Origin of the sequence: Providencia sp. PROV189, from assembly GCF_028480065.1 — a bacterium.
Taxonomy (GTDB): Bacteria; Pseudomonadota; Gammaproteobacteria; order Enterobacterales; family Enterobacteriaceae; genus Providencia; species Providencia stuartii.
Genome location: NZ_JAMPOG010000023.1, coordinates 57,672 through 115,342, shown reverse-complemented (window position 1 = coordinate 115,342; position 57,671 = coordinate 57,672). Strand labels below are relative to the sequence as shown.

Here is a 57,671-nt window from a genome sequence, read left to right as displayed (position 1 = left end):
CCGACACCAAACAAAGAGGCTAAAAGTGAAGATAATGCAAAATCTCCTTGTGCAATCAGGTAGTTAAATGTAATAACCTGATTATTGCTTGAGCCTAGCGTGATTGAAATAATAAAAATAACCACAGCTAGTAATAATATCAGAAAATATTTCACATTCTTTCCCGTTATCCGTTCTTATGAAAACAAATTATCTACCTGATAAGGTAGCATTTCTGGCGCACTCAGACAAAGTAATTTATCTTATACGCCCACTTTGTTAATGTATATTGAACCTTATTTAACCTACTTGTTTTTACTTTCACTCAGATTGGGTGTTTTATCCCTTAAGAGCGTACACGCAATCATCGCCAAAATTGCACTAATGATAATAGAAGCGATTGCATCTGAAGGCCAATGCATCCCTAATAATAACCGACTAAATACGATAGCTTCCGCCCATACCGCCAGCACGATGGCAAGTGCATATTGACGACGCTGCCAAAATAATCCAATCAATAAAAGTGCCCAGCCAGCCGCAAATAGCACATGCCCAGAAGGAAATGAGTAGCCAGTTTCCGCTTGCCAATGTTTGCGTAACCATGAAGGAACCTGATCACTTTGTTTAACGGTTTGTTTGATAACGTCTGCTCGCTGCTTTCTTTTTAAGTCATAAAATTCTGTCGCTGAAAGCCCATATTCTTTTTCTAGCCAAACCACATATGGGCGTGGCTCTTGGAAACTATTCTTAACAACGCTTTTGATCCCTTGTCCTACCAAAATACAGCATACAACAATAACAACCCATTGAAGGACACTTTTCAACTTTGGTTTACAGATATAAAGGGCCAAGGCTAATAATACGATAGAGGTTATCAGACTATAAGGGAGACCAGCCGTTTCTGTTAGCCAAAATAACCATTTAACCGATTCTACATTCTGAGACGGCAGCCAACTCCACCCTACCATCAGTAACGCTGTAGGAGGTATGATTAATAAAACAGCAAAGACTAATATCGGGTAAATTGATTTATTCATTTTATGCTATCCATGTCAGTTGACTGTTCGAATCAATAAAATTAGATTCACAAATGATTAACTCTGTTATAGTAATGCATAGTGGACTGTGTGCAAATAAATGTCTGCGCTATATGCTAGATGTCATATAGTATCGATAAGCAATATTTTTATCGATTAACGTTATTAATTAAGCAAGAGTTATCTCAACTAATGAATGAAAATATGCAGCTAAAACGCGTTGCCGAAGCCAAATTACCAACTCCTTTCGGCGAATTTTTAATGGTAGGGTTTGAGGAAATCGCAACAGGTCGTGACCATGTCGCACTGATTTTTGGCGATATTTCAGGTCCAGAGCCTGTTCTCAGTCGGATCCACTCGGAATGCTTAACCGGAGATGCATTATTCAGTTTACGCTGTGATTGTGGCTTCCAATTAGAAGCGGCACTGTCTCAGATCAGCAAAGAAGGTCGAGGTGTACTGCTCTATCATCGCCAAGAGGGTCGTAATATCGGCCTACTTAATAAAATTCGTGCTTATGCCTTGCAAGATCAAGGTCTAGACACCGTAGAAGCCAATCTCAAACTAGGCTTCAAAGCGGATGAACGCGACTTTACGCTCTGCTCTGATATGTATAAGTTATTAGGTATTAATGAGGTTCGCTTATTAACTAATAATCCAAAGAAAATAAATATCATGCGTGAAGCAGGTATTAATGTCGTTGAACGTGTGCCATTAATTGTTGGTCGCAATCCAAGTAATGCTCATTATCTCGATATTAAAGCTGAGAAAATGGGCCACATGTTATTTAAACATCAATAATCCTTCTCATAATGGAAGAGTAATGACACTGCTCTTCCTTGACTAATATTAAAATGATAACAATCGGTTGTAGCACTTTTGCCGATTGATATATTCACTTTCATTTCATAAGGTTTATACTGTTTATCAACAATGATCTCGATGAATAAATTTAATACGTTAAGTTTATTTTTCTGATAACAAGGAGCTACGGTGAATAACCTGCATTCTATCCAACGCATGAGAAGATTACGTAAGACAGAAAAAATGCGTGATCTCTTCCAAGAAACGCATCTTTCTCTTAATGACCTGTGCCTTCCAATCTTTGTTGAGGAAGGGCTTGATGATTATAAGCAAATTGACAGCATGCCAGGTGTTGTACGTATTCCAGAAAAACGTTTAGCTTATGAAATAGAGCGTATTGCCAAAGCAGGTATTAAATCTGTTATGACTTTTGGCGTCTCTCATCATTTGGATGAAACAGGGAGTGATGCTTGGCAAGAAAATGGTCTTGTCGCACGCATGTCTCGTATCTGTAAAGAGACAGTACCTGAAATGATTGTGATGTCAGATACCTGTTTTTGTGAATACACTTCACACGGCCATTGTGGGGTAATGCATGGCGATATCGTTGATAACGATGCCACTATCCATAATTTAGGTTTACAAGCTGTTGCAGCCGCCCGTGCAGGTGCTGATTTTATCGCCCCTTCTGCTGCAATGGATGGGCAAGTTGCCGCTATCCGCCAAGCTCTAGATGCAGCTGGTTTTAAAGATACCGCCATTATGTCTTATTCGACTAAATTTGCGTCTGCACTCTATGGCCCATTTAGAGACGCGGCAGGCTCTTGTTTAAAAGGGGATCGCAAAACCTATCAAATGAATCCAATGAACCGCCGTGAGGCAATTCATGAATCCTTAATTGACGTACAAGAAGGCGCGGATGCATTGATGGTTAAACCAGCAGGTGCCTACCTTGATATTATTCGTGACCTACGTGAACGTACTGAATTGCCTATCGGTGCTTATCAAGTCAGTGGTGAATATGCACAAATTAAATTTGCTGCAATGGCTGGGGCTATCGATGAAACTCGCGTCACTCTGGAAACATTAGGCTCTATCAAACGGGCTGGCGCTGATATGATTTTCACCTATTTTGCCCTGCAATTAGCTGAAGATAAAATTTTGTCACGATAATGAGCGCGTGAGAAATAACAACATGCCCGCTGTCGAGTCGATTAGCGGGCATGTTATTTTAATAAACAGCAATGTTTGAGGGTACTTAAACAAAATCGCCTGTTATGCTTTTTGTGCTGCCAGTTGCTCTGTAAAGCGCTGAGCATAATTTAACGCAATGCGAGGTTCATAGAGACCCGTAATAAGTAATTTCTGTTCGCCATTCAATGTATTAGCCACAACGCCCCATGATCCAATATCCTCTCTTGTTTGATAGATTTCATCTGGAACTGGCGATTTTTCTGGCATTGTCACTATCTCATTAGCGAAAGATAATGGTACGATTTCAAATGAGGCATAATCGGCATTTCGTCCTAATGGGAATTCCCTATCAACCAATAAACGAAGATCGCAGACTTCAGTTTCTGGGGTTTGCATGACAATGGAATAGAGATTCGGAATATGTTCAAGAATATCTCGGACTTCATCTAAATAATGATGATTTGGCGAGGTGGTAATTAAAATGTCAGCCGCCCAAAGCGCCCCTTTGTAAAAATCCGTTGCGTTAATATCTGCCATATATTAATACCTCACGTTGGTGATTTTATTGGTTTTGTGACGTCTGATTTAATGTCAGCAACCCCACATTTATCTTGGCTAGTTTAATATGAGCCATAATCTCTACTCGTTTTTGCCTCACGATAAAAAGTAAAACATACCTCTTTCCAATAACGAAATTTTTAAAATGATATCTCTGCATCACTCAATATAGATAGGCAATCATCATAGCCTAGACTCAATCCTCATATATTGCGAAATAACAATAAAAAACGCCCATCGTGCAAACAAACACAGATGGGCGTTGTTAACTTAGAGATTAAAGATTAATGGAGCATTTGGCGGATCACATAATGCAGGATGCCACCATGACGGTAATATTCCATTTCTGTTGAGGTATCAATACGGCAACGTGTTGCAATTTCTTTGACCTGTCCATCACCATAGGTAATTTTCACAATAATATGTTGACCCGGCTCAATGGATTGCAAGTGTTCTATATCGATACGTTCATCCCCTTTAAGGCCCAATGTCTTACGCGTTGTACCTTGTGGGAACTCTAATGGGATAACCCCCATACCAATTAAGTTAGAGCGGTGAATACGTTCGTACGATTCCGCAATAACGACACGGACACCAAGTAAATTAGTACCTTTAGCCGCCCAGTCACGGCTTGAACCAGAACCGTATTCTTTACCTGCAATGATAGCGAGAGGCAGCTTTTCCTTTTGATACAGCATCGCCGCATCATAGATCGCCATCTGTTTACCTGTAGGGATATGTTTCGTATATCCACCTTCAACCCCCGGCACCATTTCGTTGCGAATACGGATATTGGCGAACGTACCACGCATCATCACTTCATGGTTACCACGACGAGAGCCATATGAGTTAAAATCGGCGGCAGCTACGCCATGCTCTTGCAAATAACGCCCCGCTGGACTATCCGCTTTGATATTACCCGCAGGTGAAATATGGTCAGTCGTTACCGAATCACCCAATATTGCCAAGATATGTGCGCCATGAATATCTTGAACCACTTCCGGCTCTGCTTTCATCCCTTCAAAGAACGGTGGATGGCGAATATAAGTTGAATCTGGCTGCCAATCATACGTGGAAGAGCTTGCCACTTGTAATGCTTGCCATGCCTCATCACCATCGAAAACCGCACTGTACTCTTTGCGGAACATTTCTGTTTTAACTTTTTCAACGGCTTGAGCAATTTCAGCACTGGATGGCCAAATATCTTTTAGATAGACATCATGACCTTGTGCGTCTTTGCCTAATGAGTCAGTTTTAACATTAATATTCATGTTACCCGCTAACGCATAAGCAACCACCAGCGGAGGTGACGCTAACCAGTTCGTTTTGACTAAAGGATGGATACGGCCTTCAAAGTTACGGTTACCCGACAATACCGCACCAACGGTTAAATCCGCCTCTTTGATCGCTTGCTCAATCGGATCAGGTAATGGCCCAGAGTTACCTATACAGGTTGTACAGCCATACCCCACTAAGTTAAAGCCGAGTTTATCAAGATAAGGTGTTAGTCCTGCCAGAGCTAAATAATCCGTTACCACCTTAGAGCCTGGTGCCAACGAGGATTTCACCCAAGGTTGACGAGTTAGACCTTTTTCTACCGCTTTTTTAGCGAGTAAACCTGCCGCCATCAACACACTTGGGTTTGATGTGTTCGTACAAGAAGTAATCGCTGCAATCACAACAGCACCATCGGTCATTTCAAAGGTTTGTCCTTGATAATTGACTGTCGGATGTGCACCTTTCTCTTTTTTGTTAAGCTCCAGCTCAATAGCGGCTTGGAATGCTTGCGGAACTTGACCCAGTTCAACACGATCTTGTGGACGTTTAGGGCCGGCTAAACTAGATTCCACCGTCGACATATCCAATTCTAATGTGCTCGTAAAGATAGGTTCATCACCCGCATGACGCCATAAACCTTGCTCTTTACAATAGACTTCCATCAGCGCAATTTCATCATCGCTGCGCCCAGTTAACTTCATATAATCTAATGTGACGTTATCGACAGGGAAGAATCCGCAAGTAGCACCATACTCAGGAGACATATTGGCGATAGTCGCCCTATCAGCCAGCGGAAGATCAGCTAAACCATCACCATAAAATTCAACAAATTTACCGACAACACCATGCTTACGTAGCATTTGTGTGACTGTCAGTACCAAGTCTGTCGCTGTAATACCTTCACGCAATTTACCCGTCAGTTTAAAACCGACAACGTCTGGGATCAGCATGGATACCGGTTGACCTAGCATTGCAGCTTCGGCTTCAATCCCACCAACCCCCCAGCCTAATACGCCAAGACCGTTGATCATCGTGGTATGCGAGTCGGTGCCCACAAGGGTATCTGGATAAGCATATAACTTCCCATCCACCTCTTCATACCAAACCGCTTTACCTAAATACTCTAAGTTGACTTGGTGGCAAATACCGGTTCCTGGTGGCACAACCCTAAAGCGATTAAAGGCTTTTTGCCCCCAACGTAAAAAGAGGTAGCGTTCATGGTTACGCTTCATCTCAATTTCAACGTTGTCATCAAATGCTTTATCCGTGGCAAATTCATCAACCATTACCGAGTGGTCAATGACCAGATCAACTGGCGAGAGAGGATTGACTTGCTCAACATTACCACCTAATGATTTAACCGCTTCACGCATTGCAGCTAAATCCACGACCGCAGGTACACCCGTAAAGTCTTGCATTAGTACCCGAGCTGGTCGGTAAGCAATTTCTCTATCTGCATGCCCTGTTTTCTGCCAATCAATAATGGCTTGCAGATCGGCTTCTACTACCGATTTGCCATCAATATTTCGCAATAAGTTTTCAAGTAATACTTTAAGGGATTTGGGTAGCTTTGTGGCATCACCGAGTTGCTGAGTCGCAATCGGTAGACTGAAGTAATTATAGAGCTTGCTTCCGACACTGAGTGTTGCTGCACTCTGTGTTTTAAGACTCAACGACATAACTCCTCCTTGGTTTTTTATGATGATTATCGGTCATCTTATTTACCTAACAAATTACAGTGAATTTGTTAATTAGTTGTAATTATAGTTGCTGAAAATATTTACTTTATGGATTTTGTGTCAAATCCATAAATTTGCTGTGCTTATCATCAAAAAAACAGTAAATGGCGGGGAAATTTAGCCAAGTGACTCATAAAAAGAGTAGTAGAATGCTAGGATTTTGAACTTGTCAATTGAACGCTGACATTGGAATAGCTAAATAGAGAACAAAAAAGTGAGTCACTAAGCTTCTAGTTGAATTCACATCAGTCACTAAAAGCTTAGCTCTCGTTTGAAAGGCAACCTAAAGTTAGATGATAGGCAATTTAATGTCTTTAAACATTTCCTCAATATCTTCATTGTTGCGCAGTGCAATCGCCCTATCTACAACATCACGGGTTAAATGAGGGGCAAATCGCCAAATAAAGTCATACATATAGCTACGTAAAAAACTGGTACGTTTGAAGCCAATTTTCGTTGTGCTATAACTGAATTTATCGCGCATATCGATGACAACCAGATCACTATCCAACTCTGGGTTAACCGCCATACTGGCAATAATCCCAATGCCCAACCCAAGCCTTACATAGGTCTTGATAACATCCGCATCTGTCGCCGTAAAAATAATTTTAGGTTCTAAATTGGCTTTTTGGAATGCCACATCTAATTCAGAACGCCCCGTAAAACCATGGGTATATGTTACGATTTGGTATTGTGCAACATCTTCAATCGTCACATTTTTCTTTTCGGCTAACGGATGCCCTTTTTGCACCACAACACAGCGGTTCCAGTGATAACAAGGTAGCATGATCAAGTCACTGTATAGGTGTAACGCTTCAGTAGCGATCGCAAAATCACTATTCCCTTTGCAAACTTCCTCTGCGATTTGCGTTGGGGAACCTTGTTGCATATGCAGTGAGACATGCGGATAGCGCTCGATAAAACCTTTGATTACCGGCGGAAGCGCATAACGTGCCTGAGTATGTGTTGTTGCAATATGCAAAGTGCCTTTATCTGGATAAGTATGCTCCCCTGCAACGGAACGGATCGCCTCAATTTTTGAAAGCACTTCCCGTGAAATACGGATAACTTCTTCCCCTGCTGGCGTAACATGAGTGAGATGTTTTCCGCTGCGAGCAAAAATTTGGATCCCCAATTCGTCTTCCAACATACGCACTTGTTTGCTAATACCCGGCTGTGAGGTAAATAACCCTTCAGCGGTTGCAGAGACATTCAAGTCATGATTAACCACCTCAACAATATAACGTAATTGCTGCAATTTCATTTTTAGGTCCACCTATACAGAGCCGTAAGGAATTCGCTATAGCTAAAAATTATTATTTATAACTAAAAGCTATATGTATATGATTTGATATAACCAATATATCATCATTATGCTGAGTGTGAATAGCTAGATGATAAAATTTCACCTAAAATAGTTTAAATTTGAAATTATCTTCATTGTTAACTAGTAAGAAAATGCAAAGTTACATTTAAATTTTCCCAATCTATGCTTGAATAGCTGATAGGCAGTTTTGCAAGATAAATGAATCGGCTTTAATCTTAAGTAATGGAAACAATAATTCTCAACGAAGAGAGGGTATTACATGCAGAAAAAAATTTTGGCGCTCCTTATCAGTATGTCAACCATCGCTATAGCGCCTAGCCTTTATGCCAAAGAAGTTTCTTATGGCGACCAAAAGATTGTTTTATCTGATAATATCGCTTCAGGGGATGATTTTTATCGCTACGTCAATCAGGACTGGATAAGCAAAGCGAAGATCCCAACAGGCATGCCGCGCATTAACTCATTTGTTGAGTTATACCTCACGACAGAGAAACAACTACAAAGCATTATCGATCAGTTGCAAAGCTCACCAGAGAAGGAACTCAATCATAATCAACGCAATATTCGTAATTTATATGTAAGTTATCTTAATGAAGACGCGATAGAAAAAATAGGAATAAGCCCTCTCAAAGATGACCTTGATGCAATTACTAATGCAAAAAATCATAATGATATTAGTAAATTAATGGCACTTCCGGCCTATACGCCATTTATTTCTTATTGGGTAGACTTGGATGCTAAGCAGCCGGATACTTATGTTTTATACCTTGGGCAAGGCGGTTTAGGATTACCGAACCGTAATTATTACCTCGACGATACCCCGCAGATGGAGGAGATCCGCAAAAATTATATCGCCTATATTGCCACTATCTTAAAACTGGCGGGCGAAAATGATGTTGAGAAAAAAGCCCAACAAATTTTCGCACTGGAAAAATCAATGGCACAGGCTCATTGGAGCCCAGAAGCGCGCCGTGACACAATCAAAAATTATCACCCAATGACACTGAACGATATGAAAAAGTTCACTCAAGGCTTTGCATGGGATAACTTTATTCAACAGTGGCAACTTTCAGACAAACAATTGAATAAGGTGATAGTTGAAACGGATACCGCAGTAGAGCAATTAGCCAAAATTTATGCCAATACCCCTGTATCGACACTTCAAGACTACCTACGTTTTCACTATTTAAGTGATCAAGCCCCCTATTTGAATCGCGATTTTTCTGACGCCCGCTTTGATTTTTATTCGCGTAAACTTAACGGCGTAGAAAAACAGCGGACACGCAAAGAGCGTGCTCTGGAAACCGTCAATCGCTTACAGGGCGAGCCTATGGGGCAAATCTATGTTGAGAAATATTTCAACCCTGAATCAAAAGCGAAAATTACCGATCTTGTCAGCTATGTCAGAGGAACGTTTAATTCTCGCTTAAAAGATAATGATTGGATGGATGATGCAACACGCCAAGAAGCGCTTAAAAAACTTGAGCAATTTACCGTTAAAGTGGGTTACCCTGACAAATGGAATGATTTCAGTAGTATCAATCTAAAACCCGATACGCTACTGGATAACTACAAACAGGTCTTAAACTGGGTCTATAACGACAATATGAGTAAGATAGGACAACCTGTCCGTAAATGGGAATGGGGGATGACGCCTCAAACCATTAATGCATACTTTAACCCAGTGCAAAATGAGATAGTGTTCCCAGCCGCAATACTACAGGCACCTTTCTTTGATCCTAATGTTGACCCTGCCTATAACTATGGCGCAATTGGCGCTGTAATTGGCCATGAAATGGGCCATGGGTTTGATGACCAAGGCAGCTTGTATGATGGTACTGGTCAGTTGCGTAACTGGTGGAGTGATGACTCTAAACAGCACTTTAAACAAAAAACCGATAAACTGGTTGAACAATATAATAGCTTCTCCGTTGATGGACAAAAGGTTAATGGTCAACTCACATTGGGTGAAAACATCGGTGATTTAGGCGGGCTGAACATTGCTCTGAGCGCTTATAAGCAATTCGTTAAAGAGAATTATCCAAATGGTGAAGCGCCAATTATTGATGGGACAACCGGTCTGCAACGATTCTTTATTTCTTGGGCAAGAACTTGGCAAGAGTTATCCAACAAAGAGTCCGAGCGTAATAAAATTTTGACCGACCCACATAGCCCTAACCAGTTCCGTGCCAATGGTGTTGTTCGTAATATGGATGAATGGTATCAAACTTTCGGTGTCGATAAAGACAGCAAATTATACCTTGAACCTGAACAACGCATTCGTATTTGGTAAATGCGCTTTCCCCCTTGATATCTGCGGCTTTCATTTGAAAGCCGCAACCTTCAATTCTCATATCGGTTATATCTACAGGTAACGTTCAATCGTATTAACCATCCCCTGTTAAAAACAAATAAATTTTCTTTAATCACCTATTTTATTAGTTTTCAAATAGTTAAAAGCTCTGAGTATTTCAGAGCTTTTAGATTAAGTCTCAAAGTAGTACGGTTTTATCAACTACTGTTTAAATATACAGCATCAACTATTTGATCACACCACAAGCCATGCGTGCACCACCACCACCTAACACTTCAGGATGGTCGGAGTAATTATCCCCACCCGCGTGTACCATCAGTGCACGGTTTTCAATCTCTTTTAGTGTTTTTAAGCGCGGTGCTAATACGGCATAATTGGCATTACCTTTGGCATCAACCACTAAGCCCGGAAGATCCCCTAAGTGGCCTGTATTGTCATAAGGCCCTTTATGGACACCTGTTTTTGCCGGATCCATATGTCCACCTGCTTTTAATGCTGGTACTGATTTGCCATCTTTTTCAGCAGGCTCACAGCTTGGGTTTTCATGGATATGGAAACCATGGATACCCGCTTCTAAACCTGCTAATTTTGGGGTAAACAATAATCCATAATCGGTTTCAGAAATAACAACTTCACCAATCGCCTTGCCTTCACCTTGTGGTGTAGCTTCTTTCAGTACTACTGTTGTTTCTGCTGCATTTGCTGCAAAAGCCGTTAATAAGCCGGCCAGTAAACACATTTTGAATTTCATTCTACCTCCAGTTGTGAGCTTTCTAACCTAATCGCTGCTTGTGATGTTTATTGCTTAAAAGCAAATACACATCAATAAATTATTATTTATTGATAATTGCTATTTATCAGCATAGCAAACCGTCATCATATTGCTTTGCGGTTAGCCACATAAATCAACACTTAAGCCAAATAAGTGCATTTTTAAGACGGCTCCTGAAAGGAGATCAAATCATCATAAAAATAAGATGGAGGGAGAGTCTGTCTGTGGTTAATGATAAAAACCTCGTAGGCTCACAGAAAATGATGAACAACAGAAATGAAAAAGGCGATAGAAATTAACCTATCGCCTTTTAATCGCTAACGTCAGTGAATGATTATTTCTCTTTCACTTCCCATTTGCCGTCTACAAAAAATGCACTCCAACCTGTGGCTTTGCCATTTTTCTCTGAAGAAACATATTGCTGTTTCGTCTTACGGCTAAAACGCACAACGGTTGGATTACCATCAGGATCTTTTGCAGGCGCGTCAGCTAAATAAACCAGCTTTTCAGGTAGTCTATCTCTAAAGCGTTGCAACTCCTCAACCAATGGCGCTCGCGTTTCTCGTGATTTCGGGAAGGTGTTTGCCGCTAGGAATACGCCAGCCGCACCATCGCGCAACACAAAATACGCATCTGATTTTTCGCAAGGTAATTCAGGTAATGGTACCGGATCCTCTTTTGGTGGAGCAATCTCACCATTTTTTAAGATCTTACGGGTGTTTTTACACTCTTCATTTGTGCACCCCATATAAGGCCCAAAGCGCCCTGTTTTTAGGTGCATTTCTGAACCGCATTTATCACACTCAATTACTGGGCCGTCATAACCCTTAATGCGGAACTCACCCTCTTCAATCTCATAACCTTCACAAGCTGGGTTGTTACCACACACATGCAGTTTGCGTTGATTATCAATCAGGTAGCTATCCATTGCTGTACCGCATTTTGGACAGCGACGCTTAGCACGCAGCGCGTTGGTTTCCGCATCATCCCCCTCAAGAATATTCAATACTTCATGTTCAGGGATCAAATTGATGGTTTTTTTGCAACGCTCTTTTGGTGGTAACGCATAGCCTTCACAACCGAGGAACACCCCTGTTGAAGCTGTACGGATCCCCATATGACGTTCACAATCAGGACAAGTAATTGAAGTGATCACCATAGGGTTCGTGCGCATTCCACCTTCTTCAGGATCTCTCTCTGCAATATCTAGCTGTTTGCTAAAATCAGAGAAAAATTCATCAAGCACCGCTTTCCACTCTGCTTCGTGATTAGCAATATGGTCAAGCTGATCTTCCATGCGTGCAGTAAAATCATAGTTCATTAGGTCATTGAAGTTTTCTTCCAACCTATCTGTCACGATTTCACCCATTTTCTCCGCATAAAAACGACGGTTCTCAACCTTAACGTAACCTCTATCTTGGATCGTAGAGATAATTGCCGCATAGGTTGATGGACGACCAATACCGCGCTTCTCAAGCTCCTTAACTAAGGAGGCTTCGCTAAAACGTGCTGGTGGTTTCGTAAAGTGCTGACTTGGCAACAATTCAACCAGCGACAATTCAGAGCCTACTTGGATTGGTGGCAATGTTTTGTCTTCATCATTTTTGCGCAGTGCAGGCATCACTCGCGTCCAACCATCGAAACGCAATGTACGGCCTTTCGCTTTTAGCTCAAAATCCCCTGCTTTCACCGTTAATGTTGTTGAATCATATTTTGCAGGCGTCATTTGACATGCCACAAATTGATTCCAAATTAACTGATAGAGCTTTTTCGCATCTGATTCCATATCTTTCAGTGCATCGGGTAGAACATCAACACTGGAAGGACGGATAGCTTCGTGCGCTTCTTGCGAATTATCTTTGCTAGTGTAAATATTGGCGTCTTTAGGCAGATATTTTTCGCCAAAATTATCGCTAATATAGCCACGTACCATATTTAATGCATCTTGGCTCAAGTTAGTTGAGTCAGTACGCATATAGGTAATATAACCCGCTTCATAAAGGCGCTGAGCCATCATCATGGTCTTCTTCACACCAAACCCAAGACGGGTGCTAGCGGCTTGTTGCAGCGTTGATGTGATAAAAGGCGCACTCGGCTTGCTGGATGTGGGTCGGTCTTCACGGTCAATCACTTGGAAGCGTGCTTTTTCTAGCAAACTCACCGCAGCGTCAGTTTGCGCCTTAGTGACTGGCTTGAACGCTTTGCCTAATTGATGCGTAACCTGCATACGTAATGCAGCCGTACTTTTATCCGCCAAATCCGCATGAAGTTCCCAATATTCTTCCGGCACAAACGCTTTAATTTCACGTTCACGTTCGACAATCAAACGTACCGCAACGGATTGTACGCGACCTGCAGATAACCCTCTCGCCACTTTTTTCCATAACAGCGGCGATACCATATAACCTACTACGCGATCCATGAAACGGCGAGCTTGTTGAGCATTAACTCTATCGATATTGAGTTCGCCAGGGCTATCAAACGCCTGAGTGATCGCATTTTTAGTAATTTCGTTAAACACAACACGGCTAAAGCGAGAGTCTTCATCACCAATCACTTCGCGTAAGTGCCATGCAATAGCTTCCCCTTCGCGGTCAAGGTCCGTCGCAAGATAGACATGGTCTGCATCTGCCGCTAAAGCTTGTAATTCAGAAACCACCTTTTCCTTACCCGGTAAGATCTGATAGTTTGCTTTCCAACCATGGTAAGGATCGACCCCCATACGCTTCACAAGCGCGGCTTGAGGATCTTTTTTAACCTTTTTAGTTTTGTCGGTAGATGAGCCTGTACTCTTTTGTGAGCCGGACCCGCTTTTCGGCAGATCGCGAATGTGGCCAACGCTGCTTTTTACAACGTAGCCACTGCCAAGATACTTATTGATCGTTTTGGCTTTTGCCGGGGACTCCACGATAACAAGAGCTTTACCCATATTTACCTTTACCTAAATTTCTACAATGGCGCATTTCTACATGAAAATGCACAAAATGAAAATCTCTTTTTTATATTGCGGCACAATTGCAATATATCAATATAATTTCTTCAAATAGTTTGCGTTTACGCAAAAACTACCAAGCTAATCACGCTATGCTAAAAAGAACATAAAGTGTTCTAGCTGACTGATTTTAGCCATATAATGGCTAATTATTGCCAACGAAAAGCACACACTCTACCTGATAAAACGCCAGACGCAACCAATTATTTTTTTAAGGGGGCTAACTTATGGACAACAATATCCAATCTATAACACAAAATGAACTTCTCGAAAAAGCTAATGAGATCATAAGGAAACACGAAGACTTCATTCATGGCATGTTCGTTGATACGGTAGAGCAGCATCGTGATACCTTAGTGTTCAAAGGTGAATGCTTTTTAGATGCCAATGGTATTCCAACAGCGAAAAGCACGGCGGCATTCAACATGTATAAACATTTGTCTCATATTCTTTCTGAGCAATACCGTCTTAAGTAAAGAGACGTAGCCAAAAAATTACCGGCTAAGCGCCGGTAATTAATGATAGTTACGAAATCTATTTTTTGCGAGAAAACCGAATCTTAATTTAATTACATAAAAGGTTTTTGCCCGCGCTGCCACCAACGCAATAACAATTTATCAACATTTTCAGACATGCTACCCGTAAAACGTTCTAACATCTTTTTACCTTGTGTATAGCGAATACTGATGATTTCTTTAGTCTCTATTGCTGAAATAATAATATCGTCACTCACGCCAATTTGGTCAATTAAGCCTTTATCAAGTGCTTGAGTACCATACCAATATTCTCCAGTAGCCACCGCGTCAATATCTAATGATGGACGATTATGATGCACAAACTGTTTAAATAACTCGTGAGTTTCATTCAGATCTTCGATGAATTTCTTACGTCCTTGTTCGGTATTTTCACCAAGCATAGTTAATGTGCGTTTGTATTCACCCGCCGTATGCAATTCAACATCTACATCATGTTTTTTTAATAAACGGTGAATATTTGGTACTTGCGCAACTACCCCAATAGAACCAATGATGGCAAATGGAGCCGCAACAATCTTCGACGCAATACACGCCATCATATAACCGCCACTTGCGGCCACTTTATCAACCGCGATAGTCAACGGAATATTTTTTTCTTTTAAACGGGAAAGCTGTGATGCCGCTAAGCCGTATCCATGTACCATGCCCCCAGGGCTTTCAAGACGCAGCAAAACTTCATCGTCTTGTTCCGCCACGGCTAGAATAGCGCTGATTTCTTCTCTTAAAGAGCCGACTTCACGAGCATCCATACTGCCTTTAAAATCTAAGACATATAAACACGGTTTTTTGACCGTTGATTGGCCTGCTTTTGCCCCTGCTTTTTCACTTTTCGCCTTTGCTTTCTGTTGCTTTTTAAAGGCTTTTACCCAAGCTTTATGCTCAGAATCATTCATTTTTACTTGCTGCATTTGGCGCTGGCGTTCGCGATAACGTTCCCCTAAGTCGGTAATTTTCAATTCACCTCGCCCACCTTGGCGACGCATTCCGACACCAAAAACAAAAACAGCCAAAGCAATAATTGCAACGACTATTGTGACGACTTTTGCCAAAAACAGTCCATACAGAGAGAAATACTCCACAAAATCATCCTTCTCATATTTATCTTGATAAAAATAGTCTCATGATTGCTATTAAACAACCAGTAAAATAACGTCGTTTCTATCGTAATCTTACTTAAATTTCTACGCTACGTTAGCCAATAGCATCAATCAATGAGATGATATCGTAACTGTTAACAAATAGGATAGGAAAAATACCATGCTCCACTATCAACCTAAACATGACCTTTTAAGTGGCAAAACCCTTTTGGTTACTGGGGCCGGTGATGGAATTGGCCGTGAAGCCGCATTAACCTATGCTCGCTTCGGCGCCTCTTTGATTTTAGTCGGTAGGACACAGCATAAACTTGACGCCGTTAGCCAAGAAATCGAAACATTAACCGGTAAGGCCGCAGATATCTATGTCGTTGACTTGTTGACAGCACCTCATGAACAATATGTTGAGTTAGCCAACGATATTGCTAAAAAACACCCTTATCTAGATGGCGTATTGCATAATGCAGGTCTTTTAGGGGTTGTTGCCCCAATTATCGAACAACCTGTCGATTTATGGCATGACGTTATGCAAGTTAATGTCAATGCGTCGTTTATGTTAACTCAAGTGCTGTTGCCTTTATTACTGAAAGCACCAACAGCATCGCTCGTTTTCACCAGTTCCAGCGTCGGTAAAAAAGGCCGTGCAGACTGGGGAGCCTACTCCGTTTCTAAATTTGCCACTGAAGGCTTAATGCAGATCCTTGCCGAAGAGTATAAAAACAGTGGCTTGCGTGTTAACTGTATCAATCCAGGGCGTACTCGCACCAGTATGCGTGCCAGTGCAGCACCAGATGAAGATCCAATGACTATCAAAGCACCAGCCGACATTATGCCAATTTACTTATATCTTATGAGTAATGATAGCTTGCGTAAAACAGGCATTAGTTTTGACGCTCAACCCGCTCAAAATGTTAAAACAACGGAGTAATTTTTATGTCTCAAAGCCGGCATGAAGAGCGTCAACAACGTTTGAAAGAAAAGGTTGATGCTCGAATTGAATCTGCGCAAATCGAACGAGGTATCTTGCTAGTTTTTACAGGAAACGGCAAAGGTAAAACAACAGCAGCGTTCGGTACAGTATGCCGTGCTGTCGGTCATGGACAAAAAGCCGCTGTCGTGCAATTTATTAAAGGCAGTTGGGATAATGGTGAGCGAGAATTATTAGAGCCTCACGGCGTTCCTTTTTATGTCATGTCTACCGGTTTTACCTGGGAGACTCAGGACAAAGAAGCTGATACTCTCGCTTGCCTTGATACATGGCAATATGCGCGGCGGTTACTGGCTGATCCATCCATCGATTTAGTGGTACTTGATGAGATCACCTATATGATTAGCTATGACTATCTGCCATTGGTAGAGGTTATAGACGCATTAACTGATCGCCCTGAGCACCAATCAGTGATTATTACTGGGCGAGGCTGTCACCGCGAACTGCTTACTTTAGCTGACACCGTTACTGAAATGCGCCCTGTGAAACATGCTTTTGATGCTGGAATAAAAGCACAAAAAGGGATTGACTGGTAATCGTATTCATCTGCCGATACATAGCAACTGTGTATCGGCAATTTAATTACATCATCAGAATGCCGGCACCGAAGATCGCTCGGGTTTGCTGCATAAACTCTGCATATTTGCATTTTTCAAGTAATGCCGTGCCATCATTTCTCATTTGGCTATAAATCACTGCCATGTGTGAAATTTTATTGTGGTATTCGTTATAATAGAACTGTTTTCGTTGTGGGTCTAAAGAGCGACGAAAACTATTAACCAACCCAACCACTTCTTGTGCATACATTTGCAGAACTTCATCGGTAAAATTAGGTGTCGTGAGTGGGTAATCGAAATGCACTGTGACCGATTGCTTTTCACCATGAGGCACTTTTTTCACCATTAATTGTGATATAAAGGCATCGCCACGGTGGATTAGGTCAGTCAGCTCCTTATGTGTTAAACACTTCGTTTTTACTTGGCTAACGGCAGCCGAGCTTGATAGCGCTTCTGGTGCTTGTTCACCAACTGGAATATCACAGTTAAACACATTATTATCAATGATATAATCGTTACTGCTATTTATTCTACCACTGAGTTGATAGTGACCCACCACCAGCGATTGTTTGTTCGGATGGTGAAGTGATGGGATCCCTTCTGTCCCATACACATAATTGTACGCGTAATAAAATTGCTGAGTTGGGTTGAGAATGCCACCTTTATTGCCTGGGTAAACAATAAACTGAACAGGTTCACCCGTCGTCGTTATCATAACGTGGACACCAGGCTTCAATAAGAGGCTTCCCACACTTTGATTAGGAACAACAATCGGATGGTAATCCATAAAAAAAATGAAACTATCTGATGTATCATTCGTAAAATAAAAACGCCCGCTTTCTGATATTATGCTTTGATTATTATCACATCCACTAATCATTACGCTTAAGCAAAGTATCATCAACGCCTTTATTAATCGAAAACTAAACATGTAGTATAATTTACCTTTGTTTATTCCTTTACATCATAACGGTAACTTAAACACAGAATATTCTCAAATGAGTTTGTATCATTTTGTGACAAATACATAACCAAAACTAATAAAAAAGGTTATAGATAACTCTATAACCTTTTCGATAAATCAACACAAGCCAAAGTCATTAAATGCGTGTACGACGCTTTGCTGTTGGTCGAGATGATTGACGTTTAGACGCAGGCCTTGCTGCTACTTGTGAATGGCGTTTAACCGCACGACGGATCTGGTTTGCTTTGATGCGTCGTTGGTCTCGTTCAACAGCCACCTTAGTTTCTGTTTCAGCTTCAAGCCCAACCAACTCTCTTAGGTAATTGGTTTGTTGTAGGCCTAACTCAGTCCAGCCACCACGCGGCAGACCTTTAGGCAGGTCAATATCACCGTATCGCACCCGGATCAAGCGGCTGACTTGGACCCCAACGGCTTCCCACAAACGGCGTACTTCACGGTTACGCCCTTCTGTTAAGGTCACGTTATACCATTGGTTCATCCCTTCACCGCCACGGAAAGAAACCGTTTTAAATGCGGCCGGGCCATCTTCAAGCTGAACGCCTTGAGTTAATTGACGTATTTTTGCATCAGTGATTTCCCCAAATACACGAACAGCATATTCACGCTCAACTTCGCGACTTGGATGCATTAAACGGTTAGCCAGTTCACCATCGGTAGTAAACAGTAATAACCCACTTGTGTTCACATCGAGGCGACCAACCGCAATCCAGCGAGCTCCCACAAGTTTTGGTAAACGCGTAAATACTGTCGGGCGACCTTCTGGATCATGGCGAGTACACAGTTCACCTTCTGGCTTGTAATAAGCCATGACACGACAGATCTCTTTTTCAGGTTCTTTTATCGCTAATATCCGACCATCTAATCTAATTTTAGTCGCCGGTTTTACTTCAATACGATCACCTAGCGTCGCGATTTTACCATCGACACTAATGCGCCCTTCTTTTAGAAAAGTTTCAATTTCACGACGGGAACCATGCCCAGAGCGGGCAAGAATTTTTTGTAGCTTCTCAGTTTTTTGCGGTTTAGCGCTCATATAACCCTCAAATGTCGCCTTCACAGGCGTCAAATAGTTTTTCGTACACAGTGACGAAAAATAACGAATTGGAAAACCTGCGTATTATACACAGGTTTATGAGGATGCCCTATTATTAATCGACCCGCGATGATTATCGCTTATTCGAAAGGAGATGGGTCACCAGTACCGACACGAACGACAACTGGGCTATCATCCGTGAAATCAATTACTGTTGTGGGTTTTTGACCAATGTAACCACCGTGGATAACTAAATCGACCTGTTTACCGAGTAAATCACGGATCTCTTCAGGATCTGACTGCGTAAAGTCATCCCCCGGCATAATGAGGCTGGTTGACATTAATGGCTCACCAACAGCTTCAAGGAGGTCTCGAGCGATAGGATTAGACGGAACCCTTAACCCAATGGTTTTACGTTTTTCATTCATTAAGCGGCGAGGCACTTCTTTAGTTCCGCGCAGAATAAACGTGTAGTTGCCGGGCGTATTATTTTTAATTAACCGGAATGCCGTATTATCAACATGTGCATAATTTGATAGCTCAGAGAGATCTCTGCACATCAAAGTAAAGTTATGGTTGGCATCAAGTTGACGTATGCGACAAATACGCTGCAATGCCTCTTTCTCTTCCAACCGGCAGCCTATTGCATACCCAGAATCGGTTGGGTAAACGATAACGCCGCCCTTGTTTAAAATTTCAACACTCTGGTTGATTAACCGAGCTTGGGGATTATCCGGATGGATATAAAAAAACTGACTCATACAGACCTCTGATCTTTAGTATTGACAGCATCATCCGGTAAAAACCTTAAAATGGCACTATCTATTTACAATAAGAAAACACATCTCTAAAAAGACGCACTACTTTAATGACTTTCCAAATCACTCAGGTTGTTTCACTGGAAATGAGAATATCGAGAGGATAACTATGTGGCTAGCATCGTGCTCGGTATATCACTCCCACTGCACACTCAACCCAAATTGAAGTATCACTGTTATATTTTACACCGCATTTATTATACATCAACGCATTATGTCGTTTTTACTTCGTCCCATAATGTCCAAACCGCCCGTTGATCATCAGGCAGCCACAGGTTACGCCCAAGTTCAATCCACGAACATGGACGATGGAAATCGGAGCCCATTGACGTTTTTAAATTCGCGGATTGTGCAAGTTCATCTAGATACTGCTTTTCATTGGCAGGTTGCTGACAATGAGACACTTCCATTGCATCCCCCTGACACTGTTTAAAATAAGCTATCAAGCGTTTCAGCCATTTATTCGAAAGTTGATATTTCGAGGGATGCGCGAGTACAGCCACGCCCCCAGCTTGCTGGATCACCTTAACGGCCTCATCAATGGTGCACCATTTTGCCGGAACATAGCCCGTTTTCCCCTTTGATAGATAACGCTTAAAAACGTTATTGATAGTTTTCTCTTTCCCCGTTTTTACCAAATATTGAGCAAAATGCGCTCTGGTGACTTGTCCACCTTGGGCTATTTCTAACGCATTTTCCCATGCATCCGCTATGCCTGCTTTTTGTAGGCGACGGCCAATCTCCTTTCCGCGCTCGACCCGTAATACCGATTGCCGCTCTAATAGCTCAACCATTGCGGATGCTGTAGGTGAAAAATTTAATCCCACAATATGAATTTCAATATTTTCCCATAAGGTGGAAATTTCAACGCCATTAATCAAGGTTAAAGGGCGTTGTGCGTGTGAAAGGTATTCACGAGCCTCAATAACACCTTCACAGGTATCATGGTCAGTAATAGAAAGTACGTTAACCCCCATCTCAATTGCTCGCTCAACAACCTCAATGGGCGACAAATCACCGTCAGAAGCCTGAGTATGGCAATGTAAATCATATCGGGTCATTAATGGGCTCGAAAATTGTGACATAGCCTATTTCACTCCTTTTTCCCGTTTCTGGATATTTTTCCTAAATATAAATAACAAACCGCTTGACACAACTCACGCGATCCAGTTTACTAGTACACGAGACAAGTTACTGACCCGTATTAATGTGATTATCCAGAGAGGCACTGTATGAATATTCTTAATCTATCAAATCGTTGGTGGCGCAACTTCCCAAATTGGGCGGATGCCGCACACGCATAGATTAAATATGCCTAAGTGCCTAACCCGCCTTCACCCGCGGGTTTTTTTATGTCTAAAAACTGTTAAAAGGCAATAAAATGAATAACCAAAACACAACATTAGCACATTTTAGTTTTCTGGATAGTCCAATTAACTATCAGCAAGATCCAACATTGCTGTTTCATCACCTGTGCCACGACATTCCAGCAACTATGTTACTGGAGTCGGCAGAGATCAACAGCAAAGCCAATTTACAAAGCCTATTGATTGTCGAAAGTGCGCTACGCATTCGTGCATTTGGTCAACGGGTAGACGTTGAAGCATTGACTGAAAATGGTGCTCAATTACTCCCAGTCATCGCAACACAACTAGCTGATAAAGCTCAACATTATGAACTATCAGCACAACATTTGACGATGACATTTAGCCAACCGAATGGTGATCTTGACGAAGACAGCCGATTAAAAAGCGCATCATGCTTAGATGTATTGCGTTTATTGCCAACATTGGCTCAAGCGACTTCACAAAAATCTGAAAACCTATTTGTCGGTGGGTTATTTGCCTATGATTTAATTGCCAGTTTTGAATCACTTCCTGAAGTGAAAACGATAAATAATTGCCCTGATTACTGTTTTTTTGTCGCAGAACACTATTTAGTGATCGATCATCAAAATCAAGCGGCACGCCTAAAGAGCGCTATTTTTTCGACTGTGGATAGCCATGTAGAAACGGTCACACAACGTCACAACGAGCTGATAGCGGCATGCCGTCCGTTCTTATCACCTCTTCCATTAGGGAAAACGGAACAATTTCACGTTGAAACCAACAAAAATGATCAGCAATACGGTGCGGTAGTCAATGCAATGAAACAAGCCATTTATCGTGGTGATATTTTCCAAGTCGTGCCATCACGGAAATTTTCAATGCCTTGTCCTTACCCATTAATTGCTTATCAAAAGTTAAAGGCACAAAACCCGAGTCCTTACATGTTTTTTATGCAAGATCAGGACTTTTCACTGTTTGGCGCATCACCTGAAAGCGCATTGAAATACAGTGCAAGTGACCGCAAAGTTGAGATCTACCCTATCGCAGGAACTCGCCCTCGTGGTCGTGATGCCTCGGGAGCGATTGACTTAGATCTTGATAGCCGCATCGAACTTTCCATGCGTACTGACCAAAAAGAGTTAGCTGAACACCTCATGTTAGTTGACTTAGCCCGTAATGACTTAGCGCGTATTTGTGAGCCTGGTAGTCGCTATGTTGCAAACCTCACAAAAGTCGACCGCTATTCATTTGTTATGCATCTAGTATCACAGGTGGTTGGCACACTACGCAGAGATCTCGATATCTTTCATGCATACCAAGCGTGTATGAATATGGGCACGCTGACCGGAGCGCCCAAAGTTCGCGCTATGCAATTAATTGCTGAATATGAGCAGGAGCGCAGAGGCTCTTACGGTGGCGCTGTAGGCTATTTTACTGGTAAAGGGGATTTTGATACTTGCATCGTGATCCGCTCAGCCTATGTGGAAAATGGTATTGCTACGGTACAAGCGGGCGGAGGTGTCGTTTTAGACTCCTCCCCGCAAGGCGAAGCCGATGAAACACGTAACAAAGCTCGCGCAGTGATCCGCGCAATTGCCCAAGCACACCAAGCAGAGGAGTTATTTTAATGGCTAACATACTATTACTCGACAATGTTGACTCCTTTACTTACAACCTCGTTGACCAATTGCGCTCAGGGGGCCATCAAGTGGTCATTTATCGCAATACCGTCAGCGCAGAACGTATTCTATCTGTCCTCAATAACATGGATTCCCCTTTGCTGGTGTTATCACCGGGACCTGGGAAGCCAAGTGACGCGGGCTGCATGCCAGCGGTCCTTCAACAAGTGATCGGTAAATTACCAGTGATAGGTATTTGCTTAGGGCATCAAGCGATTATTGAAGCCTATGGCGGGCATGTTTCCTCTGCTGGAGAAATTTTGCATGGTAAATCATCCATGGCCACCCATGACCAACAAGCGATGTTTGATGGTCTCGATAACCCAATTCCCGTTGCGCGTTATCACTCTTTGGTCGGCAGCCAAATCCCTGAAAAACTGACAATTTGTGCACAATCTAACGGCATGGTTATGGCTGTTCGCAATGACAGTGATCGTGTTTGCGGTTTTCAGTTCCACCCCGAATCTATCCTAACAACTCAAGGGGCTATTTTACTGGAACAAACCGTTGCATGGGCGCTTTCAGCATCGATTGGCACAACAACACCATCATTTTAACCAGGGAAGAGACTCTATTATGCAAACTATTTTCGATAAACTATTCCGTGCACAAGCATTAACACAACAAGAAAGCCAACAGCTCTTTAATGGCATTATTCGCGGTGAATTAACGGAAGCCCAATTGGCTGGAGTGCTCGTCAGTATGAAAATGCGAGGTGAACAACCCGAAGAGATCGCAGGAGCCGCTTTAGCGTGCTTAGAAAACGCACAACCTTTTCCACGCCCTGACTACCCATTTAGTGATATCGTCGGTACTGGCGGTGATGGTGCCAATAGCATCAATATCTCAACGGCGAGTGCTTTTGTTGCCGCTCAAGCGGGGATCAAAGTCGCAAAACACGGTAACCGTAGCGTTTCTAGTCGTTCCGGCTCATCTGATCTACTCGCTGCTTTTGGTATTTCATTAGATTTAAGTGCACAAAGTGCGCGTGACGCATTGGATGAATTAGGCGTTTGCTTTTTATTCGCACCTCAATACCACAGCGGTTTCCGTCATGCGGCTCCTGTACGCTCTCAATTAAAGACACGCACGTTATTCAATGTGTTAGGCCCATTAATTAACCCTGCACGACCGCCTATTGCATTAATCGGTGTGTATCAAGCGTCATTAATTGAACCTGTAGCAAAAACGTTACAAATGCTTGGTTTTACTCGTGCAGCTGTGGTACACAGTGGTGGAATGGATGAAGTTTCTCTTCATGCAACCACGCAAGTTGCAGAATTAAACCAAGGCGCTCTGTCTTTCTATCAGCTCAATGCCGACGATTTTGGGTTGCAAGCTTATCAGCTATCTGATTTAGAAGGCGGAACGCCAGATGAAAATCGAATTTTGCTAAGTAATTTGTTACAGGGTCACGGAAAGCCTGCACATGAAGCCGCCGTTGCAGCCAATGTCGCCATGCTAATGCGGATCAATGGTTATGAAGACCTAAAAGCCAATAGTGAACACGCTCTAAATATTATTCGTAGTGGTGCTGCATTTGATCGCGTCACTGCGCTCGCTTCAAGGAACCAATAAAGATGAAAGCAACCGTACTGCAAAAAATTGTTGATGATAAGCTAATCTATCTGGAAGAGCGTAAACAACAACAACCTTTAGACAGCTTTATTGATAAAGTGCTCCCATCGAGCCGTCGTTTTTATGAAGCACTGTCCGCAAAACGCCCTGTATTTATACTGGAATGCAAAAAAGCATCACCATCAAAAGGGCTAATTAGGGAAGATTTTGATCCTGCCGTCATAGCGAACATTTATGCACCCTATGCGTCAGCTATTTCCGTCTTAACCGATGAAAAGTATTTTCAAGGGAATATGGCGTATTTGACCACTGTCAGTCGTACGGTTAAGCAACCCGTTTTGTGTAAAGACTTCATTGTTGACCCATACCAAATCTACCTTGCGAGATATTATCAAGGCGATGCTATTTTACTGATGCTCTCTGTCGTGAGTGATGAGCAGTACATTGCACTTGCAAAAGTCGCACACCAACTGAATATGGGTGTACTGACTGAGGTGAGTAACGAAGAAGAGTTAGAGCGAGCGATAAAACTAAAAGCGCGTGTTGTTGGCATTAATAATCGTGACCTCCGCGATTTATCAATCGACCTCAATCGTACCCGTGAATTGGCACCGCGTCTGCCAGAAGGCACCATTATTATTAGTGAATCCGGCATTCACCGCCACCAGCACATTCAATCTTTGAGCCAGTTTGCCAACGGTTTTCTGATTGGTAGTGCTTTAATGGAGCAAGCCGATCTTAACAAAGGATTGCAAAAATTATTAATTGGGGAACATAAAGTTTGTGGCCTAACCCGAAGCCAAGATGCGCAAGCCGCCCTTGCTGCGGGAGCAACTTACGGCGGCTTAATTTTTGCTGAAAACTCCCCGCGAAAAGTGACCCTGTCACAAGCAAGGCAGATAATACATGCCGCTCCACTACTATATGTTGGTGTTTTCCGTGACCAATCTGCTGATTTTGTTGCCCATATGGTCGAACAGCTGGCTTTATCAGCAGTGCAGCTCCATGGTCATGAAGATGCCGATTATGTGAAAAATCTACGTAGCCATTTACCTGAGCATTGTGAAATCTGGAAAGCCGTCAATATGTCACAACCTGATTTCAGCCAGTTTGATGGGCAACCGATTGATTTGCTGCTACTTGATAATGGTCGTGGCGGCAGTGGTCAAACTTTCGATTGGAGCAAGATCCCAAATAGCAGCCAATTTCGCGTGATGGTTGCAGGAGGCTTAAATGCCGACAATTGCCGTCAGGCTGCGACACTATTATGCAATGGATTGGATTTTAACTCAGGCGTTGAAACTGAACCGGGCATCAAAAGCGAGAAAAAACTGAATCAAGTTTTCAGTTCATTAGCACTCTAATCATCAAGAAAAGTAGCGCAATAGTGACTAAGAACTGAAATTGAATATGAATAGCATGACATCAAGAGACGAATAATAATATGAGTAAATTAGACCCCTACTTTGGTGAATTCGGTGGACAATATGTTCCTGAGATTTTAATTCCAGCCCTTAACCAACTGGAAGATGCCTTTATTGAGGCTCAAAACGATCCGACATTTATTAAAGAATTCCATGATCTCCTTAAAAATTATGCCGGTCGCCCTACTGCATTAACACTCTGTAGGAATTTAACCGAAGGCACTAAAACGAAACTATATCTAAAACGTGAAGATCTACTTCATGGTGGCGCACATAAAACTAACCAAGTATTAGGCCAAGCATTATTAGCTAAGCGAATGGGTAAAACAGAAATTATTGCTGAAACGGGTGCAGGTCAACATGGCGTCGCAACCGCTCTAGCGTGTGCTTTGCTTAATATGAAGTGCCGTATTTATATGGGGGCAAAAGATGTTGAGCGCCAATCACCTAATGTTTTCCGTATGAAGCTAATGGGTGCGGAAGTGATCCCTGTACACAGTGGCTCAGCCACCTTAAAAGATGCTTGTAATGAAGCGCTTAGAGATTGGTCTGGCAGTTATGATAAGGCGCATTACTTGCTAGGAACAGCGGCAGGCCCACATCCATATCCAACCATTGTCCGTGATTTTCAGCGTATGATTGGCGATGAAGCAAAACAACAGGTACTCGAAAAAGAAGGAAGACTGCCTGACGCCGTGATCGCTTGTATTGGTGGCGGCTCAAATGCAATTGGCCTCTTTGCATCATTTATTCCTGAAGAAAATGTGCGCCTTATCGGTGTGGAACCTGCGGGTTTGGGTATCGAAACAGGCCAACACGGTGCACCACTCAAGCATGGTCGCGTCGGCATCTACTTTGGTATGAAGTCACCGATGATGCAAACGGATGAAGGGCAAATTGAAGAGTCCTACTCTATTTCTGCTGGGCTTGATTTCCCATCTGTTGGACCACAGCATGCACATTTAAACAGTATTGGGCGAGCGGATTATGTTTCCATTACCGATGATGAAGCCTTAGCTGCCTTTAAATTGCTATCACGTAAGGAAGGTATCATCCCTGCATTAGAATCATCACATGCATTAGCGTATGCACTAAAACTCGCGGAAAAAGAGCCAAATAAAGAACAATTACTGATTGTGAACCTTTCTGGCCGTGGCGATAAAGATATTTTTACCGTACATGATATTTTAAAAAGTAAGGGAGAAATCTAATGGAACGTTATACTCAACTTTTTGAACGCTTGAACCGCGTTAACCAAGGTGCTTTCGTTCCGTTCGTAACATTAGGCGATCCTGACGCTGAGCTATCCTTAAAAATTGTAGATGCCCTAATTGCTGGTGGCGCTGATGCATTAGAAATTGGTATTCCTTTCTCCGATCCTCTCGCTGATGGTCCTACTATCCAAAATGCGAATTTAAGGGCGTTTAAAAGTGATATTACCCCAACATTGTGCTTTGAACTTTTGGCTCGGATAAGGCAGAAACACCCTGATATGCCCATTGGCTTACTTGTCTATGCCAATTTGGTCTTTAGTAATGGCATCGATAACTTTTATTCACGTTGTCAACAAGCTGGTGTCGATTCAGTATTGGTCGCAGATGTTCCTATGCGTGAGTCAAAGCCCTTTCGCGAGTCTGCCTTAGCACATGGTATTGCGCCTATTTTTATTTGCCCGCCAAATGCTGATGAGCCATTACTCAAGCAAATTGGTGAATATAGCCAGGGCTATACTTACTTATTATCAAGAGCAGGAGTGACAGGAACAGAAAAACGTGCTGAGACACCATTGACTAACTTAATTAGTCGGTTAAATGAGTATCAGGCAGCACCACCACTACAAGGATTTGGTATTTCTGAACCATCTCAAGTTAGCGAGGCAATCGCTAATGGCGCAGCTGGTGCCATTTCAGGCTCTGCCGTGGTTAAAATTATCGAAAATAATCTTCATCGCCCTGATATTATGCTGGCAGAACTTACCCAGTTCGTGGCAAAAATGAAGGCAGCAACACAAAAATAGCGAAATACCCCCACCCTCGATAAACGCCATATCCTGTATGGCGTTTTTTATTTACGATTTTAATTTGCCATTGCGGGCGTCTATAAGTTGAATTTTTTCCACTTTCTACTGATACTAAAATTATCAGCGAGAAACTAATTGTAATCATTGTTTATTATGCTGATAAGATCTTGTTGGATGACTTAACCATCACGTATTTTGGCGTTTGACACGTTAGGAGATAAAGGATGAAACTATTCAAATCTGTTAGTGCATTACTTGTCGCTTTCTTTATGGCTTTCACGCTAGCTGCTTGTGCACCAACCGATAAATCTGAAGGCACCGGTGGCTACATTGATGATACTGTCATTACGACTAAAGTAAAATCTGCCCTACTGGCTGAGAAAAACCTAAAATCAACTCAGATTAGTGTTGAAACCTTTAAAGGACGCGTGCAATTAAGTGGCTTTGTCGATTCTAAAGCAGATGCAAATAAAGCCATAGAGGTCACTAAAAAAGTAAAAGGCGTCCAATCTGTCATTGACTCAATGAAAATCCGCTAATACATCATCAATCAACCATTATAAATATCAGCTCAAATTGGGCTGATATTTATATCAGAAATATGTCTTACATATTTCCTAAAAATAATAATTACGTTACTTTAACACATTAACAATTGTTGGTATTTTGTTATTTTATCGTTATAAAAAATAGAGGTTATTATTTTCTATGAAATCGTATAATAGATAAATTACATTTTTAGTTAAAAAAATATTCCTAATTTGTATCCAAAAAAAATCCGAGAATAAATATTCTCGGATTTACTACTACATTCCATTTCAAGTTAGGCATCTGCCTATTATGCATCCTGCAAATTCGATTAGAAGCGGTAACCTACGCCAAACATAAATACGAATGGGTCAAGGCGAGTATCAACTTTTTGTTGAGCGCCGTTAAATTTAAATTTAACATCCGTATCAATATCCATCCACCAAAGAGAGGCGTTTAACATCCAATTTTCAGTCAGCATGTAGTCCATACCGGCTTGCGCTGCAAAGCCCCAAGAGCTAGACAGGTCAAGGTCACTCAAGCCCAGCTGTTTTGCCCCTGAATTAAATTTCTCATCAAAGAAGAAAGTATAGTTAATACCTGCACCTAAGTAAGGGCGTAATTTATCTTCTTTACTACCAAAATAATATTGTGCCATCAAAGTAGGTGGTAAATGATGAACTGTCGCAATATTGCCTAATTCACCTAAACTAACTTTATGCTCGAATGGCGTTGCAGCTAATAATTCCACACCGATATTATCGGTAACCATGTAGCTGAATGTCAGCCCTAATTGAGTATTATTATTTGCATTAAAATGACCTAGGCCACCTAATACATCATCAGAGCCTGCATTCGGACGGACAGTTGCAGTACCTGCACGGAAAATAAAATCGCCAGCTTCATGAGCAAATGAAGCAGCTGGTGCAAGCGTTGCGGCAGCTAAGACAAGCGCAGTGAGTTTTTTCATTATTAATCCCATTCCTGTGTTTATTATTTTGGTTTAAATATACCGTTTAATTTTATTTAATGTTCAAATCAAGATCACATCTTTTAATAAAGATAACCTAATCTGACTAAGTTGAATTTATTATTCCATTTATAATTTTTTTAATTTTGATGTAAATCAATTTTTGTTATATATACTTTAAAATAAGAATTGATTACCTCACTTTTAAATTTAATACACCACTTAAAGTTGCATTTAAAATATCCCTTAATAAAGATAGTAAAAATAAATGAAATCGCCTTTGCTAATCAGCCTTCACGCTGACTGCTCCTTTTTTGCTCACCCCCAGTCTTTTCTGATCTTTCTCTACCTATGCGATAGATACTCAGTTACAATCAGCTAAAATTTTATCCCGTTTGTAGATAGGAGCAGTTACATGTCCATTTCGGCCAACTCACTCATCAATGATAGTGTGAATTTTTTCAAAAATCAGTTAGGTGGCCTATTCACAATAGCGCTGTTAGCAGCTGTTGTGAGCGTTATTATTTACGCTATATTGATACCCGATCCACAACTCTTTGTGACTTATCTTGAATCTCTTAAAAAACTCACTGAAGTAGGGAGTCAGGGCGCCCAATACTGGTTGGAAAATATGACAGATCAAGAAAAAAATGCGATCATCCATGTTTTCTTTGGTACACTCTTCCCCACTATCTTAGGTAGCACCATATTAATTTGTGGGGTTTTATCCTATATCAACCGTCTTTCACGTGGTGAAGATATTACTGCTATGCAAGCCCTATCCTCATCATTGCCAAAAATCCCTTCTATTTTTTTACTCGTCCTCATTTGCTCTTTGCTTGTGCAGATAGGGATTAACTTGTTTATCGTTCCTGGGGTTCTTCTTGCAATTGGCTTTTCCTTAGCCCCTGCCGTGCTAATCAGCGAAAATGTGAGTCCATTTAGCGCAATAGGTAAAAGCTGGAAAATAGCCTATGCAAATTGGCGTATCATCTTACCTATGATTATGATTTGGCTAGCATCACAAATGCTGATCGCTTTACTTTTTAATATGTTTGAACTGAATTATATCGTATCTAACGGGATTTCATTTTTTGTCAATAACCTGATTGCAGCCTTTGTCCTGCTTTATTTTTTCCGCCTATATATGCTGGTGAATCTCAAATAGTGTTGTTCACTGGCACCATAAAAAAACTGCACCTAGTTATTATTAGGTGCAGTTTTTCATTTTAAATCGAAACTAGAGCGTAACTTGTTCTTCCATCTCTTTTATCTGTTTTTGTTGCTTACTTTGGATCAAACGGATAGCAAAATAGATATCAGGTACGACTAACAGATCATCATCTGAGCGACTAATTTTATTTTTCTCTAGCCAACTGTTGATTGATGTTCTTCTCCCCGCGAGTACTAACGTCACTCCTTTTGCCTTTAATCCAGTCACGATATCGTTCAAGGCCGAAAAAACACTCACATCATTATGAGTGAAACTAACAGCAGCATCGACAATCACCCATGCAGGACGTTTAGGCTGGTTATCCAAATGCTTATTTAAACGCTCTTTAAAATAGTTAACGTTAAAATAGGTCAATGGAGAGTTAAACCGGTAGATAAGCACGTCTTCAACAGGTTGAACGCCATTATCTTTAGAAATCGAATGCAACATTCCTTGGTCATCGACCCCTAACAATTGGTCTGTTGGGCGAAAAATAACTCTGATAAATTGTAATAACCCCAGTAAAACTGCCAATCCCACGCCGTTAATCAACCCTGCCACCAGCACTGCACCTAACGTAAAAATGCTCAGTGTAAAGGCTTGCTTATTACGTTTACGCATCGATAAAATATTACGAAAACTAAGTAGTGACCATGTCGATACAACCAGTACCATTCCCAACGCTGGCATTGGGATGTACTCTAATAGATCAACCGAAAATAAAAGTACGATTAAAATAGCTAACGCCGCAACAATAGAGACGAGTTGGGTTTTACCCCCCATCATATCATTAACGGCAGTACGGCTGCTGGCGGCACTTACAGCAAATCCTTGTGACAAAGCTGAGGCGAGATTTGCCATTCCCAATGCTCGTAACTCTTGATCGGCATCGACAGAATAGCCATTTTTACTTGCAAAACTTCTTGCCGTCATCATAAAACTAACAAAGCTAATAACGGCTAAGTTAAGTGACGGAGTGATCAGGTCACGCATTAAACCAGGATCAAACTGCGGCATTGGAATAAAAGGTAACCCCTCACCTAAATCCCCTACAATACTGATACCATATTTTTCAATATTAAATACATAACTGACCAAGGTTGCCAAAACCATTGCAATTAATAGTGATGGCCACAGATTACGTACTTTTTTGATCACAATGATAACCGCGAGCGTCGCAACTGACATCAGTAACGTAGGAATATGACTATCTAATAGCGCGGTAGGAAACGCCACCAAACGTTCAATAAAACCGCTCGGTAACTGAGTAATACCAAATATTTTCCCTATCTGGCTGACAATAATAGTTAATGCGACTCCATTTAATAACCCTTGCAAAATAGGTCGTGATAAAAAATCAGCAAAAGTTCCTAACCTAAATCGTGCGGCAATTAAACACCAAATCCCTGTCATCAAACTCATGACAATTATCAATTGCCATCGCGTCGCATCATCCCCCATAGCTAAAGGACTGACCGCCGCAGCGATTACCGCACAAGTCGCCGCATCGGGACCAATAATTAACTGTTTAGATGTGCCAAATAATGCGTAGATAATCATTGGAAAAACACAGGCATATAACCCTATAATCGCGTTTATTCCCATGAGTTCGGCGTACGCAATTGCAACAGGCAAAGCGACTGCAGCAACCGATAACCCCGCTTTTATATCAGGACCAAAATCAGCAAAACGATAATTAAATAACGTTTCTAAGCCGGGCATCCAGACAAACAGTCTCGCCTTTATCATTGTCGGAAAACTCTCTAAAAATTAATGAGTTAAATTATTATAAATACTATATATATCCGATATATTAAAGATTATCTATCACTTATCTCAAATAAAAGTAAAATAGTGCAAATATGATTGGTAACAAAGCATGTTTATTGGTAAAAAGAAGCAAATTTTTAACAATTAGCGCAAAAATCAGTTAAACTACCTCATTATTTTTTATGCAAGGCTTCGGTAACCACGGTTATGAAACAACTTATTGATTTTATCCCTCTGGTGATATTTTTTATTGTCTATAAAATTTATGGTATCTATTATGCCAGTGGTGCTCTATTAGTAGCGACGCCTCTTGCGTTACTCGCAACTTATTTAATTTATAAGCACGTCGAAAAAGTGGCCAAAATCACCTGTCTGATTGTGATGATTTTTGCTTCTCTCACTCTTATTTTCCACACGGATTCTTTTATAAAGTGGAAGGTGACCATTATCTATGCACTGTTTGCACTGGCATTATTGATTAGCCAATGGTTTACTGAAAAACCATTAATTCAACGTATGTTAGGCAATAATCAAGAAATTAGGCTGCCAGACAACATTTGGGTCAAGTTAAATAGTGCATGGGTGATTTTCTTTATTGCATGTGCTGCGCTGAATGTTTATATCGCATTTTGGTTGCCTTTAGATGTTTGGATGAATTTTAAGGTATTCGGTTTAACCGCTGGCACTCTGATTTTTACTGTGCTCAGTGTGATTTATATTTATAAAAATATGTCCAAAGAGCCTAGAGAGCAGCCAACAGAACAATCTAAAGAAGAAAAATAAACGTATTCAATAAAAAAACCTGCAAGAGCAGGTTTTTTTGTCTTTAACGTCCTTTACCTAATGCTTGTTCGATTTTCTTATCTGTATTGTATTGCGATAATGCATACACTGACCAAATCGCTGCTGGAAGCCAACCGATTAAAGTAATTTGTAAGATCAGACAAATAATACCTGCAAATGGGCGACCAATAGTAAAAAATTGCAGCCACGGTAGCAAAATTGCCAATATTAATCTCATGTCACCTCTCCACTACAGACTTAAAAACCTAAGATATCGCCATTGTAGACAGTCAACTTTCAATATGAAATATAAAAAACACTTCTTGCAGTTTCTTTGCATTTTTTTAGTCTATTACATTGATTATGTTTATGGTTTACCCTGCATAATAAACAATTAAAGCTCCCCTTTGCTGTTTTTGGCAGCAATGAAGTCATCGAAACATGATTCATCGTGACGAATACTCTGAATCTAGTTTATGATAAAAAACGAATTTGAATCGTTTTATATTTTGATAAAGAGTTTGATATGCAATTACCAAACGGGGAATTAGTTCTACGTACTTTAGCTATGCCTGCCGATACAAATGCAAATGGGGATATTTTTGGCGGCTGGCTAATGTCTCAAATGGATATAGGTGGCGCGATATTAGCCAAAGAGATCGCGCTGGGTCGTGTGGTTACTGTGGCGGTGAATGGTATTAAATTTCAAAAGCCCGTCGCCGTAGGTGATGTGGTATGTTGTTACGCTCGTTGCTTAAAAACGGGCAAAAGCTCCATTACCATTAATATTGAAGTATGGGTTAAAAAAGTGGCAACGGAGCCTGTAGGCCATCGTTATCGTGCAACCGATGCCGTTTTTACCTATGTTGCCGTTAATGATGATAATACACCTCGTGAACTGCCAAAAGAGAAACAGCATTTTCAGTTAGAAAGCACTGAATAGCGCCTGCATATCTATCGCCCTTAACGATAACCCCCCCACAACACTCTCTGTTATGGGGGTTTTATTTAGGGTCTATTTTGATTATTGCTTTAAACTTGGCTCACCGTACCATCAATTTTAAAGTAGATTTCTGTGACATAACCTTTTGCTGGAAGTTTTTCAAAAACCCAACGGTTCATCGCGCGTTTTACATCACGTTCAAATAAACCTTTAGGTGAAGATTCTACAAATTCAATATTCGTAACGCGGCCATCTTCAGTGATGTCATAACGTACTTTAACATAGCCATCTTTACCTAAGCGACGAGCGCGGTCTGGGTATGCAGGTGCCTGCTTGCGTAGCGCTTTAGGGCCACGACGCTCTGACGATTGAGCACTGTTCGTTGCCCCTTTGTTATTCGCCATGACGTTGGTATTCGATTTAGGTGCCCCTGCGTTAAGATTAGATAACGGTTTCAGATCATTTTTCGCTAACTGTTTCTCAACAGGTTTAACATCCTTTTTGATTTCACGCTTTTCTTCTTTCTTAGGTTTTGGTTTTTTCTTAACTTCAGGTTTCTTTTCTAGCGCGATCGCAGGTTTTACAACAGGCTCAGGCTCAACAATCGGTTCAGGTTCTGGCTCGGGTTCCGGTTCGGGTGCAGGTTGAGGTTCAGCGGCAGGCACCTCCGCTGGTTCATCTGATTCAAACGAGACCATGGCAACCGTTATTGGCTCCACCACAGGGGGCATTTTCGGTTGATTGAAAATCCATGCCATAGCAAGCCCTGCGTGAATAGACAATGAAATGATAATAATAAGAGGCCAACGGATCCAACGCATAAGAATTTTCTACCCTACGACTTTAAACCTTAAGAATATGACTGATAGTTTAAATGCAAATAGCAATCATATTCAATAAGGTTTGTCACTCAAAGCGAAAATTGTGAAACCGGACCTCAATCTTTTCACTCACTCCACTGGGTAAATAGCAAGGAGCGACGGCGTTTGTAGATATCAAATTTTCTTATCGCGTAAATAGTCATATTGCGCCTTGAGTGCCCTTCAAGCCAGCGACGACGGCGACGTAATGATTGTCTCAACATCCGCCAGCGACCAACTTCATGCCTACTACGTCTCATTTTTCTATCCTTTTATTACTGAGTTTAACTACATATGAAATTGGCAAAATATTATAGACCTTTGGTCACGCTAGCCAAGAAATACCTGTCATTTGATAAAAAAACCGTTCGAATAACGATGTTCATGATGCTAAAGGGGAACTTATAAATAGAATTAATTGTTTTTTCACCATTAATCTATAAGATTTAGCAAAGCTTTTACGATGAATGTTTGCTAAATTCTATCAGTGTTAGCATCAATTTTTATTTTTTATCAAATCTGTTTCATTTTTTGACTATTTTTACACTCTCCAATTTGTGAGGCATGTAATCGATTATGGCAACTGTGTATACGCTATTGAGCTGGTTATTATTTTTCGTCTATTGGCTAGTCATTGCAGCAATTACCGTTCGAATCCTTGTTAAACGACGCCCTGTCACTTCAGCGATGACCTGGTTACTGATCATCTACATTCTGCCATTGGTCGGTATCATTGCTTATATTGCCTTCGGTGAGTTACATTTAGGTAAACGGCGGGTTGATAAAGCGCAACAGATGTGGCCCTCTGTGGCAACTTGGCTCGAAAATTTACGTCACTCTAAACACATTTTTGCCACTGAAAATAGTCCTGTTGCCGAGCCACTGTTTCAATTGTGTGAGAAACGGCAAGGTATTGCTGGCGTTAAAGGCAATCGAATTCAATTGATGACCACTTGTGAAGAGTCATTAAAATCGATTGTCAATGATATCAATAATGCACAGCACTCAATCGAGATGGTATTTTATATCTGGCAACCCGGGGGATTGGTTGATGGTGTCACTGAAGCCCTACTCAATGCCGCTAAGCGAGGTGTCAAATGCCGTATTATGGTTGACTCGGCGGGTAGCTGGCATTTCTTCCGTAGCGATTACCCCGATAAAATGCGTGCGGCAGGTATTGAGTTTATCGAATCCTTAAAAGTCAATTTAATGCGTTTTTTCTTACGCCGCATGGACTTGCGTCAGCACCGCAAAATTATCGTGATTGATAATTATATTTCATATACTGGAAGTATGAATATGGTTGACCCTCGCTACTTTAAACAGGATGCAGGGGTCGGTGAATGGGTGGATATCCTTGTGCGCATGGAAGGCCCTGTCAGTACGACATTAGGTATTGTCTACGCCTTTGACTGGGAAATGGAAACGGGGCAACGTATTTTGCCACCCCCCCCAGACACGAATATTATGCCATTTGAGCAAGCTAACGGTCACACCACTCAAATGATTGCATCTGGGCCAGGGTTCCCTGATGAGTTGATCCAACAATCACTGATGACGGCTATTTTCTCTGCCCGCAAACAGCTTATCATGACGACCCCTTATTTCGTGCCGAGTGATGATCTATTGCACGCGATTTGTACTGCTGCCATGCGCGGAGTTGATGTCAGTATTGTTATGCCAAGGCAAAATGATTCATTTCTCGTGCGCTGGGCAAGCCGTTCGTTTTATACTGAACTACTTGAAGCTGGCGTGAAAATTTATCAATTTGAAGATGGCCTGCTACACACTAAGAGCGTTCTGGTCGATGGTGAACTAAGCCTCGTTGGTTCAGTTAACTTAGATATGCGAAGCTTATGGCTGAATTTTGAAATAACTGTTGTGATTGATGATAAAAACTTTGGTAGTGACCTTACTCTTGTTCAATATGATTATATCGCACGTTCCACACGCCTTGAGATAGAAGAGTGGGAGCAACGGCCTTTCTGGAACCGAGTTGTTGAACGTTTATGCTATTTCTTTAGCCCATTATTGTAATTTTTTATTTTAGGAACTGTCATGACTAAGCCACAATCCATTAAACTTATTGATGAAGATGAAATCATTGAGATAGCCTATGACCTGTTCCTTGAGCAAGCAATGGATAATTTAGAGCCAGCCGATCAAGTTATTTTTGCATTGCAATTTGAAGAGTGTGGCGCGGCTGAAATTGTTCCTCTCAGCCAACATTGGCGGGATGTTATTCAGCCTGATTTTGATTTAGATACATTGAGTGAAGTGATTATTGGGTTGGCGCAATCCGATGACGATGAAATTGCTGACATTTTTGCCCGCATTTTAATTAGCCGCCATCCAGCCCAACCTTTTCACCATATTTTATGGAAGCGCTAGTTTCGTTAAACATGCCGCAATGAGGATATAGCAACCTGCTATTAAAAGTAATCGTGAATTTAAATTCGCTAAACGCGCCCTAGCTTTTAAGTTAGGGCGCGATTTTTATGGTCAATATCAATAAATGATCCCAAGAAAAATGCCAGTTAGCATCACTAACTGGCATTCTAACTAGGCATACAAATCCGTTATAGTGGATCGACTTTTAAACAAGATACCGCATGTTTAAAGCTCCCTTCTAATAAAGGTTTTGTTTTAGCACAGCCCTCATCAGCAAGTGGACAGCGAGTTCTAAATACACAACCTGAAGGCGGATTAATCGGTGACGGCAGTTCCCCTTCAAGTAATTCAATGGTTTTATTTTTTTCCTTGTCAGGATCAGGAACGGGTACCGCAGACATTAGTGCTTTGGTATAAGGATGAAGTGGATTGTTATACACTTCATCATAGGTGCCTAATTCAACGGCATTTCCCAAATACATCACTAATACACGGTCAGAGATATGTTTGACGACCGCGAGGTCATGGGCAATAAATATTAAGGATAGGCCCATTTCCCTTTGAAGCTCTTGTAATAAGTTAACGACTTGCGCTTGAATAGAGACATCAAGTGCAGAGACAGGCTCATCACAAATGACCAGTTTAGGCTCAAGGATCAATGCCCTTGCTATCCCAATACGCTGGCACTGCCCCCCTGAAAATTCATGGGGATAACGGTTAATCAGATTAGGTAATAACCCTACCCGCATCATCATTTTTCTGACCTTTTCGATCACTTCAGATTGCGGCATTTTTGGATTATACGTTTTCAATGGCTCGGCAATAATGTCGCCTATCGTCATGCGAGGGTTCAGCGATGCCAAAGGATCTTGGAAAATCATTTGAATATCGCTACGTATATCCCGCCACTGTTTTTCATTTAATCCTAATAAATTATTCCCCAGCCAGCTCACAGAGCCGCCTGTCGATTTTACTAAGCCAATAATGGCACGTGCGAAAGTTGATTTCCCGCACCCTGACTCCCCAACAACACCTAATGTTTCGCCTTCATACAGACGTAACGTCACGCCATCAACAGCTTTTAAGCTTTTATCAGGCTGCCAGAACCACTGTTTTTTATCTCGAATAGAGAAATGCACTTTTAAATCATTGACCTCGAGCAAAACTGGCCTATTTTCATGTTGTGTCATACCAGCTCCTCCACCGGCTTAAAGCAAGCTCTTAATCGACCCGCTGAAAATGCATTCAGCTCAGGCTCTTGTTCAATACATTGTGCATTCGCATATTGGCAACGTGGCGAGAATGGGCAGCCTTTTGGTAAGCGCAATAAGTTAGGAGGGTTACCCGCTATGGTCGCTAGGCTTTCATCATCGCCATCCAAACGCGGCACTGCGGCAAGTAGCCCTAATGAATAAGGATGAGAGGGTTGATAGAAAATATCTCGGGCTGAGCCATACTCCATAGTGCGCCCCGCATACATCACTAACACTTTGTCACACACGCCTGCGACGACACCTAAGTCATGGGTGATCAAGATAATAGCGGTATCAAACTCTTTTTTCAGTTCATTTAACAGAGTCATGATTTGTGCTTGAACCGTGACATCTAACGCGGTTGTCGGCTCATCGGCAATCAATAACTTAGGCTGACACAATAACGCCATCGCAATCATAACCCGTTGACGCATCCCCCCAGAAAACTCATGGGGATACATATTCATTCGTTTACGTGCTTCTGGCATTTTAACGGCATCTAACATGCGAACAGATTCCTCAAATGCCTCTTGCTTACTCATCCCTTTATGTAGCATTAACACTTCAGATAATTGTGTGCCAATCTTTAAATATGGATTGAGAGAGGTCATCGGGTCTTGGAAGATGATAGAGATTTCTTCCGCACGCATCTTATTTAACGCTTTTTCTTTTAAATTTAAAATTTCACGTCCGTTAAATATCGCTGAGCCACCTATTTTGCCGTTACGCGCTAACAGCCCCATTAATGCAAATGCTGTTTGTGATTTTCCTGAGCCTGACTCACCGACAATACCCAGTGTTTCGCCAGCACGTAGTTCAAAATTCAACTTGTTGACTGCGGTGACATCACCATCAGGAGTTGAAAAGGTCACATTGAGATCTTTTACACTCAAGAGAGGGTTAGATGATTGAATATTAGACATAATAGCTCCCTCTAACGGTCTTTCGGGTCGAGGGCATCACGTAAACCATCGCCGATAAAGTTAAAACAAAACAGAGTTACTACTAGGAAACCCGCGGGGATCAGTAATAGCCATGGCGTCACTTCCATTGAGTTTGCCCCATCACTCAATAACGCTCCCCAGCTACTAAGCGGCTCTTGTGTCCCTAACCCTAGAAAGCTTAAAAATGATTCAAATAGGATCATACTTGGCACCAGTAATGACGCATACACCACAACCACACCTAATACATTAGGAACGATATGGCGCAAAATAATATGACGCGTACTCACCCCACAAACTAAAGCAGCCTCAATAAACTCTTTGCGTTTCAGTCCTAAAGTTTGCCCACGAACGATACGCGCCATATCCAGCCAAGAAACCATCCCTATCGCAACAAATATCAATAAGATATTTGTACCGAAGAGTGTTACCAACAAGATCACAAAAAACATAAATGGAAATGAGTTTAAGATCTCCAACAAACGCATCATGATGGAGTCCACTTTCCCGCCAACATAACCTGCAATAGAGCCATATAAGGTACCAACAACCACAGCAACCAATGCAGCAGCCACCCCTACCATCAGAGAAATTCGTCCACCAATCGCTACCCTCACCAAAAGATCACGGCCAGAGGCGTCGGTGCCAAAATAGTGACCACTTGCCAAATCAGGAGGCATCGACATCATTTCCCAATCAGTATCATCATATAAAAAGGGAGATAACATGGGGGCAAAGATGACAAATAAGGTGATCAAAAATAGGATAAAGAGGCTAAAAATTGCCGCTCGGTTATGCATAAACCGACGTCGTGCATCCTGCCATAAACTGCGCCCTTCAATATCTAATTGCTCAGAAAGCTTTTCCAGAGCTTCACTATTTTTTTGATTTAATAACATAGCGTTCTCTCCGGACTAATAGCGAATTTTCGGGTCGATAACGGCATACAGCACATCGACAATAGCGTTAAAGGTAATCGTTAATACGCCAACTAAGATTGTTAGGCTAAGCACCAAAGAGTAATCACGGTTCAACGCGCCATTAACAAACAATTGCCCTATACCTGGTAAACCAAAGATAGTTTCAATAACCATCGAACCCGTAATAATCCCCACAAAAGCAGGCCCCATATAAGAAAGCACAGGGAGTAATGCTGGTTTTAAGGCATGTCGTAAAATGATCGTACGCAGTGGTAAGCCTTTTGCGCGTGCTGTACGAATAAAGTTGGAGTGCATGATTTCAATCATGGAGCCACGCGTAATACGCGAAATGCTTGCAATATAAGCTAGTGATAATGCCACCATCGGCAAAATCATATGTTTGAGGTTACCACCATCCCAGCCACCACCGGGGAGCCATTTCAAATGAATGGCGAATATCAGCACCAATAACGGTGCCACAACAAAGCTTGGGATGACAACCCCCGTCATGGCGAACCCCATGACTGTAAAATCCCATTTGCTATTTTGATTCAATGCGGCAATAACCCCCGCTGTCACACCAAAGAAAACGGCGACGATAAAAGCAGTTGCACCTAATTTCGCAGACACTGGGAAGGCTTTCGCCACTAAGTCGTTAACGCTGTAGTCTTTATATTTAAATGATGGACCAAAGTCACCTTTAGATAATTGAACTAAATAGCTGAAATACTGTTTATACATAGGGTCATTCAGATGGTATTTCGCTTCAATATTTGCCATAACTTCAGGTGGTAATTTACGTTCCCCCGTAAAAGGGCTGCCTGGTGCTAAACGCATCATAAAAAATGAAATTGTAATAAGAATAAAAAGTGTCGGGATCGCTTCAAGTAAACGCCGTAAAATAAATTTTAACATTGCCCTTTCCTACTTCCGTTGCTTAGTCGGACCAATAATCATATTGTTATCCGGCTCCGAAGAGCCGGATTATTATTGTTAGTGCTTGATAATATAAAGGTCTTTTGTATGCAGGTTGTCTAGCGGGTCTTTTCCTGTATACCCACCTACATACGGCTTAACTAAACGAGTATTAACATAGTAATAAAGAGGCACAACAGCGGAGTCTTTATCTAGGATTTTTTCTGCTTTATTGTACAAATCAGAACGTTCTTCATCTGTTTTCACTTGCAAAGTCTGCTTCATCACCGCATCAAATTCTTTGTTCTTATAGTGAACCGTATTATTACTACTATTAGACAGTAACATATTGAGGAAGGAAGACGGTTCATTATAGTCAGCACACCATCCTGCACGTGCGACATCATAAGCACCTTGGTGTCGGCTATCTAAGAAGGTTTTCCACTCTTGGTTTTCCAATTTCACTTCTGCGCCGATATTTTTCTTCCACATTGATGATGCAGCAATGGCAATACGTTTATGTAAATCGGAGGTGTTATACAGCAGGTTAAATTTCAACGGATTCGATTTATTATAACCAGCTTCTTCAAGTAGCTGTTTCGCTTTTTCATTGCGTTGCTCTTGCGTCATGTTGGTATACCAATCCGGTTTTTCAGTTTTCATGCCACTGGTAAATGGCGGTGTGAAACCATATGCCGGAATATCCCCTTGAGCCTTCACTTTATAGGTGATCACATCCCTATCCATTGATAGCTTCAATGCCTCTCTGACTCGAGGGTCATTAAATGGCGGTTTTTCGTTATTAATTTCGTAGTAATAAATGCACAGATATGGGTTCACGCGTAACTCATTAGGCATGCTTTTTTGTAGGCTCTTAAATTGCTCAATTGGTAAATTGCTATAGGTCATATCAATTTCACCGCTGCGGTAGCGGTTAACGTCAGTCACCTCTGAAGAAATCGGCAGGTAGGTCACTTGATCGATAATGGTATTAGCGTTATCCCAATATGTTGGACTACGCTCAAGAACGATACGTTCGTTAACGGTCCAATCTTTTAGTTTATAAGCACCATTGCCTACAAAGTTTTGTGGTTGCGTCCATTTAGCGCCATATTTCTCAACCACTTTTTTATTAACTGGTGACATTGATGAGTGGATCATCAATTTGGGGATATAAGGAACCGCCTCACTTAACTCCAGCACAAGAGTATGATCATCTAATGCTTTAACACCCAGCTCTTCGGGTTTTTTCTTTCCGGTAATAATATCATCGACATTCTTAATGTGTGCATATTGTAGATAGCTCGCATAAGGAGAAGCGGTATCAGGGTCAACGATACGTTGGAAACTATAAACGAAGTCTTGTGCTGTTACAGGGTCACCGTTTGACCATTTAGCCCCTTCACGAATTTTAAACGTCCACTCTTTAAAATCTTTATTTTCCCAACTTACAGCTGAGCCAGGTAAGATTTCACCATTAGGACCTACGACCGTTAAACCTTCAAAGAGATCACGCGCTAAAGCCGATTCAGGAACACCTTCAATTTTATGTGGATCTAGGGATTGAGGTTCAGAGCCATTATTACGGACTAACGTTTGTTTTTCTGCAAGTTCAACACCAGCAGGCACTGTAGCGGCAAAGCTGCTCGCTATCCCCCCTGTCATCAATCCAGCGGCAACACCTAAAGCAATCATGGTTTTATGAATGTGTTTACTCATTTTATCCGTTACTCCCATACCATATATTATGGTGACATTGTGGATTAATATGTTTACCCATTCGGTAAACTGTTTTTTTAATTATTTAATTACTATTTATTATCTTGATTTATATATAACCGTTTAATATCCATATTATCAAGAGGGTCTTTTCCTTTGAATCCACCAACCGAAGGTTTAATTAAACGCACACTGACCCGATAATAGACGGGAATAATCGCTGAATCTTGATCGAGTAGTGCTTCCGCCTGCTGATAGATTTGTTTACGACTGGCGTCATCTGGCGCGCTCAATGCCTTTTCTAACAAAGCATCGAATTCTGAGTTTTTATAAAATGCGGTGTTATTACTGCTATCTGACGACATAATATTTAAAAATGCCGATGGTTCATTATAATCAGCGCACCAAGTCGCACGCACAACATCATAGTTACCATCATGGCGACTCTGTAACGACGTCTTCCATTCTTGATTTTGTAAACTTACCTCGGCCCCAATATTTTTTTTCCACATTGAAGCTGCGACGATAGCCTGCTGTTTATTTTGATCGGATGTGTTATACAGAAGTGAGAATTTCAGTGGATTTTGCGCATTGTAACCCGCTTCTTCCAAAAGAGCCTTTGCACGCTGGTAGCGTTTTTCATTACTCCAATTTGCCCACTCTGGTGGGGAAAAATCGCCATTATTAATGAAAGTAGGTGTAAAACCATAAGCAACAATTTGCCCTTGTGCCATTATTTTATTCGTAATGGTTTCCCTATCTAACCCGAGCTTTATCGCCTCTCGCACTCTCGGATCGGTAAATGGTGGTTTGCTATTATTAATCTCGTAGTAGAACGTACATAGGTAAGGACGAATATATAATTCGTTCGGCCGTTCTATTTGCATTTTTTTATAAAGAACAGGTGGAATTGCTGAATTACTGATATCAATTTCACCGCTACGATAACGGTTTACATCACTCACTTCTGAAGAAATAGCTAAAAATGTCGCTTCATCAATTTTACTGTTTTGATTATTCCAATACTGTGGATTACGCTTCAAAACAATCCGTTCATTGACAACCCATTTATCTAATACATAGGCTCCATTGCCGATAAAATTTTTGGGCTGAGTCCATTTATCGCCATATTTTTCAATCGCCTTTCTGTTTACGGGCTTCATCGCCGTGTGATTAAGCATATCGATAAAATAAGGTACTGGATGGGTCAACGTGACTTGCAAATGTTTCTCATCCAATGCTTTCACACCAAGAGACTCAATTGGCTTTTTACCTTTTAAAATTTCAGAAGCATTCTCAATATAGGCATTTTGCAAGTAACTTGAGTAAGGAGAGCCTGTTTTAGGGTCGGCTAACCGCTGCCAGCTATACACAAAGTCTTGTGCAGTCACTGGTGTACCATCGCTCCACTTGGCATTATCTCTGAGAGTAAACACCCATGTAGTATAATTATCATTAGTCCAACTTTCGGCAACACCGGGTGTCACCTTACCATCCACATCCGTATAAACGAGCCCTTCAAGAAGATTAAGAATAATATTGCTCTCAGGGATCCCTTCGACTTTATGGGGGTCTAATGACGAAACCTCTGTGCCGTTATTAATGGTAATCGCTTGCTTAATCGACGCAGACACTGGATCTGCATTAGTGTGTAATGCAACTAAAAATATAGGTAGTGAATACAAACTCTTGGTAAAAAAATTCATTATCACCCTCAACGGTTATTTGGTTGCTACAACAAACTTCAGCATCCTATCTGGTTATTTTGTTTCGCGTCATACCCTGAAACTTAGAGTATTTCCCTTTGGATTAGTTTTAATAATCCACTTTTGGCCTCTCACATTTTTGTTACAAAATGTTAAAATTGTGTAATCACCCGCAAGCTAGACAAGCCTGTATTAAACTAAAAGCGTTATGATTTTATTGTATAAATAGATGATTATTCTGTTATTCATCTATTCGCACAATTGAGACTTGTTTAAACATATCATTAACATTGAATAAATTAAATAGCGCAAAAATTTACTTGGCTCACATTTCCTTACTTTTTATGCCTTATTTAGCAAAAAATGCGACATATTATTATAAGAAAAGGGAATTGAAATCAGCACAAAATAACAGCAGATTAGCAGGCAAAAGATAATCTATTTATGACTATCATTTAATAGAATAACACCATCATTTTTTATTAGTGATACCTATAAGTTAAAAAACGATAATGGTGTTTATTTGTTTGGCGTTTTTTTAATCGGAATATTATTACTAATGTAATAGACACTTATAGATCACCATATAATAGTGATCTATGAGCAAGAGAATTAGTATGTCAAAAAATGATTATAGAAGACCGGGAAATATTGCTTTAACCCCCGTAACAATAAACTCTATCCCCAGAGACATCAGAAGCAGTCCCATAATTCGCGTCACCACGTTAATCCCTGTTTGCCCTAAGTAGCGAACAAGCAATGATGCCGAGCGGAACAGTAACCAACAGCAAAATGCAAACACAATACTTGTCAGCGCCAGACCGATAAAGTTTTGCCAACCATGCCACCGAGATGACCAAACGATACAAGAGCTAATTGCCCCCGGCCCTGCCATTAGCGGTAATGCAAGTGGTACTACCCCGATACTATCTCGCACTGCTGTTTCTGTTTTCTCTTGTTTATTTTGTTTGTCTTCACCGATTTTCCCACTGATCATCGACATTGCAATCGTTACAATTAATATTCCACCCGCAATGCGGAATGAATCGATAGAAATACCAAATACTTGCAGAATTGAATCGCCGATTAATAATGATGTACATAAAATGATAGCGACAGAAGTATTCGCTATCGTATTTGTTTTGTTACGCCCAGCGCTACTTTGATAATTAGTCATGCTAATAAACACAGGCAGAATTCCCACTGGGTTTACTAACGCAAAAAGACCAATAAAAAATTTTATATAGCCTGATAAATCAAGTAATCCTGCACTCACGCATCAGCACCTTTAAATAATCAGATTTAAGAAAATCACAGATAGTTAAAGTTTATCACTAAATAAATAAAATAGATTCTGCTAAGTTTTATTTTAGCGGTTACTGTTAGTTATTCGCTTAAACTTCATGCAAATAATATGATTTTTTAGCTCTTTTTATTCGTTATCAAAAAATATTGTGTCTAATTTCAACAAAAAACATGCATTCCCTCAAAATAGGCTTGCTGAAAGGAGTCAGCTTTGAATTTTTGTGATCTAGATCACATCAATAAACACAAATAATGCTAATCTATTCTTAACTGATAGAGGGAGTTAATTTAAGAAAAGTACGCTTTTCACCTTGTACTAAAAGCTTTTTAAGCCAATAAGCGGATAAATAAAATATGTTAATAAATATAAACTATAATTTATCTACTCAGTTTTTAGCGTTTTAATGTTTCAAGAAGCACTGCTCATTGGCTTAAAAAGTTTAACATTTATCAGGAGTAATCTCTATGTCAGTAACTAATGTTACCGAACTCAATGACCTCGTTGCTCGTGTCAAAAAAGCTCAGCGTGAATTCGCTAACTTCTCTCAAGAGCAAGTTGACCGCATTTTCCGCGCAGCAGCGCTTGCAGCAGCAGACGCACGGATCCCGCTCGCTAAACTTGCTGTAGAAGAATCAGGTATGGGTATTGTTGAAGATAAGGTAATCAAAAATCACTTTGCCTCTGAATATATTTATAATGCCTATAAAGACGAAAAAACCTGTGGCGTGCTTTCTGAAGACCCAACTTTTGGAACAATTACTATCGCTGAACCTATCGGTATTATCTGTGGTATCGTTCCAACCACTAACCCAACCTCAACCGCCATTTTTAAATCTTTAATTAGTTTAAAAACGCGTAATGCAATTATTTTTTCTCCGCACCCTCGCGCTAAAAATGCAACCAATAAAGCGGCAGAAATTGTTCTTAAAGCAGCTATCGAAGCTGGTGCACCGAAAGATATTATCGGTTGGATCGATGCACCATCGGTCGAATTATCTAATGCATTGATGCATCACGAGGATATCAACCTGATTTTAGCAACAGGTGGTCCTGGTATGGTGAAAGCGGCATACAGCTCCGGTAAACCTGCTATTGGTGTAGGCGCAGGTAATACACCGGTTGTTATCGATGAAACGGCCGATATCAAACGTGCTGTGGCGTCTATCTTGATGTCAAAAACCTTCGATAATGGCGTCATCTGTGCATCCGAGCAATCCGTTGTTGTCGTCGATGAAATTTATAATCAGGTTCGTGAACGCTTCGCGACCCACGGTGGCTATATACTGCAAGGTAAAGAGCTTAAAGCCGTTCAAGATGTTATTTTGAAAAATGGTAGTCTGAACGCAGCAATTGTTGGTCAAACTGCATATAAAATCGCTGAAATGGCCGGTGTTACTGTACCTGTAACCACGAAAATACTTATTGGCGAAGTCAAGGTGATTGCAGATTCAGAGCCATTTGCCCACGAAAAATTATCGCCACTCCTCGCCATGTATCGCGCTAAAAACTTTGAAGAGGCTGTAGACAAAGCCGAGCAATTAGTCGAAATGGGGGGTATCGGTCACACCTCTTGTCTATATACAGACCAAGATAACCAAGCTGAACGTGTTAATTACTTCGGCGTCAAAATGAAAACCGCGCGTATCCTCATTAATACGCCCGCTTCACAAGGGGGTATCGGTGACCTCTATAACTTTAAATTAGCGCCTTCTCTCACACTTGGTTGCGGTTCATGGGGTGGTAACTCAATCTCTGAAAACGTTGGACCAAAACATTTGATCAATACTAAAACCGTGGCGAAAAGAGCTGAAAATATGTTGTGGCATAAACTTCCTAACTCAATCTATTTCCGTCGCGGTTGTCTCCCTATTGCACTTGAAGAGATCGCAACGGATGGCGCAAAACGTGCATTTATCGTCACTGATGGCTATTTATTTAACAATGGCTATGTTGAAGAAGTGGTAAATGTACTGAAAAAACACCATATTGAAACCGACGTTTTCTTTGAGGTTGAAGCTGATCCTACATTAACGGTCGTCCGTAAAGGTGCCGCTCAAATGAACGCCTTTAAACCTGATGTCATTATTGCATTAGGTGGTGGCTCCCCAATGGACGCGGCCAAAATTATGTGGGTTATGTACGAACATCCAGAAACGCATTTTGAAGAATTAGCACTACGCTTTATGGATATCCGTAAACGTATTCACCGTTTCCCTAAAATGGGAGTGAAAGCAAAATTAGTTGCGATTACAACGACCTCAGGAACAGGCTCTGAAGTTACCCCATTTGCAGTGGTAACGGATGATAAAACAGGTCAAAAATACCCATTAGCGGACTATGCACTGACTCCAAATATGGCTATCGTCGATGCAAACCTTGTGATGAATATGCCGAAATCACTGACCGCATTTGGTGGTCTGGATGCTGTGACTCATGCGATGGAAGCCTATGTTTCTGTATTAGCGAATGAATACTCTGATGGTCAAGCATTACAAGCGCTTAGCCTATTAAAAGAGTACCTACCGACGAGTTATCATGAAGGGGCAACCAATCCTGTTGCAAGAGAGCGTGTCCATAACGCTGCAACCATCGCTGGGATTGCATTTGCAAACGCATTCTTAGGGGTTTGTCACTCAATGGCCCATAAATTAGGCTCTGAGTTCCACATACCACATGGATTAGCGAATGCCTTATTAATTAGTAACGTCGTTCGTTATAATGCTAACGATAACCCAACTAAACAAACGGCATTTAGCCAATATGACCGTCCACAAGCACGACGCCGTTATGCTGAAATAGCCGATCATTTAGGTTTAACAAAATCTAGCGACCGTACCGATGCTAAAATTGAAAAACTATTAGCATGGCTTGAGGAAATCAAAGCAGATTTAGGTATCCCTAAATCCATACGTGAAGCAGGTGTGCCTGAAGCAGACTTCTTAGCACGCGTTGATAAGCTCTCTGAGGATGCATTTGACGACCAATGTACCGGTGCAAACCCTCGCTATCCATTAATTTCTGAATTGAAACAGCTATTACTGGATTCCTATTATGGACGCGAATTCACTGAACAAACATCCACAACAACAGCAGCAAAAGTGGAAAAGAAAAGTTCAAAAAAATAGTTAGGTAGCTAATTAATAAGAGAGGCACTGATTTAAAACTCAGTGCCTCTCTTTTTTAATAAGGATAATAAATGATTATTATCCTTATAATTTTTATGGGAAAGTGACTTTCCCTATTACACGATTAACTTAAATCTACTTTTAATTGTTATACGCAATTAATTAAAGTGAATCGCTTTTTTGGGAATAATGCCTTGGTTCATTAACTTAGCCTGTTCGATGGCTTCTGTATAATGCTTACGGCAGACAGAAATATACTTCTCATTACCGCCTATATCGACCTGTGCCCCTTCGTAAAGAGGAATACCATCACTCCCTATCCTTAATACTTTATTGGCCTTACGGCCGCAATAACACACGGTTTTTAATTCAACTAATTTATCAGCCCAAGCTAATAAATATTGGCTTCCGACAAATAGTTCACCTGAAAAATCAGTTCTCAGCCCATAGCATAAAACAGGTATATCACTGTTATCGACAATATCGCATAACTCTTCAACTTGCTGTTTTGTTAAAAATTGACACTCATCAATTAAGACACAATGTACCTTTTTTGTGCTATTTTCATTTTTAATGACTTCCGCCATATTTGTGGTTGGCGTAAATAAAAGTGCATCCGCAGACAACCCAATACGCGATGAAACTTTACCCTGCGCAAAGCGATTATCGATTTCTGCCGTGAAAATCAGCGTACGCATCCCCCGCTCATTATAGTTATAAGAAGATTGCAACAAGGATGTCGATTTCCCTGCATTCATCGCAGAATAGTAAAAATATAGCTGAGCCATCAGCCTAGTTCCTCTAAATTAATAAACAAGATAATTTTACCATAAAACATGTCATTAGATTAACAGTCATCATCTGGAAGCACTTAAAAATACAGGCATCAAATAGAGATATCGCCATTGATTTTGCTAAATCTTACCAATAGTAATCACTTTTTTCCCTCTTAAAACAGGTAAAATATCGAACTATCATTGGTAAAAATATAGCGTGCTCCCTAAAACATAGTACTAATTTACTGTATCAAAAAAAGAAAATTTACGTTTAGTCTCTCTTATTTGCTTCATTATCATGCCACTAATAACCTGACGTATTCTCGATGCGCCCTTCAAATTATAATCAAAAAAATTTCCAGCTAATTGAATCCGTTTTTCATTAGTTTGGATATTGATAATAGTGGTATATATATATCAGTGAAAAGTTAATATTTCTTTTGTAAAAAAATTGCTTTTACTAAAGATAACTTTTAAACTAATAGTGCAAATTAGCTATTGCAGAAAATAAAATAGCATTCTATTATTAGTGTACACAGGCCAACAATTAAATTTGAGACCAGGAAAATGAGCGAATCTTTAAAAGCATTAAATAACATCCGTACTCTTCGTGCTCAAGCAAGAGAAATTGCTTTAGAATCACTGGAAGAAATGCTGGAAAAATTAACTGTCGTTGTTGAAGAACGTCGTGAAGAAGAAAATCAAGTTCGTGCAGAGCAAGAAGAAAAGAACCGTAAGCTAGAAAACTTCCGTCAAATGGCAGAAGAGCAAGGTATTGATCTGAACGAACTGGTTCAAATTTTAGATACAGGTAAAGGCTCAAGCACTCGTGCTAAACGTGCTGCTCGCCCAGCTAAATATAAATACGTTGATGAAAATGGCGAAACTAAAACTTGGACTGGCCAGGGTCGTACCCCAGCAGTTATCAAAACCGCCATTGAAGAACAAGGTAAATCTTTAGACGATTTCCTAATCTAAGATCCATAACCTTATTCCCCAAAAACACCCTTATATAAGGGTGTTTTTTTATCCTACGTTTAAGTTTTATTATCACTTATGCCGCTATTAGCCATTAAATTGTTAATCCCCTCCTGCTCCAAGGATAAGCAATCCTCTTTCGCTCGTTTTAGTCATCCTTTTATCTGCTAGTCATTTATTAATATTATTTAAATTTAAGCCATCGCTAAAAGTAAAGTTATGTAATCCTACTCAAACTTTTTAAGCATACGATTGAATAATAAAACTTATACGATACAAAAAAAATTGATGTATTTTTCTTCTAAATACGTAAATTAAATTAAGCAATAATTTACATTAATTGATACTTAACTATTGAAAAGCTACAAGGCGCACAAACAAAAAAAGCTAACATCTAGAGTTAGCTTTTATAAATCATCATAAGAAGAAACTGTTTATTTTTCTGCTTTAGAACTGTTCAATTTATTCGATATGGTTTGGATCCACTCAGAAAAATCTTCCCCTAATGAATCATGTTGCATACCATATTCTACGAATGCCTTCATATAACCTAGCTTATTACCACAGTCATGACTTTTACCACATAGATGGTACGCCTCTACAGGAGACTTATTTTCCATCATAATCGCAATAGCATCGGTTAATTGAATTTCATCCCCTGCCCCTGGTGCTGTTTTTGCTAGTGCATCCCAAATTTTTTCCGATAATACATAGCGGCCAACAATCGACAGATTTGATGGTGCTTCTTCTTTCTTCGGTTTTTCTACCATGCGGCTAATCGGTTTGCTTTCACCAGGAAGCAACGTTGCACCATTACAATCTACAATCCCATAATTAGAAACTTCATCTTCAGGAACGGGCTCAACCAAAATTTGGCTTGCTCCCGTTTCTTCAAAATGGGCCAGCATTTCGCTCAAATTAAACTTGGTTAAATCGGTGCTATAACGATCTAAAATAACATCGGGCAGAATAACCGCAAAAGGCTCATTCCCCACAAGAGGCTTAGCACATAAAATCGCATGACCTAAGCCTTTAGCAATACCTTGACGCGTTTGCATGATAGTTACGTGACTTGGGCAGATAGATTGCACTTCATCAAGTAATTGACGCTTAACACGAGCTTCTAAAATTGCCTCAAGCTCGAAACTCGTATCGAAGTGGTTTTCAATCGAGTTTTTTGATGAATGAGTCACTAAAACAATTTCATTAATACCAGCAGCGATACACTCATTAACAACATACTGAATTAAAGGTTTATCAACGAGTGGTAACATCTCTTTGGGAATTGCTTTAGTCGCGGGTAACATACGAGTGCCAAGACCTGCGACAGGGATTACTGCCTTGCGTACCTTTCTATTTGTCATTTTAGTCATAACTCCAGAATTCTCCTAAGCACCCAAACTCTTTATATAATCAACGGTAATAAAGGTGCGTTTTTAGTGCGAGGCAGTATAACAGGAATAATTTTTGGATAAATAGTACAAAGCCCTAATTAGAGCCAATATGACACTTACTGGAGTAAATTTAAACAAAACTTAAGATTCAGGATTAAACATTAATTTAATATTTTGGTGGTTATTCCAAATTCGACATTGCCAAAATGTCCCTCGTACATCGAGATGATTGGAGGGTTGATGTTTTAAAGTTCCCAATGGAACACTCCTAGATAAGCTATATTGAGCATTCTCTGTTGCAACTTCCGCTTCTAACCCTCCACTAGCCAGAATAATCGCTTTATTACGCGTATTGAAGTACCCCAGTAATATCGGAAATTGCCCACTAAATCCGGAATCCTCTAATAAATAATTTATTTGATTAATAATTTTATCGATATTAGGTAGTTTTTTATCTGGAAAACTTACCGCATTTTTTAATAAATCGTTAAATACAACACGGATCAAGAACGCTGCCATAATTCCCTCCTGTGGAGAGCGTTCTATATCAAGGCAATAAAAACCAATTTGAGTATCTGATATTGGTGCGAGATCAAGAAGTAGCCCGAACCGGTTAATTTCATTTAATTGACGGTAATTAACGCGATAGCCATTAATCACTTGATTTATAGGTGGCTGCAATTGCTTTAACACTGGCGTGATATCTTGGTTATCATAGTTTATCAGTGTGGGTTGTAACCTATTAACAACTTGATCGTTGTATTGCTCAGGATACAGGTTACTCTGAATAGTAACTTTCAACTCCTCTAAGTTTTTTATTGGTTTCAATAAAGCATCTTTTGCACCTAACCGTAGCATACGGTCAAGCTGCGTGAAATCTGTTGTTGCAGAGATGACAATAACAGGGATGTGAATATTTCGTGTGACCAACTCTGCCATAAAATCCTCACCACTCATGACAGGCATATTCAAGTCACACAAAATCACATCAGGGTTAAGGTTTTCTTCGGTGAGACGTATTAATGCACTCTGACCATTATCCGCGACAAAGACTTGCATCCCCTGAGCATGTAAGTACCCTTCTAACATTGAACGAAAAACTTTTTCATCTTCAACGATGAGTATCTTTTTATTTTTCATATTTAACCTACTTCTAGCTTTCATCGGTTATTTACTACCAATACTATTATTCATATGACAAAATCATTGTACTGTCATTTTTAAAGTATAGTTATTTTTATACCTTATACTTATTTTTATAGAGTAGAAGATGGAACAATCCCTAAACAACTGTTGTTTTTGTTGCAATTCACTCCCTTTTAGCCAATGCTGCCAACCTTATCTCGATAATCAGGCAATCCCGGAAACACCCGAGCAATTGATGCGCTCTCGCTATAGTGCTTATGTGACAAAAAATGCCGATTACCTTATCGCAACTTGGCATCCTGATTGTCATGCCAATAACTGGCGTGAAGAAATAGAACAAAGCTTCTTACAGACACAATGGCTTTCTCTTCGTGTCATTAGTTCTTCTTATGCTAAAAATAGCGATGAAGGTTATGTGGAATTTTCAACTTGCTTTATTGATGAAAAAGCTGATCATAAACAGCTTATTCATGAACGTTCCCGTTTTCTGCGTATAGAAAAACGTTGGTATTACATAGATGGTATTACACCTAAAACAGGTCGAAATGATCTATGTCCATGTGGTTCCGGCAAAAAATTCAAAAAATGCTGTAACAATCATTAGTGGTCATGTTTTACCCATCGTAACGGAAATGCATAATGTATCGTTTGCTTATGTGCGCTCTAAGCCCTTCAAGCTACTGCTAAAACGATGCGCGAAAACATCTATTTATCGGATAGATGCAAGCCCTGTTTGCGCTATTTACAGTCACTTGAAGTATGATGAGTATGTAAGCTTTGTAAGTTAAGGATCAGACACTTCCATGCAACAAAAGAATGTACAAAAAAAAGTCCTTCGCACCATTTGTCCTGATGCAAAAGGCTTGATCGCAAAAATCACCAATATTTGTTACAAACACCAGCTCAATATCGTACAGAATAATGAATTTGTTGATCACCGCACTGGTCGCTTCTTTATGCGTACAGAGCTTGAGGGGATTTTTAATGATGAAACCCTACTCGCTGATCTCGATGACGCCCTACCGGCGGGTTCAAAACGTGAATTAAATTCATCAGGCCGTCGCCGTATTGTCGTTATGGTCACCAAGGAAGCTCACTGTCTAGGTGACTTATTGATGAAGAGTGCATACGATGGTTTAGATGTAGAAATTGCGGCAGTTATCGGTAACCATGACACATTGAAAGGCCTTGTCGAACAATTCGGTATTCCTTTCCACCATATTAGCCATGAAGGTCTAACGCGTGAACAGCATGATGAAAAAATGATTGCGCAAATTGACCAATATCAGCCTGATTATGTGGTCTTAGCAAAATACATGCGTGTATTAACCCCAGCGTTTGTACAGCATTATCCGAACCAAATCATTAATATTCACCACTCATTCTTGCCTGCATTCATTGGTGCCCGTCCATATCATCAGGCATATGAACGGGGCGTTAAGATCATTGGTGCGACGGCTCATTTTGTTAATGATAATCTTGATGAAGGCCCTATCATTACGCAAAACGTTATTAATGTAGACCACACCTTCACAGCCGATGATATGATGCGCGCAGGTAGGGATGTTGAAAAAAATGTCCTTAGCCACGCATTATATTGGGTATTAGCTCAACGTGTTTTTGTTTACGGAAACCGTACTATTATCTTGTAATACGAATATTTGCTGTTTAAATATGCATGAAGCGCAAAAAAACAGCATTTGAACAGCTTTTAAAAAATTAATACTTTACAGGGGCGCGTCATTTGATATGATGCCGCCCGCTGTCAACGAATACAGCAACTCAAAATCTGGTGGGATACCCAAGCGGCCAAAGGGAGCAGACTGTAAATCTGCCGTCACAGACTTCGAAGGTTCGAATCCTTCTCCCACCACCATTCAAGCGTTCCCTTCACCTAAAGTATCAATTGTGTCTATAAATCGATTTAACACACTAGAGTGTGACTTAGACTTATAAACATAGCAGCAGCAATCCTCAATAATTGAATTTAACGGAATATAGTTAAGCAACTTATCATTCACGTCATTTTCAGGGTAGTAATCGATAATTGCAATAAAATCACCAACTTGAAGAAAACTCTGGCAGTTACCAATATTATCCATTTGCCGAATACTGGCCTTATTACCTTCTAGTTCAACCTGATTAAGCAGTTCCCCCATTAAACTGCTCTTATAAAATGCAGGATCACACAGCCATGTGCATTGCCTTAATAGCGCCATAATATTGTAATGATATTTTTCATATAATTCATTACGACAATAAATCCCTAATGATGCATTCTCTATTTTTCTTTGTAAGGAAAAACGCTCACTGACGACAGGTTGAGAACTTAAAATAACCGTATTACCATCGTAATCAACAATTTCATCAACCTCCTCATAATTAAACCTCAATATATTAATTTGAACATTATTTTTATTTGCTGCCTGATAAAGGTGAATAAGAAAATTTTCTTTCCCCCAGTCATAATAAATATTGGCTTCATTGACAATATAACCTGTAAAATGTTTCTTAGTTATTTCCTTCTCTTGTAAGTAAAGATCACGTAAGTCATTATATAACTCTTGACCATCCTTAGTTAAAGTCATACCAAACTTTTCTCGTTTAAATAGGCGTTTTCCTAAGCTTGTTTCAAAGTCTTTAATTGACTTAGCAATTGGTGGCGTCGTTCGGTTCATTACCCTAGCAGCCTTACTCAATGAGCCATTTTCAACAACTGCCATAAATGCCTCTAATTTTCTTGAAAAGAACATATCTATGACCCCATTCTGTTTATTAAACATGCAAAATTCAACATTATTAATCATTAAAAACAATATGTTGAATAGCCCATCACTTAACATATCAGATGAAAATTTTAATTTAATTTTTCATTGAATGAGTAACAATTTTTCATAAAACTATTTTTATATTTTCCAACAATGCAAAGCAATATATTATACTGTTTCATTTCATTATTTTTTATGACTCGACTATTAAATCACATTAAATATAAATCACCAATTTGAAATCAGTGAACATATTTTTCATTAATTGTATAACTAATAATCTTATTTAAATTTTAAGATAAAACATTACGATTATAATTAGAGCTATAAATATTCATTAAGCATAATTCAATTTATATTTAAATAGTTATTTAATAGTTACAGTCTAGTCATCATCTGTTAGAATCTCGATGTACAGACAAAAATCTAATAGGTGATAAAAGACCATGAAATTTATCTCTTTCAACATAAATGGCCTCCGTGCTCGCCCACACCAATTGGCAGCTATTATTGATAAGCATCAGCCAGAGGTGATAGGTCTACAGGAAACCAAAGTTCACGACGAAATGTTTCCTTACGATGACGTTAGCAAGTTAGGCTATCATGTATTTTATCATGGTCAAAAAGCACACTATGGCGTCGCTCTCCTGACTAAAAATAAGCCTGTTGCAGTTCGAAAAGGCTTTCCTACCGACGATGATGATGCACAACGCCGGATCATCATGGCAGATATTGAAACCAATCATGGTTTATTAACTGTCGTAAATGGCTATTTTCCTCAAGGCGAAAGCCGTGAACACCCAGTAAAATTCCCTGCTAAAGAGAAATTTTACCAAGACTTACAAGACTATATTACATCAACCCAGACCCCTCAATCACAGCTATTGATCATGGGTGATATGAATATTAGTCCAACTGATCTGGATATTGGTATTGGCGAAGCGAACCGTAAACGCTGGCTAAAAACAGGTAAATGCTCATTTTTACCCGAAGAGCGCGCATGGATGGAACGACTGCTAAATTGGGGGCTTGTCGATACTTATCGCGCAATGAACCCTGACGTGGATGATTGTTACTCGTGGTTTGACTACCGTTCAAAAGGTTTTGATGATAACAGAGGCTTACGTATAGATTTACTCTTAGCGTCTACGGCTCTTTCTACACGTTGTGTGGCAACAGGGATTGACTACGAAATACGGGGAATGGAAAAACCTTCAGATCATGCCCCC

At 40.5% G+C, this 57,671-nt stretch carries 49 protein-coding genes, 1 tRNA gene, 1 pseudogene and 1 other annotated feature (2 of these 52 cut by a window edge); of the genes and pseudogenes, 23 read left to right on the top strand and 28 right to left on the bottom strand.

The annotated features are described in order from the left end of the window. On the bottom strand, positions 1-155 hold the start of the coding sequence (locus tag PR833_RS14820) for a LapA family protein (RefSeq protein WP_004920126.1). 163 nt of this gene lie to the left of the window's left edge; the window shows 155 of its 318 coding nt (coding positions 1-155); the start codon lies at positions 153-155; the stop codon falls past the left edge of the window. 129 nt (positions 156-284) lie between these two features. Further along, positions 285-1,016, bottom strand: coding sequence for a phosphatidylglycerophosphatase B (gene pgpB, locus PR833_RS14815; protein ID WP_040133192.1), 732 nt, complete (start codon positions 1,014-1,016; stop codon positions 285-287). 204 nt (positions 1,017-1,220) lie between these two features. Between pgpB and ribA the strand changes: the two genes are divergently transcribed. Next, complete coding sequence (gene ribA / locus PR833_RS14810) at positions 1,221-1,817, top strand: GTP cyclohydrolase II (protein WP_014656044.1); 597 nt, start codon at positions 1,221-1,223, stop codon at positions 1,815-1,817. Between the two features lie 192 nt (positions 1,818-2,009). Beyond that, a complete protein-coding gene (gene hemB, locus PR833_RS14805) occupies positions 2,010-2,993 on the top strand; it encodes a porphobilinogen synthase (protein ID WP_014656045.1) in 984 nt (327 codons plus the stop codon). A 102-nt stretch (positions 2,994-3,095) separates the two neighbouring features. Here the strand turns inward: hemB and PR833_RS14800 are convergent, their stop codons facing one another. The 3 genes from PR833_RS14800 to cysB form a co-directional block, all read right to left on the bottom strand. Beyond that, positions 3,096-3,551 carry a hypothetical protein gene (locus tag PR833_RS14800; RefSeq protein ID WP_004920143.1) on the bottom strand — a complete coding sequence of 152 codons (456 nt, stop codon included), beginning with the start codon at positions 3,549-3,551 and terminating at the stop codon, positions 3,096-3,098. Between the two features lie 305 nt (positions 3,552-3,856). Next, on the bottom strand, positions 3,857-6,529 hold the full coding sequence (gene acnA, locus PR833_RS14795; RefSeq protein WP_272526284.1) for an aconitate hydratase AcnA: 2,673 nt from the start codon (positions 6,527-6,529) through the stop codon (positions 3,857-3,859). Positions 6,530-6,878: 349 nt separating this feature from the next. Then, the gene (gene cysB, locus PR833_RS14790; RefSeq protein ID WP_004920151.1) at positions 6,879-7,853 is read right to left on the bottom strand and encodes an HTH-type transcriptional regulator CysB; all 975 of its coding nucleotides are present in this window, start codon (positions 7,851-7,853) and stop codon (positions 6,879-6,881) included. A gap of 322 nt (positions 7,854-8,175) precedes the next feature. On the opposite strand from cysB, the gene PR833_RS14785 reads away from it, so the two are divergent. Then, complete coding sequence (locus tag PR833_RS14785) at positions 8,176-10,209, top strand: M13 family metallopeptidase (RefSeq protein ID WP_004920153.1); 2,034 nt, start codon at positions 8,176-8,178, stop codon at positions 10,207-10,209. Between the two features lie 247 nt (positions 10,210-10,456). On the opposite strand, the gene sodC is transcribed toward PR833_RS14785, so the two are convergent. Then, positions 10,457-10,981 (bottom strand): superoxide dismutase [Cu-Zn] SodC, encoded by a 525-nt coding sequence (gene sodC / locus PR833_RS14780; RefSeq protein ID WP_272526283.1) that lies wholly within the window; start codon positions 10,979-10,981, stop codon positions 10,457-10,459. 355 nt (positions 10,982-11,336) lie between these two features. Continuing rightward, positions 11,337-13,931: a type I DNA topoisomerase gene (topA, locus tag PR833_RS14775; protein WP_272526281.1), complete on the bottom strand. Its 2,595-nt coding sequence runs from the start codon at positions 13,929-13,931 to the stop codon at positions 11,337-11,339. A 290-nt stretch (positions 13,932-14,221) separates the two neighbouring features. Between topA and PR833_RS14770 the strand changes: the two genes are divergently transcribed. After that, positions 14,222-14,470 (top strand): DUF2498 family protein, encoded by a 249-nt coding sequence (locus PR833_RS14770; RefSeq protein ID WP_004920169.1) that lies wholly within the window; start codon positions 14,222-14,224, stop codon positions 14,468-14,470. A 92-nt stretch (positions 14,471-14,562) separates the two neighbouring features. Here PR833_RS14770 and sohB read toward each other — a convergent pair whose 3' ends face one another. Next, entirely contained in the window at positions 14,563-15,609 is a 1,047-nt protein-coding gene (sohB, locus tag PR833_RS14765; RefSeq protein ID WP_014656049.1) for a protease SohB, read from the bottom strand. Between the two features lie 178 nt (positions 15,610-15,787). On the opposite strand from sohB, the gene PR833_RS14760 reads away from it, so the two are divergent. Then, the gene (locus PR833_RS14760; protein WP_004920174.1) at positions 15,788-16,552 is read left to right on the top strand and encodes a YciK family oxidoreductase; all 765 of its coding nucleotides are present in this window, start codon (positions 15,788-15,790) and stop codon (positions 16,550-16,552) included. A gap of 5 nt (positions 16,553-16,557) precedes the next feature. Beyond that, a complete protein-coding gene (cobO, locus tag PR833_RS14755) occupies positions 16,558-17,148 on the top strand; it encodes a cob(I)yrinic acid a,c-diamide adenosyltransferase (protein WP_272526279.1) in 591 nt (196 codons plus the stop codon). A 46-nt stretch (positions 17,149-17,194) separates the two neighbouring features. On the opposite strand, the gene PR833_RS14750 is transcribed toward cobO, so the two are convergent. From PR833_RS14750 to rnm, 4 genes are all read right to left on the bottom strand, one after another. Then, on the bottom strand, positions 17,195-17,884 hold the full coding sequence (locus tag PR833_RS14750) for a hypothetical protein (protein ID WP_272526277.1): 690 nt from the start codon (positions 17,882-17,884) through the stop codon (positions 17,195-17,197). Positions 17,885-18,269: 385 nt separating this feature from the next. Then, entirely contained in the window at positions 18,270-19,187 is a 918-nt protein-coding gene (gene rluB, locus PR833_RS14745) for a 23S rRNA pseudouridine(2605) synthase RluB (RefSeq protein WP_014656052.1), read from the bottom strand. Between the two features lie 140 nt (positions 19,188-19,327). After that, positions 19,328-19,948, bottom strand: coding sequence for an L-threonylcarbamoyladenylate synthase (locus PR833_RS14740; protein WP_004920184.1), 621 nt, complete (start codon positions 19,946-19,948; stop codon positions 19,328-19,330). Between the two features lie 269 nt (positions 19,949-20,217). Next, a complete protein-coding gene (rnm, locus tag PR833_RS14735) occupies positions 20,218-21,090 on the bottom strand; it encodes an RNase RNM (protein WP_076914026.1) in 873 nt (290 codons plus the stop codon). Between the two features lie 168 nt (positions 21,091-21,258). After that, positions 21,259-21,359, top strand: a sequence feature (Trp leader region). Positions 21,360-21,386: 27 nt separating this feature from the next. Between rnm and PR833_RS14730 the strand changes: the two genes are divergently transcribed. The 6 genes and pseudogenes from PR833_RS14730 to PR833_RS14705 all read left to right on the top strand — a co-directional run bounded on the left by PR833_RS14730 (position 21,387) and on the right by PR833_RS14705 (position 28,573). Further along, positions 21,387-22,961: an anthranilate synthase component 1 gene (locus PR833_RS14730; RefSeq protein WP_036940367.1), complete on the top strand. Its 1,575-nt coding sequence runs from the start codon at positions 21,387-21,389 to the stop codon at positions 22,959-22,961. Beyond that, positions 22,961-24,590: pseudogene (trpD, locus tag PR833_RS14725) on the top strand (bifunctional anthranilate synthase glutamate amidotransferase component TrpG/anthranilate phosphoribosyltransferase TrpD). Before PR833_RS14730 ends, trpD begins: the two are co-directional and overlap by 1 nt. Before the next feature lie 2 nt (positions 24,591-24,592). Then, complete coding sequence (gene trpCF / locus PR833_RS14720) at positions 24,593-25,954, top strand: bifunctional indole-3-glycerol-phosphate synthase TrpC/phosphoribosylanthranilate isomerase TrpF (RefSeq protein WP_272526275.1); 1,362 nt, start codon at positions 24,593-24,595, stop codon at positions 25,952-25,954. A gap of 80 nt (positions 25,955-26,034) precedes the next feature. Next, positions 26,035-27,225, top strand: a complete 1,191-nt coding sequence (trpB, locus tag PR833_RS14715) for a tryptophan synthase subunit beta (protein ID WP_014656054.1) — start codon at positions 26,035-26,037, stop codon at positions 27,223-27,225. After that, positions 27,225-28,031, top strand: coding sequence for a tryptophan synthase subunit alpha (gene trpA / locus PR833_RS14710; RefSeq protein WP_014656055.1), 807 nt, complete (start codon positions 27,225-27,227; stop codon positions 28,029-28,031). The genes trpB and trpA overlap by 1 nt, the downstream gene beginning before the upstream one ends. Before the next feature lie 227 nt (positions 28,032-28,258). Beyond that, positions 28,259-28,573 carry a BON domain-containing protein gene (locus tag PR833_RS14705; protein WP_004920212.1) on the top strand — a complete coding sequence of 105 codons (315 nt, stop codon included), beginning with the start codon at positions 28,259-28,261 and terminating at the stop codon, positions 28,571-28,573. A gap of 320 nt (positions 28,574-28,893) precedes the next feature. Here the strand turns inward: PR833_RS14705 and ompW are convergent, their stop codons facing one another. Then, complete coding sequence (gene ompW / locus PR833_RS14700; RefSeq protein ID WP_014656056.1) at positions 28,894-29,532, bottom strand: outer membrane protein OmpW; 639 nt, start codon at positions 29,530-29,532, stop codon at positions 28,894-28,896. A 415-nt stretch (positions 29,533-29,947) separates the two neighbouring features. On the opposite strand from ompW, the gene PR833_RS14695 reads away from it, so the two are divergent. Further along, positions 29,948-30,700 carry a YciC family protein gene (locus tag PR833_RS14695; protein ID WP_272526274.1) on the top strand — a complete coding sequence of 251 codons (753 nt, stop codon included), beginning with the start codon at positions 29,948-29,950 and terminating at the stop codon, positions 30,698-30,700. Between the two features lie 72 nt (positions 30,701-30,772). On the opposite strand, the gene PR833_RS14690 is transcribed toward PR833_RS14695, so the two are convergent. After that, on the bottom strand, positions 30,773-32,494 hold the full coding sequence (locus PR833_RS14690; protein WP_041704982.1) for a SulP family inorganic anion transporter: 1,722 nt from the start codon (positions 32,492-32,494) through the stop codon (positions 30,773-30,775). 228 nt (positions 32,495-32,722) lie between these two features. On the opposite strand from PR833_RS14690, the gene PR833_RS14685 reads away from it, so the two are divergent. Next, complete coding sequence (locus PR833_RS14685) at positions 32,723-33,298, top strand: septation protein A (protein ID WP_004920227.1); 576 nt, start codon at positions 32,723-32,725, stop codon at positions 33,296-33,298. Between the two features lie 43 nt (positions 33,299-33,341). Here the strand turns inward: PR833_RS14685 and PR833_RS14680 are convergent, their stop codons facing one another. Then, the gene (locus PR833_RS14680; protein WP_004920230.1) at positions 33,342-33,536 is read right to left on the bottom strand and encodes a YqaE/Pmp3 family membrane protein; all 195 of its coding nucleotides are present in this window, start codon (positions 33,534-33,536) and stop codon (positions 33,342-33,344) included. 288 nt (positions 33,537-33,824) lie between these two features. On the opposite strand from PR833_RS14680, the gene yciA reads away from it, so the two are divergent. After that, the gene (gene yciA / locus PR833_RS14675) at positions 33,825-34,241 is read left to right on the top strand and encodes an acyl-CoA thioester hydrolase YciA (RefSeq protein WP_004920237.1); all 417 of its coding nucleotides are present in this window, start codon (positions 33,825-33,827) and stop codon (positions 34,239-34,241) included. 89 nt (positions 34,242-34,330) lie between these two features. Here the strand turns inward: yciA and PR833_RS14670 are convergent, their stop codons facing one another. Both PR833_RS14670 and PR833_RS14665 read right to left on the bottom strand, forming a co-directional pair. After that, positions 34,331-35,062 carry a TonB family protein gene (locus PR833_RS14670; RefSeq protein WP_141173274.1) on the bottom strand — a complete coding sequence of 244 codons (732 nt, stop codon included), beginning with the start codon at positions 35,060-35,062 and terminating at the stop codon, positions 34,331-34,333. A gap of 125 nt (positions 35,063-35,187) precedes the next feature. Beyond that, the gene (locus PR833_RS14665; RefSeq protein ID WP_004920240.1) at positions 35,188-35,361 is read right to left on the bottom strand and encodes a YciY family protein; all 174 of its coding nucleotides are present in this window, start codon (positions 35,359-35,361) and stop codon (positions 35,188-35,190) included. 316 nt (positions 35,362-35,677) lie between these two features. Here PR833_RS14665 and cls point away from each other — a divergent pair, with 316 nt between their 5' ends. Further along, positions 35,678-37,138: a cardiolipin synthase gene (cls, locus tag PR833_RS14660; RefSeq protein WP_004920244.1), complete on the top strand. Its 1,461-nt coding sequence runs from the start codon at positions 35,678-35,680 to the stop codon at positions 37,136-37,138. 21 nt (positions 37,139-37,159) lie between these two features. Further along, entirely contained in the window at positions 37,160-37,492 is a 333-nt protein-coding gene (locus PR833_RS14655) for an HI1450 family dsDNA-mimic protein (RefSeq protein WP_040133201.1), read from the top strand. 188 nt (positions 37,493-37,680) lie between these two features. Here the strand turns inward: PR833_RS14655 and oppF are convergent, their stop codons facing one another. The 7 genes from oppF to PR833_RS14620 form a co-directional block, all read right to left on the bottom strand. Beyond that, positions 37,681-38,682, bottom strand: coding sequence for a murein tripeptide/oligopeptide ABC transporter ATP binding protein OppF (gene oppF / locus PR833_RS14650; RefSeq protein ID WP_004920250.1), 1,002 nt, complete (start codon positions 38,680-38,682; stop codon positions 37,681-37,683). Beyond that, a complete protein-coding gene (locus PR833_RS14645; RefSeq protein ID WP_004920252.1) occupies positions 38,679-39,668 on the bottom strand; it encodes an ABC transporter ATP-binding protein in 990 nt (329 codons plus the stop codon). Before PR833_RS14645 ends, oppF begins: the two co-directional genes overlap by 4 nt. 11 nt (positions 39,669-39,679) lie before the next feature. Next, entirely contained in the window at positions 39,680-40,588 is a 909-nt protein-coding gene (gene oppC, locus PR833_RS14640; protein ID WP_014656062.1) for an oligopeptide ABC transporter permease OppC, read from the bottom strand. Positions 40,589-40,603: 15 nt separating this feature from the next. Next, on the bottom strand, positions 40,604-41,524 hold the full coding sequence (oppB, locus tag PR833_RS14635; RefSeq protein ID WP_004920256.1) for an oligopeptide ABC transporter permease OppB: 921 nt from the start codon (positions 41,522-41,524) through the stop codon (positions 40,604-40,606). Positions 41,525-41,602: 78 nt separating this feature from the next. Beyond that, a complete protein-coding gene (oppA, locus tag PR833_RS14630) occupies positions 41,603-43,243 on the bottom strand; it encodes an oligopeptide ABC transporter substrate-binding protein OppA (protein WP_014656063.1) in 1,641 nt (546 codons plus the stop codon). Positions 43,244-43,335: 92 nt separating this feature from the next. Then, entirely contained in the window at positions 43,336-44,949 is a 1,614-nt protein-coding gene (locus tag PR833_RS14625; RefSeq protein WP_014656064.1) for an ABC transporter substrate-binding protein, read from the bottom strand. 631 nt (positions 44,950-45,580) lie between these two features. Beyond that, positions 45,581-46,225, bottom strand: a complete 645-nt coding sequence (locus tag PR833_RS14620) for a YchE family NAAT transporter (protein WP_014656065.1) — start codon at positions 46,223-46,225, stop codon at positions 45,581-45,583. A 494-nt stretch (positions 46,226-46,719) separates the two neighbouring features. On the opposite strand from PR833_RS14620, the gene adhE reads away from it, so the two are divergent. Then, positions 46,720-49,380, top strand: a complete 2,661-nt coding sequence (gene adhE, locus PR833_RS14615) for a bifunctional acetaldehyde-CoA/alcohol dehydrogenase (protein ID WP_014656066.1) — start codon at positions 46,720-46,722, stop codon at positions 49,378-49,380. A 158-nt stretch (positions 49,381-49,538) separates the two neighbouring features. On the opposite strand, the gene PR833_RS14610 is transcribed toward adhE, so the two are convergent. Continuing rightward, a complete protein-coding gene (locus PR833_RS14610) occupies positions 49,539-50,168 on the bottom strand; it encodes a thymidine kinase (RefSeq protein ID WP_004920273.1) in 630 nt (209 codons plus the stop codon). A 555-nt stretch (positions 50,169-50,723) separates the two neighbouring features. Here PR833_RS14610 and PR833_RS14605 point away from each other — a divergent pair. Then, positions 50,724-51,134: an H-NS family histone-like protein gene (locus tag PR833_RS14605; RefSeq protein ID WP_004920278.1), complete on the top strand. Its 411-nt coding sequence runs from the start codon at positions 50,724-50,726 to the stop codon at positions 51,132-51,134. 434 nt (positions 51,135-51,568) lie between these two features. Here PR833_RS14605 and galU read toward each other — a convergent pair whose 3' ends face one another. Next, positions 51,569-52,498 carry a UTP--glucose-1-phosphate uridylyltransferase GalU gene (galU, locus tag PR833_RS14600; RefSeq protein ID WP_169342231.1) on the bottom strand — a complete coding sequence of 310 codons (930 nt, stop codon included), beginning with the start codon at positions 52,496-52,498 and terminating at the stop codon, positions 51,569-51,571. Positions 52,499-52,669: 171 nt separating this feature from the next. Beyond that, complete coding sequence (rssB, locus tag PR833_RS14595) at positions 52,670-53,668, bottom strand: two-component system response regulator RssB (protein ID WP_014656067.1); 999 nt, start codon at positions 53,666-53,668, stop codon at positions 52,670-52,672. Positions 53,669-53,798: 130 nt separating this feature from the next. Here rssB and PR833_RS14590 point away from each other — a divergent pair, with 130 nt between their 5' ends. The 3 genes from PR833_RS14590 (at position 53,799) to PR833_RS14580 (ending at position 55,550) form a co-directional block, all read left to right on the top strand. Continuing rightward, a complete protein-coding gene (locus tag PR833_RS14590; RefSeq protein ID WP_272526272.1) occupies positions 53,799-54,278 on the top strand; it encodes a YchJ family protein in 480 nt (159 codons plus the stop codon). A 199-nt stretch (positions 54,279-54,477) separates the two neighbouring features. Continuing rightward, positions 54,478-55,326 (top strand): formyltetrahydrofolate deformylase, encoded by an 849-nt coding sequence (purU, locus tag PR833_RS14585; protein ID WP_004920291.1) that lies wholly within the window; start codon positions 54,478-54,480, stop codon positions 55,324-55,326. A gap of 139 nt (positions 55,327-55,465) precedes the next feature. Further along, positions 55,466-55,550 (top strand) — tRNA-Tyr (locus PR833_RS14580). A gap of 1 nt (position 55,551) precedes the next feature. Here PR833_RS14580 and PR833_RS14575 read toward each other — a convergent pair. Beyond that, positions 55,552-56,427, bottom strand: a complete 876-nt coding sequence (locus PR833_RS14575; RefSeq protein WP_041705365.1) for a LysR family transcriptional regulator — start codon at positions 56,425-56,427, stop codon at positions 55,552-55,554. Positions 56,428-56,888: 461 nt separating this feature from the next. Here PR833_RS14575 and xthA point away from each other — a divergent pair, with 461 nt between their 5' ends. Continuing rightward, on the top strand, positions 56,889-57,671 hold the 5' portion of the coding sequence (xthA, locus tag PR833_RS14570; RefSeq protein WP_004920298.1) for an exodeoxyribonuclease III. Its footprint extends 33 nt past the window's final position; 783 of the gene's 816 nt are visible here — the first part of the coding sequence; its start codon is at positions 56,889-56,891; its stop codon lies beyond the right edge, outside the window.

Excerpts from the sequence above, each read along its gene's own strand:
- pgpB (WP_040133192.1), bottom strand. The coding sequence starts at position 1,016 with ATGAATAAATCAATTTACCCGATATTAGTCTTTGCTGTTTTATTAATC.
- ribA (WP_014656044.1), top strand. The coding sequence starts at position 1,221 with ATGCAGCTAAAACGCGTTGCCGAAGCCAAATTACCAACTCCTTTCGGC.
- PR833_RS14800 (WP_004920143.1), bottom strand. The coding sequence starts at position 3,551 with ATGGCAGATATTAACGCAACGGATTTTTACAAAGGGGCGCTTTGGGCG.
- acnA (WP_272526284.1), bottom strand. The coding sequence starts at position 6,529 with ATGTCGTTGAGTCTTAAAACACAGAGTGCAGCAACACTCAGTGTCGGA.
- cysB (WP_004920151.1), bottom strand. The coding sequence starts at position 7,853 with ATGAAATTGCAGCAATTACGTTATATTGTTGAGGTGGTTAATCATGAC.
- PR833_RS14785 (WP_004920153.1), top strand. The coding sequence starts at position 8,176 with ATGCAGAAAAAAATTTTGGCGCTCCTTATCAGTATGTCAACCATCGCT.
- sodC (WP_272526283.1), bottom strand. The coding sequence starts at position 10,981 with ATGAAATTCAAAATGTGTTTACTGGCCGGCTTATTAACGGCTTTTGCA.
- topA (WP_272526281.1), bottom strand. The coding sequence starts at position 13,931 with ATGGGTAAAGCTCTTGTTATCGTGGAGTCCCCGGCAAAAGCCAAAACG.
- PR833_RS14770 (WP_004920169.1), top strand. The coding sequence starts at position 14,222 with ATGGACAACAATATCCAATCTATAACACAAAATGAACTTCTCGAAAAA.
- PR833_RS14760 (WP_004920174.1), top strand. The coding sequence starts at position 15,788 with ATGCTCCACTATCAACCTAAACATGACCTTTTAAGTGGCAAAACCCTT.
- cobO (WP_272526279.1), top strand. The coding sequence starts at position 16,558 with ATGTCTCAAAGCCGGCATGAAGAGCGTCAACAACGTTTGAAAGAAAAG.
- PR833_RS14750 (WP_272526277.1), bottom strand. The coding sequence starts at position 17,884 with ATGATAACGACGACGGGTGAACCTGTTCAGTTTATTGTTTACCCAGGC.
- rluB (WP_014656052.1), bottom strand. The coding sequence starts at position 19,187 with ATGAGCGCTAAACCGCAAAAAACTGAGAAGCTACAAAAAATTCTTGCC.
- PR833_RS14740 (WP_004920184.1), bottom strand. The coding sequence starts at position 19,948 with ATGAGTCAGTTTTTTTATATCCATCCGGATAATCCCCAAGCTCGGTTA.
- rnm (WP_076914026.1), bottom strand. The coding sequence starts at position 21,090 with ATGTCACAATTTTCGAGCCCATTAATGACCCGATATGATTTACATTGC.
- PR833_RS14730 (WP_036940367.1), top strand. The coding sequence starts at position 21,387 with ATGAATAACCAAAACACAACATTAGCACATTTTAGTTTTCTGGATAGT.
- trpCF (WP_272526275.1), top strand. The coding sequence starts at position 24,593 with ATGAAAGCAACCGTACTGCAAAAAATTGTTGATGATAAGCTAATCTAT.
- trpB (WP_014656054.1), top strand. The coding sequence starts at position 26,035 with ATGAGTAAATTAGACCCCTACTTTGGTGAATTCGGTGGACAATATGTT.
- trpA (WP_014656055.1), top strand. The coding sequence starts at position 27,225 with ATGGAACGTTATACTCAACTTTTTGAACGCTTGAACCGCGTTAACCAA.
- PR833_RS14705 (WP_004920212.1), top strand. The coding sequence starts at position 28,259 with ATGAAACTATTCAAATCTGTTAGTGCATTACTTGTCGCTTTCTTTATG.
- ompW (WP_014656056.1), bottom strand. The coding sequence starts at position 29,532 with ATGAAAAAACTCACTGCGCTTGTCTTAGCTGCCGCAACGCTTGCACCA.
- PR833_RS14695 (WP_272526274.1), top strand. The coding sequence starts at position 29,948 with ATGTCCATTTCGGCCAACTCACTCATCAATGATAGTGTGAATTTTTTC.
- PR833_RS14690 (WP_041704982.1), bottom strand. The coding sequence starts at position 32,494 with ATGATAAAGGCGAGACTGTTTGTCTGGATGCCCGGCTTAGAAACGTTA.
- PR833_RS14685 (WP_004920227.1), top strand. The coding sequence starts at position 32,723 with ATGAAACAACTTATTGATTTTATCCCTCTGGTGATATTTTTTATTGTC.
- PR833_RS14680 (WP_004920230.1), bottom strand. The coding sequence starts at position 33,536 with ATGAGATTAATATTGGCAATTTTGCTACCGTGGCTGCAATTTTTTACT.
- yciA (WP_004920237.1), top strand. The coding sequence starts at position 33,825 with ATGCAATTACCAAACGGGGAATTAGTTCTACGTACTTTAGCTATGCCT.
- PR833_RS14670 (WP_141173274.1), bottom strand. The coding sequence starts at position 35,062 with ATGCGTTGGATCCGTTGGCCTCTTATTATTATCATTTCATTGTCTATT.
- PR833_RS14665 (WP_004920240.1), bottom strand. The coding sequence starts at position 35,361 with ATGAGACGTAGTAGGCATGAAGTTGGTCGCTGGCGGATGTTGAGACAA.
- cls (WP_004920244.1), top strand. The coding sequence starts at position 35,678 with ATGGCAACTGTGTATACGCTATTGAGCTGGTTATTATTTTTCGTCTAT.
- PR833_RS14655 (WP_040133201.1), top strand. The coding sequence starts at position 37,160 with ATGACTAAGCCACAATCCATTAAACTTATTGATGAAGATGAAATCATT.
- oppF (WP_004920250.1), bottom strand. The coding sequence starts at position 38,682 with ATGACACAACATGAAAATAGGCCAGTTTTGCTCGAGGTCAATGATTTA.
- PR833_RS14645 (WP_004920252.1), bottom strand. The coding sequence starts at position 39,668 with ATGTCTAATATTCAATCATCTAACCCTCTCTTGAGTGTAAAAGATCTC.
- oppC (WP_014656062.1), bottom strand. The coding sequence starts at position 40,588 with ATGTTATTAAATCAAAAAAATAGTGAAGCTCTGGAAAAGCTTTCTGAG.
- oppB (WP_004920256.1), bottom strand. The coding sequence starts at position 41,524 with ATGTTAAAATTTATTTTACGGCGTTTACTTGAAGCGATCCCGACACTT.
- oppA (WP_014656063.1), bottom strand. The coding sequence starts at position 43,243 with ATGAGTAAACACATTCATAAAACCATGATTGCTTTAGGTGTTGCCGCT.
- PR833_RS14625 (WP_014656064.1), bottom strand. The coding sequence starts at position 44,949 with ATGAATTTTTTTACCAAGAGTTTGTATTCACTACCTATATTTTTAGTT.
- adhE (WP_014656066.1), top strand. The coding sequence starts at position 46,720 with ATGTCAGTAACTAATGTTACCGAACTCAATGACCTCGTTGCTCGTGTC.
- PR833_RS14610 (WP_004920273.1), bottom strand. The coding sequence starts at position 50,168 with ATGGCTCAGCTATATTTTTACTATTCTGCGATGAATGCAGGGAAATCG.
- PR833_RS14605 (WP_004920278.1), top strand. The coding sequence starts at position 50,724 with ATGAGCGAATCTTTAAAAGCATTAAATAACATCCGTACTCTTCGTGCT.
- galU (WP_169342231.1), bottom strand. The coding sequence starts at position 52,498 with ATGACAAATAGAAAGGTACGCAAGGCAGTAATCCCTGTCGCAGGTCTT.
- rssB (WP_014656067.1), bottom strand. The coding sequence starts at position 53,668 with ATGAAAAATAAAAAGATACTCATCGTTGAAGATGAAAAAGTTTTTCGT.
- PR833_RS14590 (WP_272526272.1), top strand. The coding sequence starts at position 53,799 with ATGGAACAATCCCTAAACAACTGTTGTTTTTGTTGCAATTCACTCCCT.
- purU (WP_004920291.1), top strand. The coding sequence starts at position 54,478 with ATGCAACAAAAGAATGTACAAAAAAAAGTCCTTCGCACCATTTGTCCT.
- PR833_RS14575 (WP_041705365.1), bottom strand. The coding sequence starts at position 56,427 with ATGTTCTTTTCAAGAAAATTAGAGGCATTTATGGCAGTTGTTGAAAAT.